Below are 56,221 nucleotides of genomic sequence, written 5' to 3'. Positions count from 1 at the left end.
GTGCCGCCCGCCGAGATCACGGCGACGGCGAGCGCCAGGGCGGCCGGCCGGGTGCGGCCGCGGGTGACCGGACGGAGGGTGCGGGTGGACGGGTGGGACACGGGGATCTCCTGCTGTCGGTGGACCGCGTGCGGATGTGCAGGCGTACGCAGGGCAGGACAACAGGGTCGGGTAGACGATCGATCAACGACGTGTTGACGCGGCCGGAGCTCAGGCGGGAGGGACGGGAGGGGCAGCGGAAGCCGGGGCGGCGGGGAAGAGCCGGGCGAGGTGGTAGCGCAGGACGGCGGTCGCGTCCTCGGCGGTGCGCTGGCCGAGCAGGACGCTCAGGCCGAGCCCCGCCGAGGCGGCCAGCAGCACGACGGCCTCCAGCCGGGCGTCGAGGCGCGGGTCGGCGTCGCCGGAGCGCTGGGCGGCGGTCAGGTGGCCGACCAGGAAGGCCTCCATCTCGTCGGGCGCGGCCAGGAACGGCTGCCCGGCGAGGGCCGGGTCGGTGACGGAGAGCACCGCGTACTCGGTGTAGACGAGGTGGAAGGTCCGGCTCTCCTCGTCGGTGGGGACGGCTTCGAGCAGGACGGCCTCGACGATGTCGCGCGCGGCCGGTGCGGGGCCGGTCGCCCGCACCCGGTCGCGGACGCGTTCGCCCATCCGCGCGGCCAGCCGGGTGAGCGCGGCGAGCAGGAGCTGTTCCTTGGTGTCGAAGTAGTACTGCACGAGCCGGACCGAGACGCCCGCCTCGGTCGCGACGGACCGCATGGTGACGGCGTGCAGCCCGCCGGCCGCCGCCGCGCGCAGCAGGGCGTCGATGATGTGCGCCCGCCGTTCCTCGTGATCGACCAGCTTCGGCATCCCGGGGCCCCCTCGTTTCTTCGAACGTTTTTATGGTACATACATACCATCAAGTCCTGCTGTTTCGTGCCGCGCAATGCCACCCCCGGAGGGATGACCATGACCAGGACGAGCATCGGACACTTCGTCAGCGAGGAAGCCCGGACGAAGTACCTGGAGGCGTACGACCGCGCCATGGAGCTGTGGCCGTCACCCCGGCGCGAACTCGACGTCGAGACCGCCTACGGCACCGTCCACGTCCACCACTTCGGCCCCACCACCGGCGAGCCGATCGTGCTGCTGCACGGCCACGCCGGGCACGCGTCCAACTGGTACCCGCAGATCGCCGCCCTGGGCGCACACCACCCCGTCTACGCGATCGACACCCTGGACGACCCCGGGCGTAGCGTTCAGCGCGCCGTCGCGACCGGTTCCGCGGAGAACGCGGCCTGGCTCGGCGAGGTCCTGGCCGGCCTCGGACTGGCCCGGGTCCACCTGGTCGGCGCCTCCTACGGCGGCTGGCTGGCCCTCGCCCTGGCGATCCACGCGCCCGAGCGGCTCGCCTCGATCGCGCCGCTGGACCCGGGCGGGCTCGACAAGGTCCCCGCGCGGTTCTACGCGCACCTGATCGGCGGCCTGTTCGGGATGCTCGCCCCCCGGCGGTTCCGCCCCGCCCTGGGACGGCTGCTCGCCAATCCCGCGCTCGGCTCGCCGCCCGAGATGCTCGCCCCGCTGATGCTCGGCATGCGCTCCCACCGGCCCAACACCCGTCCGCCGGCCCGGCAGTTCAGCGACGAGGAGCTGCGCTCGATCGGGCTGCCCGTCCTCGTCCTGGTGGGCGCCCGCAGCGCCCTGCTGCGCCCGCGCCGGGTGCTGGAGCGGGTCACCGCGCTGATCCCCGACGTCCGGGCGGAGCTCGTCCGCGGCGCCGGCCACGGACTGAACCTGGAGCGCCCCGAGGAGGTCAACGAGCAGCTGCTGCGGTTCATCCGCCGAGGTCGGGAGGGTGAACCGGCGGCGGACGCCGGGTGCGGTTCGAAGATCACCATGGAGTAGGCTCGCTCCGCAACACGACGCGAGAGGGAGTCCATTGGCGCGGGTTGCGGTGATCGGCGGGGGTATCAGCGGGCTGGGAACGGCCCTCATGCTCGGACGGCGGGGCCATGCGGTCACCGTGTTCGAACAGGATCCGCGGCAGGCCGGCGAGGACCTCGACCGGGACTTCCACCGCTGGCACCGGCCCCGGACCCCGCAGGCCGTCCAGCCCCACTCGTTCCTCGCCCCCGTGCGCACCGTGCTGCGCGCCGAGGCCCCCGACGTCCACGCGGACCTGCTGGCACGCGGGGCACGGGAGTACCACGACTTCGACTGGTTCCCGGAGCACCCGCCGCACCGCGACGGCGACGAGGAGCTGGTGACCCTGCGCACCCGCCGCATCGTGCTGGAGGCCGCCCTGACGGCGGCGGTACGGCGGGAGCCCACCGTCGAGGTGCGGCGGGGGTGCCGGGTGACGGGCCTGGCCTTCGGGACCGTCGCAGAGGGCAACCCGCCCCGGGTCACCGGCGTGCGGGTGGGCGGGGGCGCCGGGGGCAGCGCGGACGGCACGGGCGCAGCGGACCTCGTCGTCGACGCGTCCGGACGCCGCTCGGCGGTCCCCGCCTGGCTGGTCGCGGCCGGCTGCCGCCCGCCCGTGGTCGACAACCAGCGGACCGGGATCGCCTACCTGTGCCGCTGGTACCGCCTGCGCGCCGACGGCCCGCGCGACCCCGGGCGGGTGCAGACCGGCTCGGCCGCGGCCTTCGCGCTCGCCGGCGTCTTCCCGTCCGACAACGACACCTTCGCCGTCAACCTGATGCTGTCCACCGCCGATCCGACCCGCGGCGCGCTCACCGACCCCGCCGTGTTCGAGGCCGCGGCCCGCCGCTTCCCCGCCACCGCCGCCTGGCTCGCCCTGGACCCCGAACCGCGGTCGCCCGTCCTGGCGATGGCCGGCCTGGACAACCGCTGGACCTCGCTCGTCGACGCGGCCGGACCGGTCGTCACCGGCCTGGTCAACACCGGGGACAGCCTCATCCACACCAACCCGACCCTCGGCCACGGCGTGGCCCTCGGTCTGCGCGCCGCCCAGCACCTCGCCACCCACGTCGAGAGGATAGCCGCCGACCCCGCCGCCTACCACTCCTGGACCGCCGAGCACCTCCGCCCCTGGTACGACGCCCAGGTGACGGCGGACGCCGGCAACGAGCAGCGCCTCACCGGCGCCGCCCCGGTCCCCGACCGGCGGGCCGCCGCGCTCGCCGCCTGCGCCTTCGACGACCCCGTCGTCATGCGGGCCCGCGCCCGGGTGCGCCACCTCCTCCAGCCGGCCGCCGAGGCCTACGCCACCGAGGAGGTGGACGCCGCCGTCACCCGCTGGCTGGCCGCCCACCCGGACTTCACCCCCGGCCACGACGGCCCGACCCGGGAGCAGTGGGAGACCCTCGTGGCGGGGGACACCCTCCTACCGGCCTGACGCCGATACCGGCCCGACCGCGCGCGGCCAGGGGGGTCAGTCCTCCAGGAGGAGCCGGAGGAGGTCGCGCAGGGACTCGCGCTGGGGGGTGTCGAGGGAGGCCAGCGGGTCGGCGGCGAAGGGCATCCGGGTGCGCAGGTCGGCGGCGACGGTGCGGCCCGCCTCGGTGGCGGCGACGCGCTTGACCCGGCGGTCGGCCGGGTCCGGGCCGCGTTCGACCAGGCCGCGGGACTCCAGGCGGTCGATGATCACGGTCACGTTGGACGGCTCGGCGTGCAGGCGGTCGGCGATCCGGCGGGTCGGGACCGGGCCCTCGGCCGCGAGCAGGGCCTTGGCCTGGAGCGGGGTGAGGTCGTGCGCGGCGGCGGCCGCCTCGGACTCCTGGGCGTAGCGGCGGTTGACGGCCGCGAAGAGACCGACGATCTCCCGGCTGAGCTCATCCGGCGGGTTGGACATGGCGCCAGCATACCCCGAGTTGCTTGACAGCTTGAATTATCCCGGAACATAGTTATGGTCGATAGTGGTTATGTTCCATAAGCATCTGCGTCCGGGAGGCCCCACCATGAGCACCACCAAGACCGTCCTGATCACCGGCACCTCCTCCGGCATCGGCCTGGCCACCGCCGTCGCCGCCGCGCGCGACGGCTGGCAGGTGATCGCCACCATGCGGAACACCGCCAAGGCGGGCCCGCTGCTGGCCGCGGCGGCGGAGGCGGGCGTCTCCGTCGACGTCCGGCCTCTGGACGTGACCGACCCGGCCTCGGTCGCCGCCTGCTTCGCCGGGCTCGACCGGCTGGACGCGCTGGTCAACAACGCCGGCGCCGGGCACCTCGGCACGCTGGAGCAGGAGGACGTCGAGGAGGTCCGGGCCGTCCTGGAGGTCAACTTCTTCGGCGTCCTGCACGTCAGCAAGGCCGCCCTGCCGCTGCTGCGGGCGAGCCGGGGCCGGCTGCTGACCGTCACCAGCGTGGGCGGCGTGATCGGCCAGCCGTTCAACGAGGCCTACTGCGCCGCCAAGTTCGCCGTCGAGGGCTTCATGGAGTCCCTCGCCCCGGTCGCGGCCTCCGCCGGGGTGTCCGTCAGCGTGGTCGAACCCGGCGCGGTGGCAAGCGAGTTCGTCGCCAACGTGGGCGTCACCGAGGACGCGATGGCGCAGGCCGGGCCGTACGCCCCCGCGCTCGCCGCCTACCTGGAGCGCACCCGCGGCGCGTTCGCCAACGCGCAGGCGGCGGAGGACGTCGCCGCCCGGATCGTCGAACTGCTGACGGCCGAGCGACCCGCCTTCCGGGTGCTCACGTCGGACGCCGCGCGGGCCTTCACCGGTGTGAAGCTGGCCGACCCCGACGGCTCGGCCGTCCAGGCGCTGACCGGCGCCTGGATCGCCTCGTGAGGGTCGTCGGGGTCGTCGGGGCCGTCGGGGCCGTCCGGGCCGTCAGTGGAGCGGGAGGGACATCTCCCGCTCGCTGGCGGTCGGGTCCAGGGCGTAGGGCTTGGTGGCGCCGGTGAACTCGAAGCCGCGGCGCTGGTAGAAGGCGGCCGCGCGGGCGTTCTCCTCGTGCACCATGAGCAGCAGGCGCTCGGCCCCGGCCTCGTCGCGGGCCCAGCCGACGACGGCGTCCAGCAGGGCGTCCGTCACCCCGCGCGCGCCGCCGCGGTGCTCCGGGTGCACCCAGACGCCGACCAGCAGGGCCGCGCCGGGTTCGGGGGTGAAGGAGATCATCGTCCCGACCCACTCCCCCGCGCCGGTGACGGCGACCAGCCCGACGCTGCCCGGCTCGTTCACCCGCCGGACCCGGGCCTGCCACTCCTCCTCGCCGTGCGCGAGCGCGGTCTCGTAGGTCTCCAGGAAGGCCATCGGCGTGTCGAGCAGCTGGGCGAGGCGGACCTCGCGCAGGCGCTCCCAGTCCGCCAGGCCGATCCGCTCGATCCGGTAGGTCATGGCCCCGCCTCCTGTGATGATCATCCGAACGCTCCCGGCAGGATAGGCCACCTCACACCGGGGCCGGCCGACGGACGGCTGACGGGCGGCCGACGGGCCGAGGATCGGGGTCGGTGCAGGTCGGGAGGGGTGCGGATCGGGAGGGGTGTGGCGACGTACGGCGGGTAAGGTGCGACGGGCCCAGCCGTCCCGCCCCCGAAGGAGTTCCGTCATGCCGAGCGCCCACCCCGGATCCGCCGGACCGTCAATCGCGCGGTTCGGGTTCGGCACCGCCGCCGTCGGACGCCCCGGGTACATCACCCTCGGCCGCGAGCTCGACCTCCCCGCCGAGCGCACCGTCGAGGCCCTGCGGCAGCGCACCCACGCCCTGCTCGACGCCGCCCACGCCGCCGGGGTGCGGTACTTCGACGCCGCCCGCTCCTACGGGCGCGCCGAGGAGTTCCTCGGCGAGTGGCTGGACGCCCACCCGCAGGCCGCCGCCGAGGTGACCGTCGGCAGCAAGTGGGGCTACACCTACACCGCCGGCTGGCAGGCCTCCGGCGTGTCCGCGCACGAGGTCAAGGAACACTCCACGGCGGTGTTCGACCGTCAGATCAAGGAGACCCGGGCGCTGCTGGGCGACCGGCTGGACGTCTACCTGGTGCACTCCGTCACCCCCGACAGCCCCGCGCTCACCGACCCCGAACTGCACGCCCGACTCGCCGCGCTGGCCGCGGAGGGCGTGCGGATCGGCCTGTCCACCAGCGGTCCGGCGCAGGCCGCGACGGTGCGCGCGGCGCTGGAGGTGACGGTGGACGGCCGCCCCCTGTTCGCCGCCGCGCAGTCCACCTGGAACCTGCTGGAGCCGTCCGCCGGACCCGCCCTCGCCGAGGCCCACGCGGCCGGCTGGCTGGTCGTCGTCAAGGAGGGCATGGCCAACGGCCGGCTCGCCGACCGCAACGCCACCGGCCCCGACACCGCCGCCCTGCGCACCCTCGCCGCCCGCACCGGCACGACCTGCGACGCCCTCGCGCTCGCCGCCGCGGCGGCCATGCCCTGGGCCGACGTGGTGCTCTCCGGCGCCGCCACCACCGGCCAGCTCACCACCAACCTGGCCGCCGTCGGCCTCGCCCTCGACGCGGAGCAGCTGGCCGCACTCGCCCCGCTCGCCGAGCCGGCCGAGGAGTACTGGCGCACCCGGGCCGCACTCCCCTGGTCCTGACGGCCGCGCGCGAAAATGCCGGCGGGGTGGTGAGGCGCCTCTGTTAGGGTCGTCGTCCGGCCGGCCGCGGGACTCCGGTGCGACTTCCGGAACGCGCCTCTACAGCACTGATTCGCAGTTCGTGCCCCCATTCCCCGGCCGGCCGTCCGAAGCATCACGAGGGAACACACGACGGAGTGGGGGCGGCGAGCCAGTGGAGACGTACGGCGACCTGATCGCCGCCGAGGACGTGCTGCTCTTCGTCAACGCCGCGATCACCGGCACCGGCCAGCGCGAGTTCCACGGCGGGGCGGCCGAGCAGCGGTTCTCGCTCGACTTCCTGCACGAGTACATGTGCGTCAACTACCGCAGCCCGTACGCCGCCGCGCTCGCGCTGGACATCAACGACCACAACGCCGTCCTGATCGTCCGCCGCCTGCTGGAGACCGCCCGCGAGGCCACCGCCGAGCAGCGGGACACCGAGGGCCGGCTGATCGCCCGCCGGCTGGCCCTGCTGCCGCCGCAGCGGGTCTACCGGCTGATCGGCGAGCTGCGGCGCGCCAAGGTCAACAACCGCCGCACCCGCGCGATCCTGCGCGACTGGCTCGCCGCCCGCCCCGACCAGTCGCTCGACGCGGTCAAGTACCGGCCCGGCCTCAAGCGGGCCCTGCGCCACGCCCACCTGCGACCCGTCGAGACCGAGACCGGCGACTTCCTGTTCGCCCCGCGCCGCCACCCCCGCTACCGGGCACCGCTGCTCGACGCCTGGCGCCGCGCCCACCACGAACAGGGCGCCCTCTACGAGCTGCCGTACACCGTGGCGGAGGGCTTCGCGCACCGGCACGGCATCCCGCGCGACACCTTCCTCACCCGCATCGCGCCCCGGCTGACCGCCCTGGAACGGCTGCGCCTCCAGGAGTCCGCGCGCGGCCACGGCACCGCCGCGGCCACCGCCGTCGCCGTCGACCTCGCCCGGATGCCGCTCACCCGGCTCGCCTCCTACGTCCTCGCCCTGCCGCCCGCCGACCGGGTCGCCCGGCGCGCGGAGCTGACGTCGGCGCTGCACGGTGCGGCGCGGCGGGCCGTCCGCGCGGCCGGGGCCGAGGAGGGCAGCTGGGGCCGGGTCACCGCCGTCCTCGACGACAGCCACTCCGCGTACGGCTCCGGCGTGAAGCGCCGCCGCCCGCTCGCCGCCGCCCTCGCCTGTCACCACCTGCTGGCGGTGCTGGCCGGCGAGTACACCGCGCTCTGGACCTCCGGCCGCGCCGACGCGCTGCTCGCCCACCCGTCCGGCCCGACCCCGCTCGGCCGCCGGATCCTCGACGCGCTCGACGGCGGTGGTGATGGCGGGGGCGGGGGCGGGACCGGCCTTGCGCCGGAGCGGCTGCTGATCATCTCCGACGGCTGGGACAACGCCCCGCCCGGGCTCGCCGCCGAGGTACTGCGGGTCTGGCGCACCCGGCTGGACCCGGAGCGGCGGACCAGCATCGTGCACCTCAACCCGGTCTACGACGCGGAGGGCTTCGACGTGCGCCGACTCGCCCCGACGGTGCCCACCGCCGGGCTGCGCGACGCCGAGGACCTGCCCGCGCTGGTGGAGTTCGCCCGGTTCGCGGAGGGCCGCACCGACCTCGCCGAGCTGACGGCGCACCTGGCCGCCCGCACGGAACGGTTCCTGGCGACCGCGGGCCCCGTACGGGAGGACCGAGGATGAGCGGCTTCGCCCCCGGGTTCCGGCTCGACCTGACCGGCCTGCGGACCCGGCCCGCCCAGGTGTGGGGCGGGGTCCGGCTGGTCCCGCTGGTCCGCGAGGAGCCGGTCGCCGACCTCCGCCTCCACCAGGAGCTGTACGAGGACGAGTACGCCGTCGTCCCCGTCGGACGGCACACCGGCTACCTCGCCTACCTCCCGCACGGCTTCGTCGCCGACTGGACCCGGGACGGCACCCCGGCCGCCGCGTACGGCACCCGGCTCGACCCGTCCGACGCCCGGGAGGCGCCCGAGCGCGTCCGGGTGCAGGTGCCGCGCCGGCTCGCCAAGCGCGCCGGCCGCACCCGCCTGCGCTTCCTCCCCCTGCACCTCGCCCTGGAGGGCTACCTCGCGCTGCACTTCGGCGGCCCGGCCGTCGCCTGGGAACAGTGGTCCGCGCGGGCCCTTCGCCACGGCCTGTCCCCGCGCGCCGAGGAGGCGTACGGCGGCGACCAGGTCCGCGGACTGGCCGACGCGCTGCGGGTGTTCGAGCTCCACCCCGGCCAGTGCGGCCTGCTGGTGTACGTCGCCGACGCCCTCGCCGGCGCGTTCGTCGTCCCGCACCCCGACGACTACCGGGCCCTGCACCGGACGCTGCTGCTCGACCTCTACGGCGAACTGATCCACCACTACGGCCTGCTGTCCGCCCCCGTCGCCGACTTCCGCGCCGACCTGCGCGCGGCCGGTCCGATCGACTCCCTCGCCGCCCTGCGCGCGGCCGTCGACCGGGAGGAGCACGCCTGGGCCGCCTTCCACGACGGCACGATGGCCGGCGGTCTGCTGGACGTCGAGTACCGGCGGAACGTGGTGCGGCGGCTCGACCGGTTCACCCTCGCCCGTTTCCTGCCGGAGTTCCGGCCCAAGCAGGAGAACCACATCGGGGAGGCGATCACCGACGAGGCCGGGCGGGTGGTGTACCTGAAGACCTTCCGCCTGTCGGAGAGCCAGGTCCGACGCGGCCACCTGCTGGACCGGCTCGCCGCCCACGACTGGCACCTGGGGGCGGCGGCCGGGTCGCTCGGCATCACGGAGGCCCAGCTCGGCCTGCGCCTGGAGGGCGCCGGCTTCGGCGCCCTGCTGCGCCAGGACGTCCTCGACCACTACCGGCGCCAGGGGCGGAACGGCGGGCGGTGAGGATCCCCGCGGGTGAGCGGGGCCGATGACACCGAGATGGGTGCGGATGCCATGTCGGAGCCGGGCCCGGTCACCGCCGCCGGGGCGGGAGCGGGAAGAACGGGCTGGTGCGGGCGGTGTACTCGGCCCAGCCGGGCCGCTGCTGGGCGGCCATCTGCCGCTCCAGCAGGGGCTTCCCGCTGCCGAACGCCAGCAGCCAGGTCATCAGCAGCGGACAGGGCAGGAGCAGCAGGGCCGCCGGCCGGTGGGCGGCGAGCAGGTACAGGCCCCACCAGACGCAGGCGTCGCCGAAGTAGTTGGGGTGCCGGGTCCAGCGCCACAGGCCCCGGTCCATCACTTTGCCGCGGTTGGCCGGGTCGGCCTTGAAGCGGCCGAGCTGCCAGTCGCCGACGCCCTCGAAGAAGAGCCCGACGCACCACACGGCGGTGCCCACCAGGTCCAGCGGTCCGAGCCGGTCCGGCAGGTACTGGGTGAACTGGACGGGCAGCGAGACGAACCAGACCAGGCCGGCCTGCAGCAGGTAGACCTTCCGCAGTGCGTACCGGGTCCGGGCCGGGCCCGGCGGGACCCGGGAGAGCATCCGGGCGTACCGGGGGTCCTCGTCGGCGCCCCGGGAGCGCCACCGGATGTGCGCGGCGAGCCGCAGCCCCCAGACGGTCACCAGGACGGTGGCCAGCAGTCGGCGGGCCGGATCGCCGTGGCCGGCGGACAGGCCGTAGCCGGTCAGCGCGACGGCCGCGAAGGCCTGCCCCCAGGCGATGTCCACGACGCGGTGGCGCCCGGCGCGGACGCCCACCGCGAACGCCGCCAGCAGCACGGCGAGCGCCACGGCGGCGGTGGCGGCCAGGTTGAGCAGGAAGGCGGCCGTGTTCACGCGCCCTCCGGGTGGCGGCCGGCGGCGGTCACCGGCCCGCCCGCCTCCCCGCGGACCAGCAGGAGCTGCCGGACGTCGAGGTAGCCGGTGCGGAAGCCCGCCTCGGAGTAGGCGAGGTACAGCTCCCACGTCCGCCGGAAGACCTCGTCGAAGCCGAGCGCCGCCACCTCCTCCGCCCGCTCGGTGAAGCGTTCTCGCCACAGCCGCAGCGTCTCGGCGTAGTGCGCGCCGTACGCCCGGGTGTCCGCCACGCGCAGGCCGCCGTGCCGCTCGGCACTCTCCCGCACGGCCCGCAGCGAGGGGATCCGGCCGCCGGGGAAGATGTACTCGAGGATCCAGGTCTGCGTGCCGGTGCTGGCGAGCATCCGTTCGTGCGGCATGGTGATGGCCTGGAGCGCGACCCGTCCACCGGGGGCGAGCACCCGGTCCAGGGTCGCGAAGTAGGCGGGCCAGAACGGACGGCCCACCGCCTCGATCATCTCCACGCTGACCACGGCGTCGTACCGCCCCTCCGCGGCGCGGTAGTCGCACAGCCGGACGTCGACCCGGTCGGCGAACCCCGCGTCGGCGATCCGGCGGCGGGCGAGGGCCAGTTGCTCGGCGGAGAGGGTGAGGGTGACGACCTGCGCGCCGCGGGCGGCGGCGCGCAGCGCCAGCTCGCCCCAGCCGGTGCCGATCTCCAGCACCCGGGTGCCGGGTCCGACCCCGGCGAGATCGAGCAGCCGGTCGATCTTGCGGTGCTGCGCCGCGACGAGGCCGTCCCGGGTCGCCGCCGGCGAGCCGTCGGCACGGACGGGGAAGACGGCCGAGGAGTAGGACAGGGTCGGGTCGAGGAAGAGGGCGAAGAGTTCGTTCGACAGGTCGTAGTGCCGGTGGATGTTGCGCCGGGCGTTCTCGGCGGTGGGCAGTTCGCCACGCGGTGTCCGGCGGGCGGCGAAGCGGCGCAGCCACGCCGTGCCGGCCGGGACCAGTCGCTCCGGAGCGGCGGCCAGCGCGGTGAGCAGCGCGACCAGGTCGGGGCTGTCCCAGTCGCCCGCCTGGTAGGCCTCGCCGAAGCCGATCAGGCCGCCCGCCCCGACCCGCCGGAAGAAGTCCGCGGGCCGGTTCAGGGTCAGCACCGGGACGGCCGCCGGGCCGGGCGGCCGCGCCGGGCGGTCCGGGCGCTCGACCAGGACGCCGAACCGTGCGGCCGCCCGGTACAGCAGCCGCTCCGCGACGGCGGCCCGGAGCCGGCCCTCCGGCACACGGGCGACGCCCGGCCAGCGGGTCGGGTCGACGGCGGGCGTCGGCGGAGCGGTGAGGTCGAGCCGGACGGTCATGCGGCGGACTCCTCGTGCGGGGTGTCGGACGGGAACGGGCAGCCGCACGGGCGGCGCGGCCCGGCGTACGTGCCGGCTCGCGGGTGGACGGGCAGGCGGCGCAGCCACAGCCCGATGCCCCGGTAGCGGATGTGGGCGCTGACCGCGAGCGTGGCCAGCGGGTGGCCGAGCGCGGTGCGCAGCAGTGCGGCGGGGCCGGCGGGGCGGGCCCGGCCCCGGACGGTGGCGGTGAACGGCGGGGCGCCGTCGAGTTCCAGGCGGACCGTCAGGTCGAGCCGATCGCCCGGCTCCGGCAGCCGCATCCGGTAGCGTCCCGCCACCGGGAGGAACGGGGACACGTAGAACTCCTTGCGGGCCTCGGCGGTGCCCGCCCGGTCGGGCCGCAGCAGGTAGCGGTGGCGGCCGCCGTAGGTGTTGTGCACCTCCGCGACGGTGCACAGCGGGCGCCCGGCGGCGTCCCGGCACCAGTACACGGTCAACGGGTTGAAGACGTGCCCGAGCACCCGGGCCTGGGTGAGCATCAACACCGAGGCGCCGGTCAGGTCGACGCCGTGCCCGGCGAGGTGGCGATGGAGCTCCTGGCGGATCGTCTCCCCCGTCTCCCGGACGTCGGGGCCGTGGTCCCGGGCGCGGAAGCCGGCGAGCGGCCGCAGCCAGCGGGGCACCGGGGGCATCCGGTCGAGGTCGACCAGCCACAGGTAGCCCCGGTGCCGGAAGGCGTTCCGGAACGGCGCGGTGCGCACGTGGGTGGTCGTGTACGGGTAGAGCACGGCACCCCAGGGGCCGGGCAGGGTGCGCACGGTGCGCGCCGGGGCCTGCGGGGCGGTCACGGCGCACCGACCCGGAGCAGGGCGTGGGCGGCCCGCACGCCCGAGCGGCAGCCGTCCTCGTGGAAGCCCCAGCCGTGGTAGGCGCCGGCGAACGCGGTTCGTCCGGTGGTCAGTTCGGGCAGCCGCCGCTGCGCCGCGACCGTCGCCGCGGTGTAGACGGGATGCTCGTAGACGGTGCGCGAGACCACCGCCTCGGACGGGATCGGGGTGTCGCGGTCCTCGTTCAACGTGACCAGGTACTCCTCCGGGGTGTCCAGGCGCAGCAGCCGGTTGAGGTGGTAGGTGACCCGGACCCGGTCGGCCGGGCCGTGGCAGGTCGGCATCCGGTAGTTCCAGGAGCCGCGGGCCCGCGCCGCGCGCGGCAGCAGCGAGGCGTCGCGGTGCAGGACCGTGGGGTTGCGGGAGTACCGGAAGGCCCCGAGGACCTCGCGCTCGGCCGTGCTCGGATCGGCCAACAGGGCGAGCGCCTGGTCGGCGTGGGTGGCGACGACCACCGCATCGACCTCGGTGGGCCGGTGGTCCGCGGTCTCCACCGTCACCCCGTCCGGGTGGCGCCGGACCGCGCGGACCGGTGCGCCGCGGCGCACCTCGGGCAGCCGCTCGGCGATCCGGTCCACATAGGTGCGCGATCCGCCGACCACGGTCTTCCAGGTCGGCGAGCCGGTGACCGAGAGCATGCCGTGGTTGGCCAGGAAGGCGAACAGGTACCGGGCCGGGTAGTCGCCCGCCAGGTCCGGCGCGCAGGACCAGACCGCAGCAACCACCGGCGTCATGTAGTGGCCCACGAAGTAGCGGCCGAACCCCTCCCGGGCGAGGAACTCCCGCAGGCCGGGATCGCCCGCGCCGGGGTCCGCGAGCAGCGCCCGGGCCCGCCGGTGGAACCGGGGCACCTCCGCCAGCATCGCCAGGTAGCGGCCGCGCAGGAGGGCGGACGGCTGCGCCAGCAGCCCCGCCGGGCCGCGCGCTCCCGCGTACTCCAGCCCGCAGCCGTCGCAGTGCACGGACATGCTCATCTCGCTGTCCCGGGTGCGCACCCCCAGCTCCCGGAACAGCCGGACGAGCTGGGGGTAGGTCCGCTCGTTGTGCACCAGGAAGCCGGTGTCCAGGGCGAGTTGGCGGCCGTCGGCGCCGGACACCGACCGGGTGTGCGCGTGGCCGCCCAGCCGGTCCTCCGCCTCGAACAGCACCACTCGGGCGTCGGCCCGGCTGAGCTCGTACGCGGCGGTCAGTCCGGCCACGCCGGCGCCGACCACCGCGACGGTGCGCCGGGGGCCGGTGCTGCCGCGCGGGGCGGGCATCCGCGGGTCGGAGCCGACCTGCTGGGGTCGGGGTATCGTCACGCCGGGCCTCTCTGACGGGGGCCGCTCGGCGGCCGCACGCGGGATTGCATCACCCATTCGGAGTCCCCGCCGCAGCGGATTGGCGGCCCGTCCGGGATCGGCCCGGCCCCCGCTCACCCCCCGCCTCCGGAGCCGAGCAGGCCGGCCACCGAGAGCAGGCCCCAGCCGGCCGACACGGTCAGGGCCATCGCCCGGTGGCGACGTCCCGGCAGGGTGCCGGTGAGCAGCGCGGCGTCGCCGAAGTCGGCGGCGATCCGCAGCAGGGTGGCGGTACGCAGGGCCCGGTCGTCGGGCGCGCACGCCATCGCCAGGCCGCAGGCGGCGTCCCGCAGGCCGAGCGGGCGCAGGCAGGCCGCCACGGACCGGGGCACGGTGCCGTCGGCGCCGGTCAACCCGGACGGCCGGGCCAGCAGGGCCGGGCGGACGACGACGGCCGCGCCGTACGCCGCCGTCGCGGCGCCCACGGCCCTGAGCAGGGTGCTGTTCATCCTCGGTTCCTCCGTCGGTCGGTGGGGACGCCGGCCGGGCAGCACGCTCGGTGGCCGGCGGCGAGGAGTCCGGGCGCCGGGCGGCCGCCGGTGTGGCCGGTGGCGCCGGTGGCCGGATTGGTGGGTGGTGCGGGCATGGCGGCCTCCCGGTCAGGCGAGGGCTCGGGCGGTGCGGAGTCTGGCGGTGAGGTTCTCGGGTGCGACCAGTGGTGCCGGGTAGTCGGGGGCGAGCAGCCAGGGTCGGTGGACCAGCGTGCCGGGCAGGTGGGCGAGTTCGGGTACCCAGCGGCGGACGTAGGTGCCGTCGGGGTCGTAGCGGTCGGCCTGGCGGAGCGGGTTGAGCACCCGGTTGGGCCGGGTGTCGGTGCCGGTGCCGGCCACCCACTGCCAGTTCAGCTGGTTGTTGGCCAGGTCGCCGTCGACGAGCAGGCGCAGGAAGTGTGCGGCGCCTTCGCGCCAGTCGTGGTGCAGGGTCTTGGTGAGGAAGCTCGCGGTGATCAGCCGGGCCCGGTTGTGCATCCATCCCTCGTGTTGGAGCTGGCGCATGCCCGCGTCGACGATCGGGTAGCCGGTGCGGCCGTTGCGCCAGTCCTCGGCCTCGCGTTCGTCGCGGTGCCAGTGGCCGTCGCGGGAGCGGTGGTCCCGGTGGGCGGCCTGCGGGCGGGCGGCGAGCAGCTGGTGGTGGAAGTCCCGCCAGGCGAGTTGCCGGACGAAGGCCGCGGCGCCCTGGCCGCCGTGCTTGAGGGCCCGGGCGGTCAGTTCGCCGGCGGACAGGCAGCCGAAGTGGAGGTAGGGGGAGAGTCGGGAGGTGGCGTCTGCGGCGAGGTCGTTGTGCAGGTCGGCGTAGTCGTCGATGTCCCAGCGCCGCCACTGCTCGCGGGCTGCGCGCTCGCCGCCGGGTGGCAGGGCGGGTGAGTGCGGGCGGGCGGTGGGCGGCTGGGTGCCGGCGATGCCGTCGGGGGTCTGCAGGTGTTGGGGCGGCCCGTGGACGGTGCGGCGCGGGGCCTGTTCCCAGGCTCGGTGGTAGGGCGTGAAGACCGTGTAGTGGTCGCGTCCGACCGGGGTGATCTGGCCCGGTGGCAGGACGGTGAGCACCGCGTCGTGGACGTGCAGCCGTCCGCCCAGCAACCGGCGCAGCCGGGTCTCCCGGCGGCGGGCGAACGCGCTGACGCCGGCGGCCACGTGCACGGTGTCGGCGCCGGTCTCGGTGGCGACGCGGGCCGTATGTTCGGCCGGGTCGCCGTGGCGCAGGACCAGTCGTGATCCGATCCGGCGCAGCGAGCCGTCCAGGTCGGTGAGGCAGTCGGCGAGGAACGCCTGCCGGTTCGGGGCGGCGAAGCCCACCGCGGCCACGTCCGGGTCCAGTACGAACAGCGGCACGACCTGGTCGGCGGTCCGGGCGGCGGTGTGCAGCACCGGATTGTCGTGCAGTCTCAGGTCCTGGGTGAACAGGGCGACGGCGACGGTCATCGGTGCTCCTCCGGGTGGTGCGGCGCGGCCCGGCCTCGGGCTTCTGCCTCCCGTTCGGAGTCCGTCCGCGCACCGGATTGGCCCGGCTGCCGCCCTGTTCCCCCAACGGCTTCCGCACGGCTCCCGGTCCAGGCGGAAAACGACCCACAATTCGGCGACCGCGCACTCCACGTGGGCGCCGTCCGCCCCGCCCCGCTGCGCGGCGTCCCGCCCGTGCTGCTCGCCGAGCGGCGCGCCGCCGGGCGCGGACCGCTCGCCCCGGGTGCGGCCGGTCGGCGCCCGCAGACCGGCCCGCTCCAGCCGCCGGACCACGGCGACGGCCACCTCGGGCGGGATCTCCTGCGGCACCACCGCGGGCGCCCGGTCGATCGGCTGTCCGCTGTGCCACAGGCTGCGCCCGGTCACCGCCACCACTTCCGCGGACTGCTGCGCCAGGCTCGACCGCTACCGGCGCCGGGCCCGGAACGGCGGACGGTGAGGATCCCCGCGGGTGCGCGGGGCCGATGACTCCGAGATGGCTGCGGAGGCCATGAAGGAGGGGCCATCCCCACCGGGGTGGGGCTGAGGGCCAGCCGGCTCCGTACCGATGCATAGCGTAGGGGCCATCCCCGCGTCTTCGGGGCTGAGTGGGCGAGGGTGATCTGTTGGAACTCCACCCCGGGGCCATCCCCACCTGCGAGGCCGAGTCGGCGCCCGGCCGAATGACCCATCCCCGCGAGCGAGGCAAAGATAGCTGCCATCCGCCTGGCGGCGCCGTGGTCGGAGCCATCCCCGCCTGTGCTGCGGGGCCGGAGCCTGGACCTCACAGAGTCCCGGGCCATCTCCGCCCTCGGCACCGACGCGGCGGCGCCGAGGCGGTGCTACCGCCCGGCGTTCACGGACTGCGGACCAGGAGCAGGCCGCAGCTGTAGGCGCGGCCCGAGCCGAGGCCGTCGGCGAGGGTGGCGTGGAAGGCGTCCGGGTCGGTGACGGTCAGCTGCCCGCGGATCTCCGAGCGGGTGATCTTGAGCCCGGCGTGATGCCTGCTGGTCACGGCCGGCAGCATCCGGATGGCCAGCGACTCCGGGTCGAACGCCGCCCCGATCCGCCGCACGCCGTTCGGGGCGGCGGGCTCGTCACCGGTCGGCTGGGAGCGCTTCAGCAGCCAGTCGCGGACGTGTTCCGGCCGGGCCTGCGGGAGTTTGCGGGTGCCGCGTTCGGGGTTCTTGAGGTCGCGGCGGGCGGTGAGCGGGGCGAGGACCGCGCGGAACCCGAACCGGTCCCCCGTGCGGAGCGGCTGGTCGACGCCGAGGGTCTCCACCTTCGCGGTGAGCGCTTCCCCCGGCAGGTGGGACCAGTCGGGGCCGACCTTGGACTGCACGACGACCAGCAGCGTGTTGCCGCGGAGGTCGACGCTCCACGTCGACAGGACGCCCAGCTGCGCGCGGGCGTCGCGCTGCCCGTCCTCGACCCAGCCGCGGAAGCCGCTCATGACCAGGCGGTGCATGTCCTGCGCGTCGAGCAGGCAGCGGGCGGCGACGGGGTGCCGGGCGTCGAGCCGGAGGATGCTGTGGCAGGCGATCAGTCGGGCCGTCACGGGATCAGGTCCTCCCAGTGGATGGTGGGTTCCGGGTCGAGGGCGAGCCTCGTCCGGCTTTCCCAGCGGACGGCGTGGGTGCGCCGGTCCGGGTCGAAGGTGACCGGCTGGTCGGTGGTGCGGGTCGCGCCGCGCGTCCCGGGCGGGACCTCGATCCAGGCCCACGGACGGGATTCCGGCAGGTCGGCGGCGGGCCCGGGGAGCGGGGCGGTGGCGCGGAGGACGGTCTCCAGCGTGCCCTCGTGGACGCCGCCGGCGATCGTCCCGGACGGCGGGCAGGACTTCCGGCCGAGCCACAGCAGCCGGCGCGGGTGTTCGAGCGCGTGGGCGATCTCCTCCAGCAGCGCCCGGTCGGGGTGCTGAAGCGCCGCGACGAAGGCCGCGCCCGCGAGGTACCAGCGGTAGGTCTGCATGGGGTCGCGGCGCAGGTTCCCGGCGGTGAGGGTGCCGGTCCGCGGGTCCGGCGCGATCAGCTTCGGGGCCCCGTACCAGGAGTCCAGGGCCGTGCCGGCGGCCCGCCCGAAGGCGTGGGCCGTGCGCGGTGGACGGAGTGGCTGCGCGTCGAGGCGGGCGGCGGCGGCCTCGGCCCGGTCGGGGTCGGTGATCAGGTCGCGCGGGCGCAGCGGCATGGGCCCGCCGCCGACCACGTGGTAGTCGTGCACGGGCGTGCCGGGCCGGTCCGCCCGGACGCCGAAGCGCAGGGCGGCGAGGTCGCCGACGTCCTCGGCGCGGTCGCGGCCGAGGGCGGCGGCGGCCAGGCCGACGACCCCGGACTTGGTGGGGTGCGGCTGGGTGCCCCGGCGGTCGAAGCGGGAACCGGCGCCCCAGGCCTGGAGGGGCGCCGCCAGCCGCAGGAGCAGGACGGCGGGTTCGCCGGGTGCGGACGCGGTGGGCTGCGACCTCATGGGCGCGAACGCGGCGGGCGGGGACGTCACGGGCGGGGACGTCACGGGCGGGTCAGCTCCTCGACGGTGTCGACCTCGCTGCCGGGCAGCGTCCCGGCCGCGGCGGCCTCGGCGAGCAGGCGTTCGACGGCGAGGTCGTACGTGAGCAGCCGCGCCGGAGTGATGTCGTCGCGCTTGCGGGTGACCAGGGCGTGCTGGGCGAGCAGCCGGCGGGTGGCCTGGAGCGAGGCGGGCCCCTCGTCCTCCTCGAAGATCGCGGTCTCGAAGGCGAGGCCGTAGTTGAACGGGCGCTTGCCGTCGAAGGCCATGACCAGCTTGGGGAGCGAGCCGGCGGACGCGGTGGTGTTGGTCTTCGCCCGGGGCTGGGAGTTGACGAAGGCGTCGACGACCTCGCGCTCGGCGGCCACCGCCGCCGCCTCGACCTCCGCCGCGGCCATGCCGGAGGCGCGCAGGTTGGCGCGCAGCTTGTGGCGGTCCAGCACGGCGTGGCGGTAGAAGGTGCCGGAGACCAGCGACTGGTAGCCGGTCATCCCGGCGCCGGAGTCCTCGGCGGCGTCCAGGTGGTCGAGCGCGTTGGCGCGGGCGCGGTCCCGGCGGTCGAGCTTGGCGTCGTCGGCGGCGGAGTAGAAGTCGTCGATGTGCTCGGCGGGTTGGACGGTGAAGGCGTGCGCGGTCTGGACGGCGCCGTCGACGTTCGGGGAGTCGGCGATCTCGGCGAGGAACCGGCCGTAGAGGGCGATGTCGATGGCGTCGCGCGGGGCGAGGGCGCCGAGGACGGCTTCGCGGACCTCCCTGGGCAGGGTGGGGAGCTTCTCCTCCTCGGTGCCCTCCTCGTCGGCCGATGCGGCGAAGGGCTCCTCGATCGGCAGGGGCGTCCCCTCCTTGCGGGCCTTGGCCTGGGCCCGGCGCCTGGCGGTGGCGCGGGCCTTCCGCTCCGCGGCCGCCGACTGAACCGTCAGGTACTCGGCGGTCCAGTCGGCGATGGCCGGCCGGTTCCCGTGCAGGTAGTCCGCGAGCACCTGGCCGGCGTTCTCGGGCGCGAACAGCAGGACCTTGGTGAGGTCGGCGGTGTTGGGCTTGTCGCCGAACTTGAGGCCGACCCCGTTCAGTACGCCCTTCGCCGTGGCCAGGGCCTCCGTCCGCGGCCAGCCGTGCGCCTCCAGGGCGGTCGCGGTGATCTTCGCCCACTCGCGTGTGCGCAGGCCCATCGCGTAGCCGGCGAGCGGCCCGTCGCCGGCGTTGGCGCGGTTGCGGGAGTGGGTGCGTTCGGCGCGGCGGCGGGCCTGCGAGGTGATCATCGTGCGCACGTCGCCGCCGAGGCTGATCTCCTTCGGCATGCCGTTCTCGTCGCGGACCGGCAGGACGGCAACCAGGGTTTCGAGCAGGTGCAGGGAGAGGTACTGGTCGCCGGTGAACTCGGCGGGGTTGGTGGTCACTCGGCGGCTCCGATCGGGTTCCGGGGGGTGGGCTTGGTCCGGCCGTCCTGCCGGTTCTGGCCGTTCGGCCCGATTTGGCTGTAGAAGGAGCGGGCCCAGGCGTACTGCACCGGTCGGCGCCGTTCCGTCCACCCGGCCAGGTCCTCGGTGAGCCGGGCCCAGGACGGCGGGACGGTGTCGCAGGACCGCGCCCGTTCGACGGCGTGCTGGAGGTGGCGCCACGGGATCCGCCGCGCCGCGACCAACCGGTCGAACAGCCGTACCGCGCCCGGGTTGTACTGCCCGCGGGCGGCCGAGGTGCCGATCCGGCGGAGCGCCGCGCCGACGTTCCCGGAGCCGGGGGACGGGTCGAGGCGCCCGGCGTGGTAGCGGGCGAAGAGGAAGGCGACGTGCCGGAAGACCTCGCGGGTCTCCTCGGCCGGCGCGAACTCCTCGGCGTCCAACCGGGCCCGGCTCAGGGCGGCCGGGCGGCGGAGGTCGGCGAGCTGCCCGTACTGGCGGGCGCGGACCAGGCCGCAGAGCCAGGAGGTCAGCAGGTCACCCGGCGCGGGCGGCCCGGCCGGGGCTGCCGGGGCGGGCGTCGCGGGCACGGCCGGGGCGGGTACGGCCGGGGTCACCGGCGCCAGGGCCGGCGGCAGAATCAAGGGCAGGGTCAGCGCCACCGGGGCGGGGTCGTTCACGGGATGGCCTCCCTCAACGGAACAGGGGCGGTGCGGTGGTTCAGTTCGGCCGTCAGCCTCTCCTCCGCACGGATCCGGGCGTGCAGGCTCGGCCCGCTGCGCCGGGAGTGCAGCCGGGCGCCGAGCGCGGCCGTGGCCAGGCCGCGGATCGCCCGGCCGTAGGCGGCGAGCAGCGTGTGCACCGCCTCGCCGTCCGCGACGCCCCCCAGCAGGTCGTGGAACTCCGTCCCGGCACCGGCCCACAGTTCCGGTTCGCCGTTGAACCGGGCGAGTTGGGCCGCCTGGTCGGCGGGCTTGGGGTTCGGGTACTCGACCGCGCACGCGGCGGCGGCGGCCTTCTGCAGCGCCGTCGCCGCGTACTCGGCGATCACCGAGCCCTGCTCGCTCGCGTGCCGCAGGTCGGCCTCCCGCCCGGGGACGTACGGGAAGTGGTCGCTCACCCAGGCGATCGGGGTGCCCTTCTCCGCGAGCAGGCCGACGGCCCACAGTTCGGGGCGCAGCCCGCGCAGGCTCGCGAGCCGCCCGTACAGGTCCTGCCCCTTGGTGCGCTCAGTCGGCGCGGCCGCGTACAACGCGTGCGCCTCGCACCAGAGTTCGCGCGAGCGCCGGGGCCGGAAGACCTCCGCCTTCTTCCCCCGCATGGTGAGCACCTCGTCGTCGCGGTAGGCGGCCGGCAGCACGCCGAGTGTCTCGCCGGGGCCGACCAGCACGCGGTCCACGCCGAGCGTGCCGCCCGGCAGCCGGACCGGGCGCAGCACGATCGAGCGGCCGAGGACGGTGTGGTAGTCGGCGGGCCCGTCGGGCAGCCGGGTCTCGTGGCCCCCGGTCCTGGCAAAGGGGCGGCGGTCCGCGCGGTCGCCCCAGCTGAGGTTGAGGGTGCCGGACCGGCGGTGCGGCTCGACGTCCGGGTCCGGCTCCCAGGGCACCAGGTTGAGCCGGAGCGTCTCGCCGAGGGTCCGGCCGAGCGCGAACACCCTTACGCGCGAGCCGAGTCGGCAGCTGGAGAGGTTGGTGAACGGCGCCGGGAGCCCCATCTCCTTGGCGGGGATGCGGGCCCGGCGGCCCTGGCCGAAGGTGTGCTGGGCGAGCATCGCCCGCCAGGCCCGGTCGGCGGGCAGCGGGGCGGGATGGTGCAGGTGGCGGTGGTCGAAGTGCTGGTTGTAGTCGCCGGCGTGTTCGATCACCAGCTGTGCCGGTCCGGTGCCGAAGGCGGCGAGGTGCGGCCGCAGGGCGGCGTTCTGGCCGAGCGGCCGGACGGGGTCGAAGAGGTCCCAGACGCCCTCGTGCCGGGCCAGCCAGTCGGCGGCCGGGGCGAGCGGCTCCGGCGTCAGCACCCAGTCCCGCCACTCGTCCTCGTCGGTCGGGTGGTGCCCGGCGGCGTAGAGCAGGCCGAGCAGCCATTCGAGCAGCGCGGCGGTCTCGCCGGGCGTGTCACCGTAGACGGCGGCGAGTTCGTCCGCGTGGCGCAGCGCATCGACGGCGGTGACCGTCACCGTCCGGGGACCGTCCGCCCGGAGGCCGGTTGTCAGTGCCGGGATGCATGGTTGCTCACGAGGGTCCCATCGCATGGGCGCGTTCCTCCGCCCCGCGCCGGGCAGCCTGGACGGCCCTGGCGGGGGCAGGTCGGATTGGCAGGAGGAAATCGAATCACAGAGTCCATTCCTGGGCTGTGCTGTGGTTCGTGGGACGACAGTAGCAGGCTCCGGAGATGCTTTTGACTGTTCATCAGTTCGCCAATATTCCTTCTCACCATGCGATTTGGGCGAAGACGGACCAGCGTTCGAAGTCCCGTAGCGCAGGCGGTCCGGCCTGGAACCCGCTCACCGCACACGCGCTCGACACCGCCGCCTGCGTCGGGCAGTTGTGGGACCGCTACCTCACGCCGGGGATCCGTTCGCGACTCGCCCAGGCGTTCGGCGCGGACGACGACGCGGCGGCCCGGCTGGTGGTGATGCTGCTGGCCGCGCTACACGACCTGGGGAAGGGATCCGGCTGCTTCCTGCGACAGTTCGGCACGGGCCGGCACGACCGCGCCAACCTGCTTCGGGGCCAGGCGCTGAGCGACTGGCTGCGGCTCGCCGCGGACGTCGGCCTCCCCCGGGACCCGGACCCCAACGCGCAGGTGACCGCCCGCCACGAGCACGTGACCGCCGCCCACCTCCCCCGGCTGCTGGGCTGCACGGGGGCCGACTGTGCCGGCTCCGGCCCCTGCCACCCCGGCCTGCACACCGTCGCCCTGCTCCTCGGCGGCCACCACGGCCACATCCCCGGCACCGAGACCGTCGAACGCGCCTTCGGGGCAGCACCGTTCGAGCGCTGGAAGCGGCCCTACCGGGCACTGGTGACGGAGGTCGCCGAGCTGATCGGCGCACCGCCACTCGGCGAGCTGCCCCGGCTCATCCGGCCGGAACGCCCCAGCGTGCTACCGCTGTTCGCCGGGCTGGTGGTCCTCGCCGACTGGCTCGCCTCCAGCGAGGACCACTTCACCTTCCGCCGCCTGGAGGAGCCGCCCGCCGCATGGTGGGCGGCCTCGCGGCGTCAGGCCGAACGGGCGGTCGACGCCCTGCTGCTCGACAAGTGGAATGCCGATCCGGTTGGCTGGCCCAACCTCTTCCCCGGCACCGAGCCGCGTCCACTCCAAGCGGCCGCCCTGGCCGCACTCCCCCGCAGCGGTCCGGCACTGGTGATCGTCGAGTCCGACACCGGTTCCGGCAAGACCCGGCTCGCCCTGGCCGTCGCCCACGCGCTCGCGCTCGGCTGCGGCCACCAGGGCGTCTACTTCGCCCTGCCGACGCGCGCCGCCGCCAACCAGATCGGCGCCGAGCTAAGGGAGTTCGTCGCACGCGCGTCCGGCGGCGCGGGTATCGCGAACCTGGCCGTGGTCCACGCCGACGCCGAGGGCACCGACCTCGTCCACCGGCTCCTCGCCGGGACCCGGACCGCGCAGCAGAGCGTGCTCGACGCCCTCCACGACTCCATCGACGCGGCCACCTGCGCCGACACCACCCCCGAACGGCCGAACGATCACGGTTTCACCCAGGTCGTCCTCCACCCCTGGTACCTGCGGCGCTGCCTCGGCCTGGTCTCCACCTTCGCCATCGGCACCGTCGACCAGGTGGTGCTCGCCCCGCAGCCGTCCCGGCACTGGATGCTCCGGATGCTCGGGCTGGCCGGGAAGGTCGTCGTCATCGACGAGGCGCATGCCTACCAGCTGTTCCAGCAGAGCATGCTGCGCGCGGCGGTCGAGTGGCTCGCCGACGCGGGCGCGTCCGTGGTGGTCCTCTCGGCCACCCTGCCGGCCTCCGTCCACCGCCTGCTCACACAGGCGTGGTGCACCGGCCGGCAACGGACCCTCTCCGACGGCGAGCAGCACGGGCACGGGCACAGGCACGGACCGATCACCGTGGTCGACCGGCACGGCGTGCTCACCCGCTCCGGCGCCTCCGCCCTCGGCGCCCCGCGTCGCGCCGAGGTGCGCCTCGCCAGCGACCCCGGCCCCGAACGGCTCGCCCGGCACCTCCTCGCCGAGGCGACGAACGGCGGCATCACCGCCGTCGTCCGCAACCGGGTCGACGCCGCCATCGAACTGCACACGGCCGTCCGGGGGTTCGCGGGCGAGTACGGCTGGGCCGAGGACGAGATCGTCCTCCTGCACGGCCGCCTGATGGGCCGCGACCGGCTCCCGATCGAGGACCGCCTGGTCCGCCTGCTCGGTCCGGGCCCGCGACGTGACCGGCCCAACCCGCAGCGGCCCGGACGGCTCCTCGTCATCGCCACCCAGATCGTCGAACAGTCCCTCGACATCGACTTCGACCGCCTGTACACCGACCTCGCCCCCGTCGACCTCCTCCTCCAACGGCGGGGACGACTGTGGCGGCACCCCCTCAACCGGCCACCCGGGGGATGCCCCCTGCTGACCGTGCTCTGGCGGCCGGACGGGACCGGCCTACCGCTCGTCGAGCCACCCGGCAACCCCGACGGCCACGTCTACGCCCCGTACACCCTCGCCGCCACCTGGCACGCCCTCCACCGGCGCGCGGACCCGGACGGCGTCTTCCGGCTGGTCACCCCCGAACACAGCCGCGCGCTGATCGAGGAGGTGTACGGCCCCGACCGCGCGCCCGCCCCCGGCCCGCTCACCACCCTCCTTGCCCGCACCCACGCCGCCTGGCAGTCCGACCTCGCCCGTGAGTACGCACACGCCTCCGTCACCCCGTTCCGCCCCTACGGCCCGAGCCGCGCCAAACCCGTCAAGGCCACCGGCCTCACCTCGGGCGGCGCCCACAGCGACGGAGACGGCGGCACCCACACCGGCGCCACCGGCATCGCCGCACTCTCCCGCCTCGGCGAGCCGACCGTCGAATTCCTCGCCCTCTACCGCCAACCCGACCACGCCCTCACCCTCACCTACGACCGCGCCGGCCACCTCCCGGTGACCACCCCCGACCGCCTCCACCGCGACCGGAACCTCAACCTCAACACCCTCGCCATCCCCGCCCACTGGACCACCACCGGTCCCCACCCCCTCCCCCCACCCGAAACCTGGCCCACCCTCCACCACCACCCCGTCGCCACCTTCGAAGCCTCCACCGGCGAGTGCCTGAGCGGCCCCCTCGGCCTCACCTACGACCCCGTCCACGGCTTCAGCCGCCGGCCGCCCTCCTGACCACCCGACTGCCCCGCGTTGTATGACCATCACAGGCCAACCGGCGCCGTCGGCCCTGCCGTTCGCGTCGGGGCGCCGGAGCCGAGATCGCGATGCCCGCCCCCACTCCCATCCCCTCGTACACCGGTCGACCTTGTGGCGCTGCACGGCGGCGTTTCGCGGGCGGGTGGGCGATCCGGTGGTGCGCTGCCGGGTGGGCGGGGCCCTTGAGCAGGTGGAGCCATTGAAGGCGAGGACAAGCCTGGTAACGTGGCCCCCACCATATTTGAACGCGTTCAATAGTGGGGGGACATGGACACCTCGGACGTGCACCAGCCGATACCCCGAGCGGGGCGGATCCTTGTGGTGGCGGCGGTGCTGTGTATTGCGCCGGGCGCTGGCTGGGTGGCCCTCAGCGGCGGGTCGCCCATCGACGGTCCGCTGGTCATCGGTTCACTGGTCACCACCGCACCACTCTTCTACCGGGAAGCCGCCGCCTTCACGACAGCCTGTCTGGCGACCGGCTGGGGGCTCCTCACGGTCTCGCTCCTGGGCGCCCTCGGCGGCCTGTTCGTGCTGGCACCGGCCGGCATCGTCCTTCTCTCCGCAGCAAGCCGCTCACGCCCACGCCCCCACCTCCTCCCGCTCCTGCTCGGAATCCTGGTGGCGGCTTCGACAATCGGCCTCATCGGCTGGGTGGTGGCAGAGCCCTGGATCGCTCCCTTCTTTCAGTAACTTGACGCATTCACCGCCACGGTTCAGGAGGGCAGCCCCCACCTGAAGAGCGGCCATCATCCGGAGCTGTCCAGACGCGGGAAGTGCCGACCGGGTGGCCCAACAGCCGCTCTGCCATCGCGCACCGCTGACATGCTGACGTCCTCGAACCACGCGAACCAACGTAGTCCGCGCCCGCCCCGCGCTAACATCGCACGTCAGCAAGCCTCGGCCCCGCGCGCGGGGATGGCTCCTCACATGGTGACGCCCCCGCCGCCCTTCGCCCCTCGGCCCCGCGCGCGCGGGGATGGCTCCGCCATCAGTTCGCACCCACGTGGCATCGCCGGCTCCTGCCGTCGTACGGCCGGGCCTCGTTCCGACTGCGGACCCGTGTCCTCACCCCACCGTGAAGCCGTCCCGGCAGATCGCATGATCAGTCATCAGCTGCGACAAGGAGAGTCAGGACCTGCCGCTCGTCGTCGATGGCGATGAATTCATGGAAGTCGCCGTGAACCCCACCCCAGTCATGGAAGGCGTCATTGCCCAGGTCCGGGAGGCAGTAGAGACGGCCGGCCGATTCCACTGCCGCAAAGAGCGTCTCCTTGAGCGCAGCCCCCAGCAAGTCCGGAAGGCCGCCGTACTGATGCGCCCAGGCCTCCAACACCGAGGTGGCTTCGGCACGACTGACCGGCTGATACTTGTCAGAGCTGACAGCGCTGAGCCGGTAGGGGCCGTGGCGGGATCCGTCGGGATCGACGCCACCCCCCCCCCCCGCGTAGTCGTCGCGAAACTGCTCGTGCGCGACGACAGCGGTGAGCAGATCCGGGGTCTGGCCTTCCTGCGGGAATCGGAAGGACTTCAGGTCGACCCAGCGGTAGCCGTGACTCGTGCCATCGGGGAACGGGTGGTTCCGGAAGTTCACGAAGGTTCGGTCGATGAAGTCGATCCCTGTCACTCACCCACGCTACCCCGTTCGCCTCGGATCTCGGATGGCCCTGCGGCCGTGGTCAGAGGCCCGTGGGACGATCGCCCACATGACGTCCGACTCCCAGCCGCCGACTGGTACCCACATACGCCTTCTGGCCGGCCACGCCCCATCCGGGCACCCAGTGTTCGAGGTGCTGCCGGCTCGCCTGGTGCAATCGGACCTGTTCGAATTGGCTGGAAGTCCGGGCATGGTGCTCGGGTGCGCGGCCGGCGACCTGCTGCGAGTCGCCGATGACGGCCGGTTCGAGGTTGTGGAGCAGGGCGGGAACTGGTGCATCCAGGCAGCTGGACTCGGGCATGTGAGCGCCGAGTCGTTCGCGGCGCTCAGAGTGGCAGTGGCTGATCTCCCCGGCCTGGCCGAGGCGCCGCCGGACCTTCGCTTCATCGTCGTGACGGTCGGCCGCGCGGTCGGCCTGCCCGTGATCGAGCAGGTCATGGACTCCTGGGCCGCCGGCATCGACGGGGTTGAGTGGTGGATCGGCAACGGAGATCACGCGACCTCCTCCGCCTGAGTGGGTCCAGCCGGATCCCGGAGGTTCGCTGGACGACGCCGCCGACCGCCCGAACCCATCTCGCGGCCCCTCCCGGTGAAAAGGGGTGGCCGATCCTGATGGGGTGTCGGTAGGGTCGGGGGTGATGATTACTCCTTCTCTTCATGAAGTGGGGGTCCCGGCCGTTCGAAGTGAGTGCTGATGCACACTTCGAGCGTCCACGGGGATTCCCGTCTTTCCTTTTGGCTGCGCGTGCGCGAGTTCGCCGTGTCGGCCTCGGTTGTCGAGAGTGCGACTGCCCGGCGGTTGGCCGGGGACTGGGCTGGGGCGTGTGCCGCGGCCGGGGTTGAGGTCGATCTCGATCTGCGGTTCGCCGCGCGTCGGTACGGGGACGAGCTGGCCGGGCGGGTCAGGGATGATCTGCGGCACCTCGCGCCGGATCTGCTGCGGTGGCATCTGCCGCGTTCGGCTCCGGACGGGTTGTTGCGGCCCGGGTTGACCGTCGGGTTGGCCCGGTACGGGGCTGTGCAGCTCGTCGTGCGGACGCCGCCGGCCTGGGCGGGGCGTGGGCAGCGGGTGAGCCTGGCGTTGTGGGGTGGGCCCGGTGATCCGCGGTATCCGCATCCTCGGCCCAGTCGGCGCTTCCGGTTCGACCTGCACCGGCATCTCTGGGACGCCCGCCGCAGCGGCGAGTTGCGGGCGCGCGGCGGCGGTCCCGAACGGTGGGCGGACGAGGCGCGGATCCTGCTCCGCGCCGAGGGGTTCCCGGACGGTGCCGGCGCCGTGGCCGTGCGGCTCGGGGCCCGGCGTCGGGTGGTCGTGGACGTCGGGGAGGTCGGAAAGGTCGGGGCCGGTGGGCAGGAGGCGAAGGAACTGCCGGTGCTGCCCGACGCCGCGACCTGGACGCCACCCGACGTCCAGTTGCTCCGAGCCGGGTTGATCACGCCGGATCGCCTGCATCCGCTGGTCGCGGAGTCCCTGGTGCCCGGTCAGGCGGCGAGAGCCGCACCGGAACGTACAGGTCCGGCCGATCGGCCGCGGCTCGTGGACTGCCGGGGCGACCGGCACCGGATCGGGCTGGTCGACGGCGTACTGACCGCGCTGGACCACGACCCCGACCAACTCCGCCGCGAGGAACTGCTCTTCGCCCTGACCGGCACGCCGATCCCCTGCCTCCAGGTGATCGACCAGGCGCACCGCCGTCCGGAGAACCTCGCCGACGTCCGCGCGCGCCTCGATCACGGCGATGCCGCCGGAGCGCTGGCCGTCGTCGAGGAACTGCTGGGCTCCGACGCCCTGTTGCGCGCCGGCGCGCTCCACGACGAGCTCGCGGCGGCCGCCCGGCGGCAGGTCGCCTACGGGCTGTTCCGGGCCGGGCTCACGGACCCGGGGCCGGGTCACGTCTATTCCATGTGGATGCTCCTGCAGGCCCGCCGCGTGGGGCGCACCTCCCGCCGACGTCACGCGTACTCGTACTCGCAGTCACGCTGAACCCATCCATTTTCCCGAAAGGTGATGACGCATGCCCGAAAGCACCCTTGAAGCCTCCCGACTCGACGTCGCCGAAGCCCTCTTGGCCCTCCTGAACGACACCGCCACCGAACCGCGCCCCGACGTTCAGTTGGAGGCCCTGACGCTCGCCGTGTCGGCCGACCTGCCGGTGCTCCTCTGGGGCGAGCCGGGGATCGGCAAGACCGCCGGCCTCACCCAGCTCGCCGAGACGCTGGACCTCCCCCTCACCACCGTCATCGCCAGCGTCCACGAGCCCTCCGACTTCTCGGGCCTGCCCGTCCTCGGCGCCGATCCGGCCGTGCAGGGCGTGCCGATGGCGCCGCCGGACTGGGCGGTGCGGCTGGTACGGGCCGGGCGGGGGCTGCTGTTCCTGGACGAGCTGTCCACCGCGCCGCCCGCCGTGCAGGCGGCGCTGCTGCGGGTGGTCCTGGAACGGCGGATCGGAGCGCTGCAACTCCCGCCCGGGGTACGGATCGTGGCGGCCGCCAACCCCCGGTCCTCGGCGGCGGACGGCTGGGAGCTGAGCCCGCCGCTGGCCAACCGGTTCGTGCATCTCCAGTGGGTGCACGACCCCGACGTGGTGATCCGCGGCCTGGGCGGTACCTGGCCGCGGGCGACGCTGCCCCGGCTGGACGGGCGGCGGCTGCCCGAGGCGGTGGCGTACGCCCGTCGCGCGGTGTGCGAGCTGCTCGCCGTCCGCCCGACCCTGGTGCACCGGCTGCCGAGCGGCGAGGCGAACCGGGGCGGCGCCTGGCCGTCGCCGCGCAGCTGGGACATGGCGCTGCGGCTGATCTCCTTCGCCACCGCCGCCGGTTCCTCCCGCGAGGTGCTGGCCCTGCTGGTCCGGGGCACCGTGGGGGACGGTCCGGGGCTGGAACTGCTCGCCGCGATGGACCGGATGGACCTGCCCGACCCGGAGGCGCTGCTGGCGGATCCCGCGAACGCGGTGCTGCCACAGCGCGGGGACCTCCGGCAGGCCACGCTGGAGGGGGTGGTGGACGCCGTCCGCCGCCGGCCGGAGCGGGAGCGGTGGGACGCGGCCTGGGCGCTGCTGGCCCGGGCGGTGGAGGAAGGGGCGCCGGATCTGGTGGTCGTCCCGGCGACCGCGCTCGCCGCCCTGCGGCGCGAGGACTGGGACGTGCCCGCGACGATCGATCGGCTCGCGGGGGCGGTGGCGCTGTCGCGGCGGGCGGACCGTTCGGTGGCCGGGGCCGCGACCGTCGGCACGGTCGGCGCGGACGGCGGCCGCCGGTGAGCGCGCCCCACCGGGACGGCGGCGCACCCCAACGGACCGGCGGCGCCCTCGACCTGGACAAGCTGTACGCCGCCCGCCTGCACGCCGTCCGGGTCCGGCCGTACCTGGCGACCGCGCTGTTCGCCCTGCACGTCGTCGAGTCGCGGCTGACGCCGACGATGGCCGTCGACCGGCACTGGCGCTGCTACGCCTCCCCCGCCTTCGTCGCGCGCACGCCGGTGGCGGAGCTGGCCGGCGTCTGGGTGCACGAGGTCTCGCACCTGCTGCGCGACCACCACGGGCGCGGCGACCGGGTCGTCCGGGAGCGCGGTCTGACCGGCCCGGCGGAGCGGCTGCGGATCAACATCGCGGCGGACTGCGAGATCAACGACGACGTGTTCGGCGACGGGCTGGTCCGGCCCGAGGGCGTGGTCCTGCCCGGGCTGCTGGACCTGCCCGACGGCGAGCTCATGGAGGACTACCTGTGGCAGTTCCGGCTCGGGCCGCGCACCCAGGACTTCGCCTGGCTGGACTGCGGCAGCGGCGCCGACGGGCTGGACCGGGAGTGGGACCTCGGGGCCGACGGCGCGCACGGCCTGAGCGAGCAGGAGCGGGACGCGGTGCGGTTCCGGGTGGCGCAGGCCATCGTCGGGCGGCCCGGCGACGCACCGGCGGGGTGGCGGCGGTGGGCGCAGGAGGCGTTCCAACCGCCGCAGCCGTGGCGGCAGTTGCTGGGGTCGGCGATCCGTTCGGCGGTGTCCGGGGCGGGCGCGGGCGAGGACTACTCGTACGGCCGGCCGGCCCGGCGGTCGGTCTCGGTGCCCGGGGCGGTGCTGCCCGCGCTGCGGCGCCGGCCGCCCCGGGTGTCGGTGGTGGTCGACACCTCCGGGTCGGTCAGCGACGCCGAGTTGGGCAGCGCGCTGCGCGAAGTGGCGGCGATCGCCCGGGCCGTGGGCGGCCGGCGGGACCTGGTCTCGGTGGTGTCCTGCGACGCGACGGCGCACGGCGTGCACACGCTCTGCCGGGCGGAGGGGATCCCGCTGGTGGGCGGCGGCGGGACGGACCTGCGGGCGGGCTTCGCCACGGCGCTGCGGAGCCGGCCGCGGCCGGACGTCGTCGTGGTGCTGACCGACGGCCAGACACCGTGGCCGACGGCCCGGCCGGCCTGCCGGACGGTGGTGGGCCTGTTCGCTCGGGTGGGGTCCCGGGCGGACTCGGGGGTGGGTTCGTGGCGCGAGGACGATCCGGAGTACGTGCCGGACCGGCCGCCGGAGTGGGCGCGCGTGGTGGAGATCGGGTCGGCCACGGCGGGTCGCTGAACGGCCGGGTCGCAGGACGACCGGGGTCGCTGAGCGGCCGGGGTCGGCTCCGACGACGGCGCGGCGCACGCGGGGGTTTCGTCGGCACGGTGACGGGCCACCATGAGGCGGGGCCGAAACAGCGGGGGGACGGATGGACGGGATGGACGGGAACGACAACGGGACCGGGACAGGGGCCGGGTCCGGGTCCGGGTCCGGGTCCGGCGACGGGAGCGGGATCGGGAGCTGGATGGAGGGTGTTCCGGTGGGGCAGCTGCCGGAGCAGGTCGGGCCCGGGCCGTGGCTCGCGGCGGCCTGCCTGCTCGGGCTGATGCTGGCCTACTTCGTGCTGAACGGTTTCACCGACGAGTTGCGCGCGGCCTGGTGGGGCGTGCCCGGGCAGCTCTCCGAGGTCGCCTGCAGCTCGTACGACAACGGCACCGGGGCCACCGAGCACCACTGCTCGGGCACCTTCACCCCGGACGGCGGAGGTTGGCCCCGCGAGGTCACCGTGGACGGCGACACCCGTTCGACGCCGGGCCGCGCGTGGCTGGCGGACGACACCGGCGGCACGGCGTACATCGACCCGTCGGCCTGGTGGGGCGTGCCCCCGGTGGCGATCTCGTTGCTCCTGGTGGGCGTCCCGGGGACGGCGACCGTGTGGTACGCGCGGCGGGCCCGCGCCGCCCGCCTCGGGCCGTCGCGGCAGGATTCGCGGTGGGCTCCACGGCGGGATTCGCGGCAGGCTCCGCAGCGGGACGCCTCCGGGTTGGACAGCACCGACTTCTGACCCGGCACCAGGTGCCGTCCGACCAGGTCGGTCGTACCCCGCCATCCACCGATCGGTCGATGGTGATTCGGGCGTGATGGGCGATGTGCGAGGGCCTGGCCGCGCGCGAGCATCGACGCATGGCAGTCATCGAAGTCAGCGGCCTGCGGAAGGCCTACCAGGGCAGGGCCGTCCTCGACGGTGTCGACTTCACCGTCGAGGAGGGCGAGATCTTCGGCATCCTCGGCCCGAACGGTGCGGGCAAGACCACCACCGTCGAGTGCGTCGAGGGCCTGCGGGCGCCCGACGCCGGCACGGTGCGGGTGGCGGGCCTCGACCCGGTCGCCGACCACGACCGGGTCACCCGGATCCTGGGTGCCCAGCTGCAGGAGAGCGAGCTGCAGGCGAAGCTCACCGTCCGGGAGGCGCTGGAGCTCTACAGCGCGTTCCACCGCCGACCAGCGGACTGGCGGCTGCTCGCGCTGCGCCTCGGCCTGACCGAGCGGCTCGGCACCCGCTTCGGCAAGCTGAGCGGCGGTCAGAAGCAACGGCTGTTCATCGCCCTGGCCCTGGTCGGCCGACCCCGGGTCGTCGTGCTCGACGAGCTCACCACCGGGCTCGATCCACGGGCCCGTCGGGACACCTGGCAGCTGATCGAGGAGACCAGGGACTCCGGCGTCACGGTCCTGCTGGTCACCCACTTCATGGAGGAGGCGCAGCGGCTCTGCGACCGGATCGCGGTCATCGACCGGGGCCGGGTCACCGCGCTGGACACCCCGGAGGGCCTGATCGGCCGGGCCGCGAGCTCGACCGTCATCTCCTTCACCCCCTCGCAGCCGCTCGACGGGCGGGAGCTCGCCGCGCTGCCCGGCGTCGCCACCGTCCAGGAGACGGACCACCGGCTCGTCATCACCGGCACCGACGAGACCGTGGGCGCCGTGCTCTCACTGCTGGCCAGGCACCGCGTCACGGCGGGCCGGCTCCGCGTCGTGGACGCCACCCTGGACGACGCGTTCCTCGACCTCACCGCCCAGGAGGCCTGACATGTCGACCGCCCCGACCGCCCCCACCGTCCCCCCGCTCACCCCGGCTGGCTCGGCCGCCGCCGACCGGCTCGGGTCCGGCGCCTCGATCGCCGTGCTCAGGACCGAGGCGCGGCTCTTCCTGCGCGAGCCGGCCGTGCTCTTCTGGCTCATCGCCTTCCCGAGCCTGCTGCTCACCGTCCTCGGGCTGATCCCGTCCCTCCGGGAGGCGAGCGAGGCGCTCGGCGGCCGCCGGGGGATCGACGTGTACGTCCCGGTGGCCGTCCTGCTGTCGATCCTCGTGGCGGGCGCGCAGACGATGCCGGGCGTGCTCACCGGCTACCGCGAGCGCGGCATCCTGCGGCGGCTGTCCACCACGCCCGCCAGCCCCAGGTCACTGCTCACGGCGCAGATCGTGCTGCACGGGGCGGGGATCCTGCTCTCGGTGCTGCTCGCGGTCGCGGTCGGCCGGCTCGCCTTCGGCGTCGCGCTGCCCCGGCAGCCCGTCGGCTACGCCGTGGCGGTCGTACTCACCGTGCTCGCCGGGCTGGCGCTCGGCGCGACCGTCTCCGCGCTCTCCCGCACCGCGAAGGTCGCGCAGACCATCGGGACGGTGATCTTCTTCCCGATGATGTTCACGGCCGGCGTCTATGCTCCCGTGCAGGCCATGCCTCAGCTGCTGCGGGACATCGTCGGGCTGACGCCGCTCGGTGCCTCGGCGCAGGCGCTCGACCAGGCGGCGTCGGGGCACTGGCCGGACTGGTCACACCTCGGGGTGACCGGCCTGTGGGCGGCTCTGCTGATCGGCGCCGCGGTGCGTTGGTTCCGCTGGGAGTGACGGTGCGGCGGGTGGGCAGGGGCGACGGCGGGGACGGCGGCAGCGGCGGGAGCGCGGACGGAGGTGGGGGCAGCGTGAGCGGGGGCAGCATGAGCAGGGGCGACGTGGGTGCGGGCGACGTGAGCGGGTCGGAGACGCGAGGGCGGGGGCGCGGCGCCCTGGCCGTCATGACCGACGGGGCGTCCAGCGCCGAGGAGCGGTGGCGGGCGTTCTGCCGCTGGGGTCCGTACGGGCTGCTCGCCCTCGCCTCGACGGTCGGCGCGGCCACCTCGACCGTCCTCATGTCGCGCGGTCAGGCGTACACGGCCGGGGTACTGGTGGCCGCCTCGTTCGGTCTGCAGCTGTGGTGGGACCGGACGTGGCCCGGGCAACCGGAGCACTCCCCGGCGGGGTCCCGCTACTTCGCCGCGCGCACCGTGATCGCCTTCGTCCTCACCTGGCTGAACCCGCTGTTCTCGATCTACGCAGTGATCGGCTACTTCGACGCCGTCCACCTGCTGCCGCCGCGCCGGGTCAAGGCCGGGCTGCTGGCGACGGCGGTCACGATGGCGGGCTCGCAGTCCGGCGGGCTGCCGCCCCGGTCCCCGAGCGTCTGGATCCTCTTCGGGGTGATCTTCGCGCTGCACGCCGGACTGCTCGTGATCTTCGGCAACCTCCGCGAGAAGGAGGCGGAGGAGGCGAAGGCCAAGGCCGCCACCATGGCCGAGCTGGAGCGGACCAACGCCCGACTGGCGCAGGCCCTCGCGGAGAACGCCGGCCTCCAAGCCCAACTCCTGCTCCAGGCCCGGGAGGCTGGGGTGGACGACGAGCGGCGCCGGCTGGCCGCCGAGATCCACGACACCATCGCGCAGGGGCTCACCGGCATCATCACCCAGCTCCAGGTGGTCGCCGCGGCCGAGGATCCGGCCGTCGCCCGCACCCACCTCGAACGGGCCCAGGCGCTGGCCCGGCAGAGCCTGGGCGAGGCCCGCCGTTCGGTGCACGACCTCGGCCCCGGCGCCCTGGAGCACGACTCGCTGCCCGAGGCGCTGAAGAAGACCGTCGCCGACTGGTCGGTCCGGACGGGCGTGCGGGCCGAGTTCACCACCACCGGCACGGTCGAGCCGCTGCACGACGAGATCGAGTCCACCCTCCTGCGGATCGCCCAGGAGGCGCTGGCCAACACCGCCCGGCACGCCCGCGCCACCCGCGTCGGCGTCACCCTCTCCTACATGGACGACGAGGTCACCTTGGACGTGCGCGACGACGGCTGCGGCTTCGATCCGCTCTCCCTGCCACCGCGCGGCGAGTCGGGCGGGTTCGGGCTCGGCGGGATGCGGGCCCGCGCCGAGCGGCTCGCGGGGACGGTCGGCATCGAGTCCGAACCGGGCCACGGCACCGCGGTCTCGGCCCACGTACCGTTGGTGCACCATGACTGACCGAACGACGCCCGACCGGCCGGCGCCCGACCGAACGACGCCCGACCGGCCGGCGCCCGGCACGACGACAAGCGACCCGACGGCGGCCGGCCCGACGGCGAGCGACCGAGCACCGGCGGGCGACCGGAGGATCATCACCCTCCTCGTCGTCGACGACCATCCGGTGGTCCGGGACGGACTGCGCGGCATGTTCGAGTCCGCCCCGGACTTCGAGGTGCTCGGCGAGGCCGGGAACGGCGTCGAGGCGGTGGAGCTGACCGGCCGCCTCGACCCGGACGTCGTCCTGATGGACCTGCGGATGCCGGGCGGCGGCGGGGTCGACGCGATCACCGAACTCGCCCGCCGGGGCGCCAAGAGCAAGGTCCTGGTCCTCACCACGTACGACACGGACTCCGACACCCTCCCGGCGATCGAGGCGGGCGCCACCGGCTACCTCCTCAAGGACACCCCACGCGAGGAGCTCTTCACGGCGGTGCGCGCCGCCGCCGACGGCCGCACCGTCCTGTCCCCGGCGGTCGCGTCCCGGCTGGTCACCCGGGTCCGCACGCCGTCGGCGGCGCGCAGTTCGCTCAGTGCCCGGGAGCGCGAGGTCCTCGTGCTGGTCGCCCGGGGCACCGCGAACCGGGAGATCGCCCGCGCCCTGTTCATCAGCGAGGCGACGGTGAAGACACATCTGACGCACCTGTACGCCAAGTTGGGCGTCAACGACCGCGCGGCCGCGGTGGCCGCCGGCTACGACCGGGGGATCCTGGGAGGTGACGCCGGACGGCGCTGACCCAGGAGAGAACAGCAGAGGACGCGTCCGGAGCCGGGGCGGTCAGCCGACCTTGGCGCAGAGCGGTTCGGCCGAGCCGTGCTTGATGGTCAGAGTGCGGTAACCGGAGGCGGCGATGTCGACGGTGTAGACGCCGTCGACGGTGTAGAGGTCGCGGGGCAGGTTCCCGGCGTTCGCGCCGAAGCCGAGCAGGATCGGGCCGTGGGCGCGCCAGGTCTGCGAGCCGTCGGGCCGGTAGTCGACGACGGACCGGCCGCCGGCGTCCGCGTCGTACCAGGCGCCGGTGCGGGTGTTGGTGACCCGCATGACCAGGTCGCCGCGGAACGCGACCCGCCGCACGGTGCCGTCGGGGTCGGCCTCCAGGACCCGCCGCTCGACCGCGTCCACGACGGCTTCGAGGTGGACGGGGAAGTCGCAGCGGGCGCCCGCCGGAAGGTCGAAGGTGGGCGAGGGCCACGGCTCCCATCCGGCCCGGTCACCGGCGGCGGCAACCCCCACAGCACCGGTGGCGGCGGTCGCGGGGGCGGCGGTCGCCGGAACTACGGCCAGGCCGAGCACGGTCGCGGCGGCCGCCGCAACGGTCGTGGCAGCACGGGGAAGGAATCGTCGCATCAGCGGATCTCCTGACGGGAGTTCGGGCGGGGCGTCGGAACGGCCCCACCCTGGCACCCGCCGCTGACCGGATTCTCACCACAGCGGGCGCAGGCACGGGCACCGGCCCAGGCGCGGGCGCGTCAGCCGACAGCTCTCAGTCGTCCGCCCCCGACCGGCGGATCGTCAGCATGTCCTGGGTGTGGCCGATGGCGTAGCCGCCGTCCGGCCGGGTGAAGTGCTTCCGGACGTAGGCGGCCAGCTCGGCGCGGTCGGGCAGCGGGTCCATGGTGGCCAGGTCCGCCACGTTGACCATGAACTCGGCGACCTCCACCGCCTCCTCCAGGTGGTCGGTCCGGTAGTGCAGGTCGAGCGACTCCAGCGCGTACTCGTGCGCCGGCTCGTGCTCGCGCAGGCCCTCCACCAACGGCCGCAGGTCGTAGCTGACGCCGGTGAAGTGCCGGGCCATCCGCATGCACGGGCTCTCCGGGTTCTGCAGCACCACGAGCAGCGTGCCGCCGGGCGCCGCCCAGCCCAGGACCCGGCGGACCGTGGGCAGCCAGGCGGCCGCCGGGACGTAGTACAGCACGTGCGAGAGGTGGACCAGGTCGGCGGGCTCGGGCGGCTGGGCCAGTTCGATCGGTTCCGGGAGGACCACCGCCCCGGGGCAGACCGCGGCGAGCTTCTCGCGCATCGCCGCACTCGGCTCGACGGCGACCGTCCGGTCGAAGGAGCGCCCGAGGAACGCGGTGGTCCGGCCCTCGCCCGCGCCCACATCCAGCAGCACCCGGCGGTGTGCCAGGCCGGCGACGACCTCGCTCAGCCGGGCGTGGGTGAGGGGCTTCTCGTCGGTGCCGGCGAGGAACAGTTCGAACGCCCGGCGGTAGTCCGGGCCGGAGACGTCCAGCACCCGTACCGGGCCCGATTCCGCGGTCCCGGTGTCCATCGTGTCCATCCTGTCCATGCGGTGGCTCCTTCGACGTCGGCGGTCCGCGGTCGGCGGTCGGCGTGGCCCGGTCATTGGAGCGCGGCCCGGCGGCGCCGCCGGGCAGTGACGTTCCTGCCCGCGTGTCGCGCACACCCGCGTGACCACGGCAGAGGATCCGAACTCGGCGGGCCCGGCGGCGGCTTGACCCTCACGTTACGTGCGGCCCTACCGTCCCGGTTCATGAAGATCGTTGTTCACGACACCGTTTCCGCCATGACCGACCTCCTCCACCGGCCGTCGGAGGAGCGGCCGGACGCCCTGCGGGAGATGCTCAGCCCCCTGCGGACCGTGCTGTCCGCGGTGATGGGCGAGGTCGACCTGGTCGAGATGCACGAGCAGGGCAGCGGCTTCCGGCTCGACCGCGACGATCCGCGCTACCTCCCGGCCCTGGACCTGCTGCGGGAGACCCGGGTACTGCGGCGGATCGAGGAGTCGCTCGCCGCCGCCTGGGCCCGGATCGACGCCGCCGCGCCGGGAGTCCGGCACGCCGACACCGTGCACGTCGTCCTGGTGCTCGGCGACCCCGACGACGAGCACCTGACGGTCCGCAGCGCCGGCTACCTCGGCTCGGGCGGCATCCCCGGGGCGATCCACCTGCTGATCTGGCCGACCGAGACCAGCCTCGCGAAGATCGGCCACGCCGCCGCGCACGAGCTGCACCACAACGTGCGGTACGCGAACGTGGCCTGGAACCCGATGACGGTGACGGTGGGCGAACAGGTCGTCGCCGAGGGCCTGGCCGAGGCGTTCGTGCGCGAGCTGGCCGGCGAGCAGGCGATGGGGCCGTGGGCGACCAGGCTGACCGGCCCGGAGCTGGAGCGCGCCTACGCGGGGATCACCGCCGCGATCGACGTCGCGGGGATGCAGAACCTGCCCGCCTACGTCTTCGGCGACGACACCGCGCGCCTGATGGGGGCCGAGCCCGTCGGGCTGCCGGACTTCGCCGGGTACGCGGCCGGGCTGCGGATCGTGGACGCGCACCTGGCGGCCTCCGGCCTGACCGCCGCCCGGAGCATCGCCTTGCCGGCCGCCGAGATCCTCGCCAACGCCGGTATGCCGAACGCCGGTATGCCGAACGCCGGTATGCCGAGCGCCGGTGTGCCGAACGCCGGCTGACCCCCGTCGTCTTCGCCGTCGGTCGGGAAGCGGACTCGCGCCTCCCGACCGACGCACGCCTTGTCGGCCCGTCAGCCGAGCGTGGCGCCCTGTTCCCGGGCGAGCTCCTCCAGGCCGTACCGGGCGACGTGTTCCGCGTTGCCCAGGTCGATGGTCCGGACGCCCTCGGCCGCCAGCCGGTCGTTGATCTCGTCCAAGTGCTGCCGGACGAGCTGCTTCTCGGCGTCGGTGGTGCGGCCCTTGTGCGGCTTGCCCGCGTGTTCCAGGCTGGCGTAGTTGACCCGTTCCCGCGTGCCGCCGGGCGCCGGGAGCTGGCTCGGGGCGGTCCGGGCGACGCGCTTCGCGCCGCGCAGCACCTCGGCCATCGGCGCGGCCGAGGCCAGCCGGTCGAAGGTCGCGGCCTCCATGACGACGGTCCGCGGTTCGTCGGTGTCGGGGTGGTGCAGCTCGATCGTCACCAGGTCGAGCGCGAGGTCCTGCACCGAGGTCAGTTCGTCGGCGAGGGCCTCTATCTCGACCGGGCCGTCCTCAAGGTCGGGGTGACGGCGCACCACGACCCGCACCAGGTCGGCGTCGTCGTCCGCGTGCCTGCCGGTCAGATCCGAGAATCGGATGATCTTCTGGCCCATGTCTCCTTCTCCTGCCCCTGCCCCGGTGATCAGCGAGAGCTTACGCCGCGACCGGCCCCCGGCATCCTCCACCCCGATCGGCGAGGGTCCGGCTCGCCCATACGAGAACCGGTGCCGCTGGCAGGATGGCGGCCATGGTGAACACCAGGCGCGTGACGCCGCCCACCCGTTCCCGGACCGCCTTGGGGACGTCCGTCCACACGATCAAGGTCACCTTGTCCGGCTCCAGACCCCCGATCTGGCGTCGTCTGCAGGTGCCGTCGGGCACGGATCTGCGGCGGCTGCATGATCTGATCCAGGCCGCGTTCGGCTGGGAGGACTACCACATGTGGGCCTTCGAGAGCGGGCGGGAGCGGTACGGCGTCACCGATCGGGACCTGGGGATCCGCAACGCGGCGGCGATGCGCGTCGACCGGATCGCCCCCGGCGTAGGCGCGCGGTTCCGCTACACCTACGACTTCGGCGACAACTGGGAACACGACATCCTCGTCGAGGCCGTAGGAGACGCCGAACCCGGTGTCTCCTACCCGCACTGCCTCACCGGCCGGCGGGCCGGCCCGCCCGAGGACTGCGGCGGGATCTGGGGATACGAGTACCTCGTCGAGGTTCTCGGCGACCCCGGCCACGAAGAACACGAGGAACGGCTCGAATGGCTCGGCCTCGACTCGGCCGACCAGTTCGACCCCGCCGCGTTCGACCCGGCCGAGATCAACACCGCCCTGGCCGGCTACACGACCGTACTCGTCCACGACTGAAACCGGACCGCCGCGCGCAACCGATCGCCCCCACCCCCGCCGGGGGCGATTGAGTGCGGCCACAGCCGTGACCCCGGTGGCCCCGGCGGCGTCCGCGCCACCGGGGCTGCTCGGCGCTGCCCGCGGTGATCAGTTCACGTGGACCGACGGGCTGCCGGCCTGGCTGGTGTCGGCCATCGGCCCGTAGCCGGCGGAGAAGTACCCCTCGGCCGGGCAGAGGCTCGAACCGCCGCTCTTGACGAAGCGCTCATTGCGGAAGGTCAGGCTGTGGGCGGCATTGTCGGCTGTCCCCGTGAAGGCACCGCTGAGCTGGTACGTACAGCTGATCGTGCCGAACCAGCTGTTCAGGACGGCCGAGGCCTGGATCGGCCCGGCCGCTCCCGGGGTGAGGACGACGGGGTAGCCGGGGGCGCCGCCGACCGAGACGTTGTACGCGAGGTTGCCGACCGTCAGGCTCTTGACCGAGGTCACCCCGGTGATGTTGGCCGTGCAGGAGCCGAAGGTGAGCCCGGTCAGGGACTCCGTCGCGGTACCCGGTGCGGCCGGGTTGCCGGTCACCCGCGCGGTGAACGGCGAGACGCCGCAACTGACCCCGGTGGAGCCGGTGGTGGCCGAGTAGAAGGTGGCCCGGGTGCCCGCAGCGAGCGGCGCGACGAGGACGTCGCCGACCGCGACGGCCGGACCGTCGGGGCCGCCGGTGGTCAGCACGGCCCCGGCGGCGACGACGTCGGATGCGGCGGGTCCGGGTGCGTCGGCGGGCGCGGCGCCGGCGGCGGGGGCGGTGGTCAGCGCGACGGCGAGCGCGGCCAGGGCGAGGCAGGTGCGAGTGCGCATGGGAGGGCCCCATTCTCGGTGAGGGTGCGAGAAGGCGGAACGTCCTGGGCTCACCGGCCGGTTGGGGACGCACCGGGAGCTGACTACGTTGTAGGTCCGTGTCCGCACACCGTCAAGGAGCTGCGCGACACTTGTTGACGATTCGTCAGCAAGGGCCAAACCTGGTGGGCCCGTCGGCGGACCGGTCGCGGTACCGCTGCGGTACTAGGGCGTGTCTGACAATTCGCGTCGGACCAGCGCGCGGCGTCTGGGTGCGTGCATCGCAAGGCGGAGGAGGGAGTCCATGCGGAGCATCGGCGACCGACGACAACGCGGCGAGGTGCGTGCCCAGGCGTCGCGCGCCCGGCGGGAATTGTCAGACACGCCCTAGGGTGGCCCGCCATGGAGTTCCGACTGCTCGGCCCGTTCGAGGCCGCCCACCACGGCGAACGCGTCCTGCTCCGCAGCCGTCGGCAGGAGCGGTGCCTGCTCGCGGTCCTGCTGCTGGAGGACGGCCGGGTGGTCGGCACCGACCGGCTGATCGACCTGCTGTGGCACGGCAGCCCGCCCACCGCCGCCCGGGCCACCGTGCACACCTACATCGGACGGCTGCGGGCGGGCCTGCGCCCGCACGGCGTGACGGTCGAGACCCGGCACGACGGGTACGCGCTGATACCCGGCGGCCACAGCGTCGACGTCCGGGAGTTCCTCGACCTGACCACCCGGGCCGCCGCCACCGGCGACCCGGGCGAACGGCTGCGCTGCTACGACCGGGCGCTCGCGCTCTGGCGCGGGCCGCTCCTCGCCGACGTGGCGGAGGAGGGACTGCGCGGACGGATCGGCGGGCGGCTGGCGGAGCTGCGGCTGTCGGCGCTGGAGCAGCGGGCGGAACTGCTGCTCGCCATGGGCCGGCACGACCGGGTCCTCGCCGACCTGCCCGTACCGGCCGGCCTCCGGACGGCGGACGGCCCGCCGGGCGGCGAGCCCCCGAGCGGCGCCTTCCCCGACCCCGACTCCCCCGGCCCCGACTCCCCCGGCCCCGACTTCCCCGACTACGACTTCCCGGGCTCCGGCTTCCCGGGCTCCGGCTTCCCTCCCCGCGAGCGGCTCGTGCTCGCCGTGATGACCGCCCTGTACCGGGCCGGCCGGCAGGGCGAGGCGCTCGCCCTCTACCGCCGCACCCGGCGGACGCTGGTGGACACCCTGGGCCTCGAACCCGGCACCGAACTGACCGCCCTGCACCAGCGGATCCTGCGGGCCGACCCCCGGCTGGACCGCCCGCCGGCACCGCAGTACGCCGTGCGGGTGGGCGAGGAGTGGCTGCCGTGGAGCGCCGGCGGGCATCCGGCGCTGGAGTTCTGCAACACCTTCGCCGGCTGGGGAGCGCCCACGCCGCCGCCCGGTTCCGACTGGCTGCGCGGCTACTCCACACTCGCCGTCTGGGCCGGCCACCACGACCTCGCGGACGGGCCGCTGGTCGACGGACTGCTCCGGCGGGCCGGGGAGCGTCCGGACGAGGCGGCCGGCGTGCTGAACGAGGCGCGCGCCTTCCGGTCCGCCCTGTACGCCTGCCTGACCGACCCGCAGGACGGTGCCGCCTTCGCCGACGTCGCGGCCGTGGTGCAGCGGGCCACCCGTTCGGCGGTGTTCGGCCGCGACGAGGACGGCCTCGCGCACTGGCGGCTGCCGCCGACCACCGGCCTGCGCCTGCCGCTGTACGCCGTGGCCCGCGCGGCCGCCGAACTCCTCGCCGACCCGCGCCGGCTGACCGTCCGCCGCTGCCCGAGCGCGGACTGCGGCTGGCTGTTCCTGGACGCCGCCGGCCGCCGCCGCTGGTGCAGTCTGGCCACCTGCGGAGCCGCCCGACAGGCCTCGTGAGCACCCCTCCCCCGGCCTCGGACGGACCACCGGCCGGAAATCCCGCTCCCCCAACTCCTTGACGCCAGCATGACATTGGCGGACCATCATGCTCGCGCGCGCCGCACTTCCTCCACCGCTCCGTCCCTACGGAACCCCCCACAGGAGGACAGTCATGCGACTGCCCCGCCGAGGGAAGCCCGCCGCGGTCACCGCCGTTCTGCTGGCTCTCGCCCTCGCCACTCCGCTCACCACCCAGGCCGCCGCCCAACCCGACACCGGCGCCGCCACCGCCGCCCGGGCCGGCCGGACCGGCGGCGACGCCGACACCGGGCGGCAGTACCGCGTCGACGGCCCCCGCACCGTCGCCGAACGCACCGCGATCGCCGACACCGGCGCCTCCGTCGACGCCGTCCGGCCCGACTCGGTGACGGTCACCGCGACCGCCGCCGAGGCCGCCCGGCTGAACGCGCTCGGCTGGTCCCCCGTCCCGCTGCCCGGTCCCCGGTTCGGCGCCGGGCCCGACGGCCAGGAGACGGAGGGCGTGGGCGCGTCGCTGAACGACTTCCCGTCCGCCGACTCCGGCTACCACAACTACGCGGAGGCCGCCGCCGACATCGACGCCGTCGTCGCCGCGCACCCCGACATCATGAGCAAGCGCGTCATCGGCACCTCGTACGAGGGCCGGCCGATCGTCGCGGTGAAGATCAGCGACAACGTCGGCACCGACGAGAACGAACCCGAGGTGCTGTTCACCGCCCACCAGCACGCCCGCGAGCACCTCACCGTCGAGATGTCGCTCTACCTGCTGCACGAGCTCGGCGACAAGTACGCCACCGACAGCCGGGTCGCCAACGTCGTCAACAGCCGGGAGATCTGGGTGATCCCGGACCTCAACCCGGACGGCGGCGAGTACGACATCGCGACCGGCCGCTACCGCAGCTGGCGCAAGGACCGCCAGCCGAACAGCGGCAGCAACAGCGTCGGCACCGACCTCAACCGCAACTGGAACTACAAGTGGGGCTGCTGCGGCGGTTCCTCCGGTTCCACCTCCAGCGAGACCTACCGGGGCAGCGGCGCGGAGTCGGCCAAGGAGACCAAGGTCGTCGCCGACTTCGTCCGGACCCGGGTGGTCGGCGGCAAGCAGCAGATCACCGCGGCCATCGACTTCCACACCTACAGCGAGCTGGTGCTCTGGCCGTTCGGCTGGACCTACAACGACACCACCACCGGCATGAGCGCCGACGAGTACAACACCTTCGCCACCCTGGGCCGCACCATGGCCGCCACCAACGGCTACACGCCCGAGCAGTCGAGCGACCTGTACATCACCGACGGGACGATCGACGACTGGCTGTGGGGTACGCAGCGGATCTTCGCCTACACCTTCGAGATGTACCCCGGGCCGAACGGCAGCAGCGGCTTCTACCCGCCCGACGAGGTGATCGGGCGCGAGACCAGCCGCAACCGGGAGGCGGTGCTGAAGTTCCTGGAGACGGCCGACTGCGTGTACCGCGCGATCGGCAAGCAGCAGCAGTACTGCGGGATCCCCGCCTGACGGTCGCGCCTGACCGACAGGTCCGAACGTGACTCCTGAACGTTCGCCTGAACGCGGCGCCTGACCGTCACGCCGGAACGTTCCCGCCCGCCGGTCCGCCTCGGCGACCGGCCCCGGCACCCCGCCCGGACAGCCCCGGACGGGGTGCCGACGCGCGCCACTCACCGCCGTACACCCCGTCAGCCGTCAGCCGGAAGCCGGGGCCGGGTCGGCGGGCCCGGCCAGCACCTCGCGGGCCAGCCGGACCAGGGCAGGGACCGCCGGGTGGACCGAGGCGCCGCGCCGCCAGGCGAGCAGCAGCGGCACCGGGGGCGCGTCGGCCAGCGGGCGGTAGGCGATGGCCGGGTGCTCGTGCAGCCGGGGCGTGGCCGAGGTCGAGATGCCGACCGCCCGGCCGGCGGCGATCGCGGTCAGCCACTCGTCGGTGTTGGCGACCTCGATGGTCGTGGCGGGTCGGGCGTCGGCGGGCCAGAGGTCCAGGGTGGTGGTGCCGGCCACCGTGTTCAGCACGACCGGCCGGGTGGCCAGGTCGGCCAGGGTGAGGACCTCGCGCGCGGCGAGCTCGCTGCCGGCGGGCACCACCGCCACCCGTTCCTCCGCCGCCAGCGGGTCCGTGACCAGCCCGGGCGCGGTCACCTCCCCGCGCAGCAGCGCGACGTCCACCTCGCCCCGGGTGAGGCCGGCCGTCCGGTCGTCGATCCGGCGCAGTTCCAGCGGCACCTCGGGGTGTTCCCGGTCCCAGCGGCGCAGCAGCGGGATGGTGTGGCCGCCGAGCGCGGGCCAGGGGTGGCCGAGGCGCAGCGGCGGCGCGGTGAGGGTGGCGGGGTCGAGGGCGGCGTCGACGGCGGCCAGGGCGGCGACGGCCCGGTCGCGGAAGGTCCGGCCGGCGGCGGTGAGTTCGAGGTGGTGGGTGGAGCGGTCGACCAGCCGGACGCCGAGGTGGTCCTCCAGTTGCCGCAGCGTCCGGGAGAGGGCGGGCTGGCCGGTGTGCAGGCGGGCCGCGGCGCGGGTGATCGTGCCCTCCTCGGCGATGGCGAGGAAGGCCCGCAGGTGGCGCAGTTCCATGGTCATGCCGGGGAAGCATAACCGCGGTGGAACGGGCATTTCCCGGGCCGCGCACGGCTTCCTAGCGTGGAGGGCATGACCGACACGACCGCGACCACGTCCCTGACGATCCCCCCGAATCCCCTGGCTCCCCTGGCTCCCACCTCACCCCCTGCCCCCTCCGGATCCGCGACCGCCCGTCGTACCGTCGGTCCCGGCGGTGTCGGGCTGGTGCTGGCGGGCAGCCTGTCGGTGCACTTCGGCTCCGCCGTCGCGGCGCTCCTCTTCCCCCGGGCCGGGGCGCTCGGGGTGGTGACGCTGCGGGTGACGATCGCGGCCGTCCTGCTCTGGGCCGTCTGCCGGCCCCGGCTGCGCGGCCACAGCCGGACGGACTGGGCCGTCGCGGGTGCCTTCGGGGTCGCGCTCGGCGGGATGAACGTCCTCTTCTACCAGGCGATCGACCGGATCCCGTTGGGGCCGGCGGTGACCCTGGAGGTGCTGGGTCCGCTGCTGCTGTCGGTGGCGACCGCACGCCGGGCGTCGAGCCTGCTGTGGGCCGGGCTGGCGTTCGCCGGGGTGCTGCTGCTCGGGCGGGACGGCTTCGCGCGGCTGGACCCGGTGGGCGCCGGGTTCGCGCTCGGGGCGGGCGCGATGTGCGCGGCGTACATCGTGTGCAGCGCCCGGGCGGGTGCGCGGTTTCGGCGGCTGGACGGGCTGGCGGTGGCGATGGCTGTGGCCGCGCTGGTCAGCCTGCCGCTGGGGATCGGTTCGGCGGGCGCGGTCCTGCTGGAACCGGGGGTGCTGGGGCTCGGGCTGGCGGTGGCGCTGCTCTCGTCCGCGCTGCCGTACGCGCTGGAGCTGCTGGCGCTGCGCCGGCTGTCCACCCCGACCTTCGCCGTCCTGACCAGCCTCTCGCCCGCGATCGCCGCGCTGGCCGGGTTCCTCGTACTGGGGCAGGCCCTGTCGGCGGGGCAGTGTCTGGCGGTCGCCCTGGTGGTGGCGGCGGGCGCGGGCGCGGTCTCCGACCGGTCGGGGTGACCAACCTCGCTGCGCAGGAAGTCGGACCGGCCGACTTCCTGTGCAGGGGCGCTCCTTCCCGGCTCCGTTTCACGCCTCTTTGACACGCTTTCAGCACCCACCCACCCCGGCCGCCGGAAAACTCGGGCCGAAACCCCTTGCGCAATGGTCAAGAGTTGTTGACCATTGGGGACATGCCAACCGATGATCTTCCCGAGACGTTCCACGTCACCACGGACGAGCAGCTGCGCGCCGTCTCCAACCTCACCCGCCACCGGATCATGGCCGTGCTCCGCTTCGAGCCCGCGACCATCACGCAGATCGCCGCGCGCGTGGGCCTCGCCAAGGGGAGCTCCAGCTACCACGTCCGACTGCTCGAACGAGCGGGCCTGGTGAAGGTGGTGCGGACCCAGAAGGTCCGGGGGGTCACCGAGCGGTACTACGCCATGGCCGCGCGCTCGATCGTGCTGCCGGATCCGGGCGAAGGGGGCCCGGACGTGCTGATGCGGCACGCGGTGGCCGACCTGGAGGCCTCGCCGGCGGACGCCGAGCGGCACGTCCGGATGGCGCACCTGCGGCTCACCGACGAGCAGTTCGCCGAGCTGGGCGCGCGGCTGGAGGCCCTGGCGGACGAGTACCGGGCGCTGTCCAATCCGTCGCTGCCGGACTCCTCGCTCGTCTTCGCCCTGTTCCACCCGGCCTCGCGCGAGCAGGCCGAAGGAGGCGCCAAGTGAGCGAGGAAACGCAGAAGTTGCCGACCGGGTTCGGACGGCTGTGGACCGCCCAGACGGTCTCCTCGCTCGGCGACGGGGTGATGCACTCCGCGCTGCCGCTGCTCGCGCTCACGCTGACCCGGGACCCGCTGGCGCTCGCCGTCGTCTCGGCCGCCGGCACGCTGCCGTGGCTGCTCTTCGGGGTGCTCGGCGGCGCGCTGGTGGACCGCTGGGACCGCCGGCGCACGATGTGGATCACGGACGCGGCACGGGCGGCGCTGCTCGCCGTAGCCGCGGCGGCCGCCGCGCTCGACCTGCTGAGCGTGCCGCTGCTCGCGGCCGTCGCCTTCCTGCTCGGCATCGGCGGACTCTTCTTCGACACGGCCGCCACCGCCTACCTGCCGGACCTGCTCGGCCGCGACCCCGCACTCCTGGAGCGCGCCAACGCCCGCCTGCGCGGCGCCCAGACCGCCGCCTCCGGCTTCGCCGGGCCGCCCGCCGGCAGCGCCCTGCTCGCGCTCGGCCGGGCGGTCCCGCTGCTCGCCGACGCGGTCTCGTTCGCGGTCTCCGCCGTACTCGTGCGGTCGCTGCCCGCCGCCCCGCGGCCCGTGCCGCAGGCCCGGGAGTCGCTGCTGCGGCAGGCGCGGGCCGGCGCCTCGTACGTGTTCGGGGACCGGCTGCTGCTCGGACTCGCACTGCGCCCGGCGGTCGGGAACGTCGCCTTCCTCGCGGTCGAGACCGTCCTCGCCCTCTTCGCCCACGACCGCCTCGGCACCGACGACTTCGGCTTCGGCCTGCTCCTCACGGCGGAGGCGGCCGGCGGTCTGCTCGGCGCGGGCATCGCCTCCTTCCTCGGCCGCCGCCTCGGCACCGGCACCGCGCTGACCTGCACCGCCGCCATCGAGGGGCTCGCCATCCTGTGCCTGGCCGCCGCCCCGAACGCGTACGTCGCCGGCCTCGCGCTGGCCGTCTGCGGCGCGGGCATGGGCGCCACGATGGTGCTCGGCCCCTCCCTCCGGCAGGCGATCGTCCCCGGCCACCTGATGGGCCGGGTCGCCTCCACCTCCCGCATGCTCGCCATGTGCGCCGCCCCGTTCGGCGCCTTCCTCGGCGGCTGGCTGGCCACCGCCTACGACGTGCGCACCCCGCTCTACGTCGCCGCCGGGCTCCTCCTCACCATGACCGCCGTGACCTCGACCATGACCACCAACCGCCGCATCGAAGCCGCCCTCCTGGCCGCCGCCCCGACTCCCCGGGAACCCCGGGAGCCCGTCCGCGAGCCCGCCCTCCAGGGCTCCGCGACCTCGACATGACCGGCGGACCCAGGCCGCACCACCCCTGCGCTTCGTCCTTAACCCCCGTGGGCTGCGGGGCAGTCTGCTGCGACCCAGGTAGCGGTGAGGTCCTTGCTCGTGACGATGACCGACCCAGGCCTGAAGGCCATCTCATGGGTGCAGCCCTGCTCGTGCGGAAGGATCTCGTCCAGGATCAGCGTGCCGAGGTCGTCCCAGGCCGAGGGCTCATCAGGAGTCTTGATCTCGACCGCCGTCACTCCCGTATAGCGGATGACCAGGTCCTCGTCGTGCTTGGCGCGCTCTACGACGGACTGAACTGCGGCCGGATCGAGGCCAACCGACTGCGTACCGAGTTGGTCGGTCTACCAGGTCCCCGGACGGACGACGGGCGAATCGTGCCGGCGGTGGACGTCAGCCCGTGGCTGCGTTCCGACACGCCGACCAGTGCGGAGCGGCTGTCCTGCCACGTCCACGGGCGGGCGAAGAGCGTCTCGCAGTTCATCCGGGGCCGGCCCTACTCCTTCGTGGTCGTACTGGGGTCCGGCCGCGCCTCCTGGACCGGATTCCTGGACGCGGTCCGGCTCGGCCCCGAGGACGATGCAGCCGCTCTCGTCCTCGTATCGTTCGCACCGATCGGGCCCGGCTGATACTCCGACCCTCCGCCGCCCGCTCGCGCATGATGTCGTCCCGGTTCTTCCTAGGTAGACCGGTCTACCGATTCCCCACGGAATATGTAGACCGGTCTACTGACATCGCGCAAAATATGTAGACCGGTCCACTTATCTAGACCGGTCTACATATTCCATCCGGGGCGAGAGCGGGCCCCCGCCTACCAACCGGGGTAGCGGGACCACCAGTTCGGGTCGCGGGGCGGCTGGTACTCGCTGCCGCCCGGGGAGTCGGTGCACTGCTGCAGCAGGTCGCGGGCCAAGGTGTCCAGCACCCAGGCGAGTTCCAGTCGGCTCAGCAGTTCGACGGGCAGCGCGTCGACGCCGTGTGCGGCGCCGAGCAGCGCTCCCGCCGTGGCCGCCACCGAGCGGCCGTCCGGCGCGCCGGCGGCGAACTCCAGGGCGGCGCGCACGGTGTCGCGGCCGGGGAAGCACGCCACCGTGTACAGCGCGCCGAGCAGTGCGGAGACGGCCGTCGCGTCGGGGGCGAGCCAGGCGAGCCGCGCCGGGTCCGGGTGGCCGCCCGGGGAGCGCAGCAGGCCGAGGACGGTGTCCGGGTCCGCCGCGTGCGGCATCGGCAGGGCGCGGACGACGGCGTCGAACGGGTGCTCAGCTCCCTCGCCGCCGCCTGCCCAACGCGTGATCGGGTCGTCCTCCCTCAGACAGTGGCCGGCCAGCCGGACCATCCCGACGGCGGCCTCCTGCGCGTCCGGCGAACCGTGCGTCAGCGCGGCGATCCCGCGCACCACCCGCTCGAAGCCGCCCGCACCCCAGATCGCCCAGGGCACCGCGAGCGGAAGGCTCCGGGTGGCCGCGTGGGCACCCCGGCTCGCGGTGACCGGCTCGGTCGGCGAGCCCTGCGTGAGGCCGGTCAGCGCGGCGACGGTCGCCGGTGCGGAACCCCGTCGTTCGGCGAGGGCGGGCACCCGCGCGAGCCAGCCGTCCGGCCAGGTGCCGCCACCGCCCGTCCAGCGCCGCGAGATCCGTTCGGGTTCGATGCCCTGGAGCGCGGCCCAGCGGCAGTACGCGTGCCACAGCACGGACGGCGGATGGCAGATGCCCTTGTGGTCCATCCGCATCGACGCCCGGATGATCCCCTCGGCGGTGAACGCCGCCAGCTGGGTGCTCACCCCCACCGCCAGCGGCCCACCGACCGGCCACCGACCGCGCACCACCCCCGCCGCGTCCCCCAGCGCCGACCCGAGCAGCAACCCCCGCACCCGCGCAGCCTCCACCGCTTCCGCCACCGCACGCCCCTCCCCGATCACGACGACCCCGGGTCAGGGTCCGGACCCGGATCCGCCCATTCTCCCCGCGCGCCCACCTCCCTCCCCCGGGAGGGGCACGTCTCACATCTCACGGTGAATCAGCAGGTGACGCCCCGCGGAGGGGAAGGTGGGGGCAGGCTCTAGGGTGTGACGGTGAGTCTTCATGTGATCGTCGGATATGGGGCCGCCGGTGCGGCGACGGCTCGGCTGCTGGTCGAGCAGGGGCATGCGGTGCGGGTCGTCACCCGGACGGGACGCCCGGCGGAGGCCGGGATCGAGCACGTGGCGCTGGACGCCACCGACGCCCGGCGGCTGAGCGAGGTCGCGGACGGGGCCGCCGCCCTCCACAGCTGCGCCGCGCCGCCGCTCCACCGGTGGACGACCGGGTGGCCGCCGCTCGCCTCCGCGCTCTGCGCGACCGCCGAGGCGACCGGAGCCGTCCTCGTCATGCTCGGCAACCTGTACGGCTACGGCCCCGTCGACGGCCCGCTCACCGAGGACCTGCCGCTCGCGGCGACCGGTCCGAAGGGGCGGGTCCGGGCCGCCGTCTGGGAGCAGGCCCGTGCCCTGCACGAGGCGGGCCGGATCCGCGCGGTCGAGGTCCGCGCCTCCGACTTCTTCGGCCCCGGCGTCACCGACGGCGGCCACCTGGCCGCACGCGTCGTGCCCCGGCTGCTGGCGGGCAAATCCGTCAGCGTCCTCGGCGATCCCGACGCCACGCACAGCTGGACCTATCTCCCCGACGTGGCCCGGGCGTTGGCCGAGGTCGCCACCGACGAGCGGGCCTGGGGCCGGGCTTGGCACGTCCCGACCGCCCCCGCCCTCCCGATCCGCCGGATGGTCGAGCTCCTCGCGGCCGAGGCCGGCACCGCCCCCGTCGCGGTCCGCCCCCTCTCCCCCGCCGTCCTCACCCTGGCCGGCCTCTTCTCCCCCCTCCTGCGCGAACTCCGCGAGACCCGCTACCAGTTCGACCGCCCCTTCGTCGTCGACACCACCGCCTACGAGGCCACCTTCACCACCCGCGCCACCCCCCTCGACGACCAGGCCAAGGCCACCCTCACCTGGTGGCGCGACCGCCTCGCGAGCCTCTGAGTCGGGGCGCTGCCGCCGTCGCCACCCATAGCGGCAGCGGGATCGGGCGCGGAGGTACGGGCCGGGTGTCCCTGTCGCAGGCGGGGCCTCAACGGACGCCGCGTGAGCCAGGGGCCTGAGCACCACCCTGGAAAGGGCCGCCGCCGCGCCAGGTGGCCCGGGTCCGGTGGCGCCACTCGATCCGGGGACTCGCGAGTGTCGCTGCCGTCGGCGGGCCGGCCGGCGGGCCACCATCGGGCCGGGGTTCGTGGTCGGTGGGTGGCGCCGGGGCAGGGCCGGGGAACGGGAGTGAGCGGATGCGCGGGCTTGGTGCGGTGCGGGTGGCCCTGGGGCCGGTTCGGCGGGTTCTGGCGGGTCGGACGGTGGCCGCGGAGCCGGTGGGGGCGCCTTCCGGCCGTCGGGCCGGGGGCCGTGGACGACCGCAGGCCCTGCTGTTGGCCGGGGTGCTGGCCGTGAGCACGGTGGTCGCGGTGCCGGGGAGTGCCTCGGCGGCCGGGGGTGTGTTCGCGCCGAAGACGGACTACCCGGTCGGGCGGAACCCGCGGGCGATCGCCGTGGGCGACTTCACCGGCAGCGGCCGGACCGATCTGGCGGTCGCCAACGCCGGCGACGACACGGTCTCGATCCTGCTGGGCCGGGGCGACGGGACCTTCGCCCCGCAGGTCACCTACCCCACCGGCCCCGGCCCGACCTCGATCGCGGTGGCCGACCTGGACGGCGACGGCCGGCTCGACCTGGCGGTCACCGAGCAGGACGCCGCCGGCGTCTCGGTGCTGCTCGGCAACGGCGACGGCACCTTCCGCGCCCCGCGCGAGTTCCCCACCGGACCCAACCCGGACGCCGTCGCCGTCGGCGACTTCACCGGCACCGGCCGGCTGGACCTGGCGGTCGCCAGCCTGGGCGCGCAGCGCGTCGAGCTACTGCGGGGCAACGGTGACGGCACCTTCCAGGCCCCGGTCGGCTACCCGACCGGCACCAACTCCAATCCGGCCTCGATCGGCCTGGCCGACCTGGACGGCGACGGCCGGCTCGACCTGGCGGTCGCCGACGACGGCATCGGCACGGCCTCGGTCTTCCTCGGCAACGGGGACGGCACGCTCGGCCCGCGCGCGGACTTCCCCGTCGGTGGTGTCCCGGTCTCCCTCGCGGTCGCCGACCTCGACGGGGACGGCCACCCCGACCTGGCGCTCGCCGACGACGACCACTCCGCCCTCGTGCTGCGGGGCAACGGCGACGGCACCTTCCGGCCCGTGCTCGCCTATCCGGCGGGCCAGCTGCCCGAGTCGATCGCGGTCGGGGACTTCACCGGCAGCGGGGTGCCGGACCTGGTCCTCGCCAACGGCGACAACGCGGCGGCGCTGCTGCGCGGCAACGGCGACGGCACCTTCCGGGCCCCGGACTTCTACCCCACCGGCGCCGGCCACTTCTCCATGCCGGACCGGATCGCGGTCGGCCGGTTCACCGGCGGCGGGCGGCTCGACGTCGCCGTCACCAACGCCCAGGACGGCACCGTCTCGGTGCTGCTGAACGCGCACCGGAGCGCCGTCGTCACCACCCTCGTCTCCACGCCGAACCCCTCGGCGTACGGCAGCCCGGTCACGCTGACCGACACCGTCTGCGCGGCCCCGGCGCCCGGGTCGGCCGGCTCCGGGTCGAGCAGCGACAGGTCGAGCAGCCACAGCTCGACCAGCCCCGGATCGACCGGCTCCGGGACCGCCGACTCACCGCCGACCGGCACGGTGGACTTCGCCGACGGCGGCCGCGCCCTGGGCAGTGCCGCGCTGGCGCCCGGCGGCGGGGCCGGCTGCGCGCAGGCCCGGCTGGTCTGGTCGCGCCCCCGGCCCGGCACCCACACCGTCACCGCGCGCTACTCCGGCGACGGCAGCCACCTGCCCGGCCCGCCGGAGACCCTGGAGCACCGGGTGACCTGCGCGCGCACGGTCACCGAAGCAGACGGCCCCGTCCTCGCCACCGCCCCGAGCACCTGCCTGATCGACGCGCACGTCGACGGCCCGGTGCTGGTGCCGCCCGGCGCGGCGCTCTACGTCGGCGGCTCCACGGTCGACGGCGGCATCGACGCCGACGGCGCGGCGGGCGTCGAGCTGTGCGGGAGCGCGGTCGGTGCCCTGCGGATCGCCGGCACCACCGGCCCGGTGGTGGTCGGCGCCCCCGAGCAGGGCTGCGCGGCCGACCGGATCGACGGTCCGGCGGTGTTCGACGGCAACCGGGGCGGCACCGAGGTCGCCGGGAACACGATCACCGGCCCGCTGGACTGCGCCCGCAACACTCCCCCGCCCGTGAACGGGGGCAGCGCCAACTCCGTGGCAGGGCCGCGCACCCGGGAGTGCGCGGCCCTGTAGTCGCCCGCGGAGGGCGCGTCAGACGGTTTCGATGCGCTGGACGATGAGTTCGCAGAGCTCGTGGGTGCGCAGGGCGTCGTGGGCGTCGAGGGTCTTGCCGGCGCGGACGGCGTCGAGGAAGGCGAGGACGGTCTGTTCGATGCCGCGCTGGCGGGCGACGGGGACCCAGTCGCCGCGGCGGCGGACGGTCGGCTGGCCGCGGTGGTCGACGACGTCGGCGAGGTTGTGCACCTCGCGCTTGGAGTCGCCGCCGGACACCTCCAGCACCTCCTCCGTCGAGCCGGAGAGGCGGTTCATGATGCCCAGCGCGGTGAAGCCCTCGCCGGCCAGGGTGAGCACGACGTGCTCCACCAGGCCGTCGCGCACCCGGGAGCGGACGTCCACGTGCTCGATCTCGCCCGGGACCAGGAAGCGGAGCACGTCCACCACGTGGATGAAGTCGTCGAAGATCATCGGCCGCGGCGCCTCCGGCAGGCCCTCGCGGTTCTTCTGCAGGACGATCAGGTCCCGCGGGCGCTCCTTGGCCTGGACGTAGCCGGGCGCGTGGCGGCGGTTGAATCCCACCATCAGTGAGCGCCCGGTGCGATCGGCGAGGTCCACCAGCCGCCGTGCGCCGTCGAGCGTGTAGTCCAGCGGCTTGTCCACGTAGACGTCGACCCCGGCGGTGAGCAGCTGTTCCACGATCGGGACGTGCTGGTCGGTGGCGGCGTGCACGAAGGCGGCCCGGATCCCACCGGCGATCAGCTCGCCGAGGTCGGTGAAGCGCCGGTCCGGGGCGATCCGGTGGGACTCGCCGATCCGGTCCAGCTTCGCCGCGTCCCGGGTCATCAGCCGCAGGTCGAGCCCCGGCAGTGCGGTGAGCACCGGCAGGTAGGCCTTCTGCGCGATGTCGCCCAGGCCGATCACGCCGACCGGCAGCGGCGCGGTGTCGGGGGCAGTGGTCGAGCTCATCGAATCTCCAGGGGTGCGGTGCGGCTGTCGATCACCCCCACCCTATGCGCGGCCGTGCGGGGGCACGGCCCGGGCCAGGGCCGCCGCCGTCCGGCGGACGTCGGCCTCGGTGGTGCGCCAGTTGCTGAAGGCCGCGCGCAGGGCGGGGACGCCCGCGTAGTGGGTCGGGGTGAGGAAGGCCTCGTCGGCGAGGGCGTCGGCGAGGGCGGCGAGGCGCTCGGTGGTCGGGTCCTCGGTCAGGGTGAAGCAGACGACGTTGAGCCGGACCGGTGCCAGCAGCCGCAGTCCGTCGATCGCGGTGACGGCCTCGCCCAGGGCCCGGGCGCCCGTCACACAGCGTTCGACGATCTCCCGGTGGCCGGACCGCCCGTAGGCGCGCAGGGTGAACCAGGCGGCCAGGGCGCGCAGTCGGTGCGAGTTCTCCGGGGTGAGGTGCACCAGGTCGGGGTCCTCGCCGAGCGGGCCCAGGTAGGCGGCCGCGTTCCGGAAGACCCGGGCCTGGAGGTCGGGGCGCCGGGTGAACTGCACGGCGCTGTCGTACGGCACGTTGAGCCACTTGTGCAGGTCGACGCAGACCGAGTCGGCGAGGTCCAGGCCGGCCACCAGCTCCGCGTGTTCGGGCACCAGCGCGGCGAAGGCCCCGAACGCCGCGTCCACGTGCAGCCAGCAGCCGTACCGGTCGCGCAGTGCGGCCAGCGCCCGCAGGTCGTCGAAGTCCACCGTGTTGACCGTGCCGGCGTTGGCGACCAGGACGCACGGGCCGTCCAGTCCGGCCAGGATCCGCTCCAGCGCGGCGACGTCCACGGCCTCCCGGTCCGGCAGAACAGGAACTTGGGTCAGCGCGGCGCGGCCCAGGCCCAGCACCGACAGGGCCTTCGCGACGCTGGAGTGCGCGCTGCCGGACAGCACCCGGACCGGGCCGAGCGCGCCGACGCCGTCCTCCGCGACGTCCACGCCGAGCCGTTCGCCGAGCCACTCCCGGGCGATCGCGAGGCCCACCGTGTTGGACATGGTCGCGCCGCTGACGAAGGTGCCGCTGTGCGCGGCGGAGAGGCCGAACAGCTCGCGCAGCCAGCCGACCGTCTCCCGTTCCAGCTGCTGGCCGGCGCCGTCCAGTGCCGAGTTGGAGTTCTGGTCGGCGGTGGCGGTCAGCCAGTCGCCGGCCAGCGCGGCCGGGGTGGCGCCGCCGGTGACGAACCCGAAGTAGCGCGGTCCCGCTGCGGCGGAGAACCTCGGCTCCCAGCGGAGGGCGAACTCCTGCAGCGCCGCCCGCAGCCCACCGCCCGCAGCCCCGAGCGGCACCCGCTCCGGCGGGTCCCCCTGCGGCACCACCGGCCGCTCGTCGAGGCCGGCCAGGAAAGCCACCGCGCGGCTCCGGGTCTCCTCCAGCAGGGCGGGCAGCCGGTCCAGGTCGGCGGCGAGTTCGGGGTGCATGAGGCTTCTCCGTTGATCGGCTGTCCCGCCGACGCTAGCGGCCGCCCCGCCCGCCGTCCCGGTCCAATTCCCACCCGGTGGCCTGGTCGGTCACCGGGTGGGGCGGTGG

50 protein-coding genes and 1 pseudogene (1 of these 51 cut by a window edge) are annotated in these 56,221 nt (G+C 74.7%); 27 read left to right on the top strand and 24 right to left on the bottom strand.

The window, feature by feature from the left end; translation table 11 throughout:
- Positions 1–101, bottom strand: the 5' portion of a protein-coding gene (locus AB0N76_RS09780; protein ID WP_363555044.1) for a CAP domain-containing protein. Its footprint begins 835 nt before the window's first position; only the first 101 of its 936 coding nucleotides appear in the window; the start codon lies at positions 99–101; its stop codon lies off the left edge, out of view.
- 109 nt (positions 102–210) lie between these two features.
- Positions 211–849: a TetR/AcrR family transcriptional regulator gene (locus AB0N76_RS09775; protein WP_363555042.1), complete on the bottom strand. Its 639-nt coding sequence runs from the start codon at positions 847–849 to the stop codon at positions 211–213.
- A gap of 99 nt (positions 850–948) precedes the next feature.
- Here AB0N76_RS09775 and AB0N76_RS09770 point away from each other — a divergent pair, with 99 nt between their 5' ends.
- Together AB0N76_RS09770 and AB0N76_RS09765 are read left to right on the top strand one after the other, a co-directional pair.
- The gene (locus AB0N76_RS09770) at positions 949–1,884 is read left to right on the top strand and encodes an alpha/beta fold hydrolase (protein ID WP_363555040.1); all 936 of its coding nucleotides are present in this window, start codon (positions 949–951) and stop codon (positions 1,882–1,884) included.
- Between the two features lie 34 nt (positions 1,885–1,918).
- The gene (locus AB0N76_RS09765) at positions 1,919–3,340 is read left to right on the top strand and encodes an NAD(P)-binding protein (protein WP_363555038.1); all 1,422 of its coding nucleotides are present in this window, start codon (positions 1,919–1,921) and stop codon (positions 3,338–3,340) included.
- Positions 3,341–3,376: 36 nt separating this feature from the next.
- On the opposite strand, the gene AB0N76_RS09760 is transcribed toward AB0N76_RS09765, so the two are convergent.
- Entirely contained in the window at positions 3,377–3,796 is a 420-nt protein-coding gene (locus tag AB0N76_RS09760) for a MarR family transcriptional regulator (RefSeq protein ID WP_363555036.1), read from the bottom strand.
- Between the two features lie 106 nt (positions 3,797–3,902).
- On the opposite strand from AB0N76_RS09760, the gene AB0N76_RS09755 reads away from it, so the two are divergent.
- The gene (locus tag AB0N76_RS09755; protein ID WP_363555034.1) at positions 3,903–4,730 is read left to right on the top strand and encodes an SDR family oxidoreductase; all 828 of its coding nucleotides are present in this window, start codon (positions 3,903–3,905) and stop codon (positions 4,728–4,730) included.
- A 42-nt stretch (positions 4,731–4,772) separates the two neighbouring features.
- On the opposite strand, the gene AB0N76_RS09750 is transcribed toward AB0N76_RS09755, so the two are convergent.
- Positions 4,773–5,303, bottom strand: coding sequence for an N-acetyltransferase (locus AB0N76_RS09750; protein ID WP_363555032.1), 531 nt, complete (start codon positions 5,301–5,303; stop codon positions 4,773–4,775).
- A gap of 187 nt (positions 5,304–5,490) precedes the next feature.
- On the opposite strand from AB0N76_RS09750, the gene AB0N76_RS09745 reads away from it, so the two are divergent.
- The 3 genes from AB0N76_RS09745 to AB0N76_RS09735 all read left to right on the top strand — a co-directional run bounded on the left by AB0N76_RS09745 (position 5,491) and on the right by AB0N76_RS09735 (position 9,342).
- Positions 5,491–6,480 carry an aldo/keto reductase gene (locus tag AB0N76_RS09745; protein ID WP_363555030.1) on the top strand — a complete coding sequence of 330 codons (990 nt, stop codon included), beginning with the start codon at positions 5,491–5,493 and terminating at the stop codon, positions 6,478–6,480.
- A 193-nt stretch (positions 6,481–6,673) separates the two neighbouring features.
- Positions 6,674–8,173 carry a hypothetical protein gene (locus tag AB0N76_RS09740; RefSeq protein ID WP_363555028.1) on the top strand — a complete coding sequence of 500 codons (1,500 nt, stop codon included), beginning with the start codon at positions 6,674–6,676 and terminating at the stop codon, positions 8,171–8,173.
- Positions 8,170–9,342 carry a hypothetical protein gene (locus AB0N76_RS09735; RefSeq protein WP_363555026.1) on the top strand — a complete coding sequence of 391 codons (1,173 nt, stop codon included), beginning with the start codon at positions 8,170–8,172 and terminating at the stop codon, positions 9,340–9,342. Before AB0N76_RS09740 ends, AB0N76_RS09735 begins: the two co-directional genes overlap by 4 nt.
- Positions 9,343–9,412: 70 nt before the next feature.
- On the opposite strand, the gene AB0N76_RS09730 is transcribed toward AB0N76_RS09735, so the two are convergent.
- The 11 genes from AB0N76_RS09730 to AB0N76_RS09680 all read right to left on the bottom strand — a co-directional run bounded on the left by AB0N76_RS09730 (position 9,413) and on the right by AB0N76_RS09680 (position 21,828).
- Entirely contained in the window at positions 9,413–10,216 is an 804-nt protein-coding gene (locus AB0N76_RS09730; protein WP_363555025.1) for a DUF1295 domain-containing protein, read from the bottom strand.
- Positions 10,213–11,535 carry a class I SAM-dependent methyltransferase gene (locus AB0N76_RS09725; RefSeq protein WP_363555023.1) on the bottom strand — a complete coding sequence of 441 codons (1,323 nt, stop codon included), beginning with the start codon at positions 11,533–11,535 and terminating at the stop codon, positions 10,213–10,215. The genes AB0N76_RS09730 and AB0N76_RS09725 overlap by 4 nt, the downstream gene beginning before the upstream one ends.
- Positions 11,532–12,326, bottom strand: a complete 795-nt coding sequence (locus AB0N76_RS09720; RefSeq protein ID WP_363555136.1) for a DUF1365 domain-containing protein — start codon at positions 12,324–12,326, stop codon at positions 11,532–11,534. The genes AB0N76_RS09725 and AB0N76_RS09720 overlap by 4 nt, the downstream gene beginning before the upstream one ends.
- 35 nt (positions 12,327–12,361) lie before the next feature.
- On the bottom strand, positions 12,362–13,663 hold the full coding sequence (locus AB0N76_RS09715) for an FAD-dependent oxidoreductase (RefSeq protein WP_363555134.1): 1,302 nt from the start codon (positions 13,661–13,663) through the stop codon (positions 12,362–12,364).
- Positions 13,664–13,818: 155 nt separating this feature from the next.
- The gene (locus tag AB0N76_RS09710; RefSeq protein WP_363555021.1) at positions 13,819–14,193 is read right to left on the bottom strand and encodes a hypothetical protein; all 375 of its coding nucleotides are present in this window, start codon (positions 14,191–14,193) and stop codon (positions 13,819–13,821) included.
- 150 nt (positions 14,194–14,343) lie between these two features.
- Complete coding sequence (locus AB0N76_RS09705; RefSeq protein ID WP_363555019.1) at positions 14,344–15,663, bottom strand: deoxyribodipyrimidine photo-lyase; 1,320 nt, start codon at positions 15,661–15,663, stop codon at positions 14,344–14,346.
- 874 nt (positions 15,664–16,537) lie between these two features.
- Positions 16,538–17,239 (bottom strand): type I-E CRISPR-associated protein Cas6/Cse3/CasE, encoded by a 702-nt coding sequence (locus AB0N76_RS09700; RefSeq protein ID WP_363555017.1) that lies wholly within the window; start codon positions 17,237–17,239, stop codon positions 16,538–16,540.
- Positions 17,236–18,144 carry a type I-E CRISPR-associated protein Cas5/CasD gene (gene cas5e / locus AB0N76_RS09695; RefSeq protein ID WP_363555015.1) on the bottom strand — a complete coding sequence of 303 codons (909 nt, stop codon included), beginning with the start codon at positions 18,142–18,144 and terminating at the stop codon, positions 17,236–17,238. The genes AB0N76_RS09700 and cas5e overlap by 4 nt, the downstream gene beginning before the upstream one ends.
- 41 nt (positions 18,145–18,185) lie before the next feature.
- The gene (locus AB0N76_RS09690; RefSeq protein ID WP_363555013.1) at positions 18,186–19,580 is read right to left on the bottom strand and encodes a type I-E CRISPR-associated protein Cas7/Cse4/CasC; all 1,395 of its coding nucleotides are present in this window, start codon (positions 19,578–19,580) and stop codon (positions 18,186–18,188) included.
- A complete protein-coding gene (gene casB, locus AB0N76_RS09685; protein WP_363555011.1) occupies positions 19,577–20,260 on the bottom strand; it encodes a type I-E CRISPR-associated protein Cse2/CasB in 684 nt (227 codons plus the stop codon). Before casB ends, AB0N76_RS09690 begins: the two co-directional genes overlap by 4 nt.
- Complete coding sequence (locus AB0N76_RS09680) at positions 20,257–21,828, bottom strand: type I-E CRISPR-associated protein Cse1/CasA (RefSeq protein WP_363555009.1); 1,572 nt, start codon at positions 21,826–21,828, stop codon at positions 20,257–20,259. The genes casB and AB0N76_RS09680 overlap by 4 nt, the downstream gene beginning before the upstream one ends.
- Before the next feature lie 146 nt (positions 21,829–21,974).
- Here AB0N76_RS09680 and cas3 point away from each other — a divergent pair, with 146 nt between their 5' ends.
- Together cas3 and AB0N76_RS09670 are read left to right on the top strand one after the other, a co-directional pair.
- Positions 21,975–24,926: a CRISPR-associated helicase Cas3' gene (gene cas3 / locus AB0N76_RS09675; protein ID WP_363555007.1), complete on the top strand. Its 2,952-nt coding sequence runs from the start codon at positions 21,975–21,977 to the stop codon at positions 24,924–24,926.
- 291 nt (positions 24,927–25,217) lie between these two features.
- Positions 25,218–25,640 (top strand): hypothetical protein, encoded by a 423-nt coding sequence (locus AB0N76_RS09670; RefSeq protein ID WP_363555005.1) that lies wholly within the window; start codon positions 25,218–25,220, stop codon positions 25,638–25,640.
- 412 nt (positions 25,641–26,052) lie between these two features.
- On the opposite strand, the gene AB0N76_RS09665 is transcribed toward AB0N76_RS09670, so the two are convergent.
- Positions 26,053–26,574 carry a hypothetical protein gene (locus tag AB0N76_RS09665; RefSeq protein ID WP_363555003.1) on the bottom strand — a complete coding sequence of 174 codons (522 nt, stop codon included), beginning with the start codon at positions 26,572–26,574 and terminating at the stop codon, positions 26,053–26,055.
- Positions 26,575–26,728: 154 nt separating this feature from the next.
- Here AB0N76_RS09665 and AB0N76_RS09660 point away from each other — a divergent pair, with 154 nt between their 5' ends.
- From AB0N76_RS09660 to AB0N76_RS09620, 9 genes are all read left to right on the top strand, one after another.
- Positions 26,729–27,118, top strand: a complete 390-nt coding sequence (locus AB0N76_RS09660; RefSeq protein ID WP_363555001.1) for a DUF4265 domain-containing protein — start codon at positions 26,729–26,731, stop codon at positions 27,116–27,118.
- A gap of 180 nt (positions 27,119–27,298) precedes the next feature.
- Positions 27,299–28,588 (top strand): hypothetical protein, encoded by a 1,290-nt coding sequence (locus AB0N76_RS09655; protein ID WP_363554999.1) that lies wholly within the window; start codon positions 27,299–27,301, stop codon positions 28,586–28,588.
- Between the two features lie 31 nt (positions 28,589–28,619).
- A complete protein-coding gene (locus AB0N76_RS09650; RefSeq protein WP_363554997.1) occupies positions 28,620–29,864 on the top strand; it encodes a MoxR family ATPase in 1,245 nt (414 codons plus the stop codon).
- Positions 29,861–31,162: a VWA-like domain-containing protein gene (locus AB0N76_RS09645; protein WP_363554995.1), complete on the top strand. Its 1,302-nt coding sequence runs from the start codon at positions 29,861–29,863 to the stop codon at positions 31,160–31,162. Before AB0N76_RS09650 ends, AB0N76_RS09645 begins: the two co-directional genes overlap by 4 nt.
- A gap of 244 nt (positions 31,163–31,406) precedes the next feature.
- Positions 31,407–31,931: a hypothetical protein gene (locus tag AB0N76_RS09640; protein WP_363554993.1), complete on the top strand. Its 525-nt coding sequence runs from the start codon at positions 31,407–31,409 to the stop codon at positions 31,929–31,931.
- A gap of 119 nt (positions 31,932–32,050) precedes the next feature.
- Positions 32,051–32,953: an ABC transporter ATP-binding protein gene (locus tag AB0N76_RS09635; RefSeq protein WP_363554991.1), complete on the top strand. Its 903-nt coding sequence runs from the start codon at positions 32,051–32,053 to the stop codon at positions 32,951–32,953.
- A gap of 1 nt (position 32,954) precedes the next feature.
- Positions 32,955–33,770: an ABC transporter permease gene (locus AB0N76_RS09630; protein WP_363554989.1), complete on the top strand. Its 816-nt coding sequence runs from the start codon at positions 32,955–32,957 to the stop codon at positions 33,768–33,770.
- Between the two features lie 167 nt (positions 33,771–33,937).
- Positions 33,938–35,188: a sensor histidine kinase gene (locus AB0N76_RS09625; RefSeq protein WP_363554987.1), complete on the top strand. Its 1,251-nt coding sequence runs from the start codon at positions 33,938–33,940 to the stop codon at positions 35,186–35,188.
- Positions 35,181–35,963 carry a response regulator transcription factor gene (locus AB0N76_RS09620; protein ID WP_363554985.1) on the top strand — a complete coding sequence of 261 codons (783 nt, stop codon included), beginning with the start codon at positions 35,181–35,183 and terminating at the stop codon, positions 35,961–35,963. The genes AB0N76_RS09625 and AB0N76_RS09620 overlap by 8 nt, the downstream gene beginning before the upstream one ends.
- A gap of 42 nt (positions 35,964–36,005) precedes the next feature.
- Here the strand turns inward: AB0N76_RS09620 and AB0N76_RS09615 are convergent, their stop codons facing one another.
- Positions 36,006–36,575 (bottom strand): hypothetical protein, encoded by a 570-nt coding sequence (locus tag AB0N76_RS09615; RefSeq protein ID WP_363554983.1) that lies wholly within the window; start codon positions 36,573–36,575, stop codon positions 36,006–36,008.
- A 136-nt stretch (positions 36,576–36,711) separates the two neighbouring features.
- Positions 36,712–37,518 carry a methyltransferase domain-containing protein gene (locus AB0N76_RS09610; RefSeq protein WP_363554981.1) on the bottom strand — a complete coding sequence of 269 codons (807 nt, stop codon included), beginning with the start codon at positions 37,516–37,518 and terminating at the stop codon, positions 36,712–36,714.
- Between the two features lie 204 nt (positions 37,519–37,722).
- Here AB0N76_RS09610 and AB0N76_RS09605 point away from each other — a divergent pair, with 204 nt between their 5' ends.
- Positions 37,723–38,658, top strand: coding sequence for a DUF2268 domain-containing putative Zn-dependent protease (locus AB0N76_RS09605; protein ID WP_363554979.1), 936 nt, complete (start codon positions 37,723–37,725; stop codon positions 38,656–38,658).
- Positions 38,659–38,729: 71 nt separating this feature from the next.
- Here the strand turns inward: AB0N76_RS09605 and AB0N76_RS09600 are convergent, their stop codons facing one another.
- Complete coding sequence (locus AB0N76_RS09600) at positions 38,730–39,287, bottom strand: hypothetical protein (protein WP_363554977.1); 558 nt, start codon at positions 39,285–39,287, stop codon at positions 38,730–38,732.
- A gap of 134 nt (positions 39,288–39,421) precedes the next feature.
- Here AB0N76_RS09600 and AB0N76_RS09595 point away from each other — a divergent pair, with 134 nt between their 5' ends.
- On the top strand, positions 39,422–40,042 hold the full coding sequence (locus AB0N76_RS09595) for a plasmid pRiA4b ORF-3 family protein (RefSeq protein WP_363554975.1): 621 nt from the start codon (positions 39,422–39,424) through the stop codon (positions 40,040–40,042).
- Positions 40,043–40,171: 129 nt separating this feature from the next.
- Here AB0N76_RS09595 and AB0N76_RS09590 read toward each other — a convergent pair whose 3' ends face one another.
- Entirely contained in the window at positions 40,172–40,876 is a 705-nt protein-coding gene (locus AB0N76_RS09590) for a Tat pathway signal sequence domain protein (RefSeq protein ID WP_363554973.1), read from the bottom strand.
- 381 nt (positions 40,877–41,257) lie between these two features.
- On the opposite strand from AB0N76_RS09590, the gene AB0N76_RS09585 reads away from it, so the two are divergent.
- Positions 41,258–42,733, top strand: a complete 1,476-nt coding sequence (locus AB0N76_RS09585; RefSeq protein ID WP_363554971.1) for a BTAD domain-containing putative transcriptional regulator — start codon at positions 41,258–41,260, stop codon at positions 42,731–42,733.
- A 154-nt stretch (positions 42,734–42,887) separates the two neighbouring features.
- Complete coding sequence (locus tag AB0N76_RS09580; RefSeq protein ID WP_363554969.1) at positions 42,888–44,270, top strand: M14 family metallopeptidase; 1,383 nt, start codon at positions 42,888–42,890, stop codon at positions 44,268–44,270.
- A 186-nt stretch (positions 44,271–44,456) separates the two neighbouring features.
- On the opposite strand, the gene AB0N76_RS09575 is transcribed toward AB0N76_RS09580, so the two are convergent.
- Positions 44,457–45,341 (bottom strand): LysR family transcriptional regulator, encoded by an 885-nt coding sequence (locus AB0N76_RS09575; RefSeq protein ID WP_363554967.1) that lies wholly within the window; start codon positions 45,339–45,341, stop codon positions 44,457–44,459.
- A gap of 69 nt (positions 45,342–45,410) precedes the next feature.
- Between AB0N76_RS09575 and AB0N76_RS09570 the strand changes: the two genes are divergently transcribed.
- From AB0N76_RS09570 to AB0N76_RS09555, 4 genes and pseudogenes are all read left to right on the top strand, one after another.
- Entirely contained in the window at positions 45,411–46,352 is a 942-nt protein-coding gene (locus AB0N76_RS09570; RefSeq protein ID WP_363554965.1) for an EamA family transporter, read from the top strand.
- 173 nt (positions 46,353–46,525) lie between these two features.
- Positions 46,526–47,065 (top strand): winged helix-turn-helix domain-containing protein, encoded by a 540-nt coding sequence (locus AB0N76_RS09565; RefSeq protein WP_363554963.1) that lies wholly within the window; start codon positions 46,526–46,528, stop codon positions 47,063–47,065.
- Positions 47,062–48,357 (top strand): MFS transporter, encoded by a 1,296-nt coding sequence (locus tag AB0N76_RS09560; protein WP_363554961.1) that lies wholly within the window; start codon positions 47,062–47,064, stop codon positions 48,355–48,357. Before AB0N76_RS09565 ends, AB0N76_RS09560 begins: the two co-directional genes overlap by 4 nt.
- A 275-nt stretch (positions 48,358–48,632) precedes the next feature.
- Positions 48,633–48,950 (top strand): annotated as a pseudogene (locus tag AB0N76_RS09555) (transposase); the annotation flags it as partial.
- Between the two features lie 218 nt (positions 48,951–49,168).
- Here the strand turns inward: AB0N76_RS09555 and AB0N76_RS09550 are convergent.
- The gene (locus AB0N76_RS09550) at positions 49,169–50,254 is read right to left on the bottom strand and encodes an ADP-ribosylglycohydrolase family protein (protein ID WP_363554959.1); all 1,086 of its coding nucleotides are present in this window, start codon (positions 50,252–50,254) and stop codon (positions 49,169–49,171) included.
- A 174-nt stretch (positions 50,255–50,428) separates the two neighbouring features.
- Here AB0N76_RS09550 and AB0N76_RS09545 point away from each other — a divergent pair, with 174 nt between their 5' ends.
- A complete protein-coding gene (locus AB0N76_RS09545; RefSeq protein WP_363554957.1) occupies positions 50,429–51,367 on the top strand; it encodes an NAD-dependent epimerase/dehydratase family protein in 939 nt (312 codons plus the stop codon).
- Positions 51,368–51,819: 452 nt separating this feature from the next.
- Positions 51,820–53,727 carry an FG-GAP-like repeat-containing protein gene (locus AB0N76_RS09540; protein ID WP_363554955.1) on the top strand — a complete coding sequence of 636 codons (1,908 nt, stop codon included), beginning with the start codon at positions 51,820–51,822 and terminating at the stop codon, positions 53,725–53,727.
- A gap of 18 nt (positions 53,728–53,745) precedes the next feature.
- Here AB0N76_RS09540 and AB0N76_RS09535 read toward each other — a convergent pair whose 3' ends face one another.
- Complete coding sequence (locus tag AB0N76_RS09535; RefSeq protein WP_363555132.1) at positions 53,746–54,645, bottom strand: Gfo/Idh/MocA family oxidoreductase; 900 nt, start codon at positions 54,643–54,645, stop codon at positions 53,746–53,748.
- Between the two features lie 75 nt (positions 54,646–54,720).
- Entirely contained in the window at positions 54,721–56,112 is a 1,392-nt protein-coding gene (locus tag AB0N76_RS09530; protein WP_363554953.1) for a pyridoxal-dependent decarboxylase, read from the bottom strand.
- Between the last annotated feature and the right edge of the window lie 109 nt (positions 56,113–56,221).

This window comes from Kitasatospora sp. NPDC093806 (genome assembly GCF_040683335.1).
GTDB lineage: Bacteria > Actinomycetota > Actinomycetes > Streptomycetales > Streptomycetaceae > Kitasatospora.
This window is presented reverse-complemented; position numbering and strand designations above follow the sequence as displayed.

Excerpts from the sequence above, each read along its gene's own strand:
- AB0N76_RS09580 (WP_363554969.1), top strand. The coding sequence starts at position 42,888 with ATGCGACTGCCCCGCCGAGGGAAGCCCGCCGCGGTCACCGCCGTTCTG.
- AB0N76_RS09775 (WP_363555042.1), bottom strand. The coding sequence starts at position 849 with ATGCCGAAGCTGGTCGATCACGAGGAACGGCGGGCGCACATCATCGAC.
- AB0N76_RS09670 (WP_363555005.1), top strand. The coding sequence starts at position 25,218 with ATGGACACCTCGGACGTGCACCAGCCGATACCCCGAGCGGGGCGGATC.
- AB0N76_RS09605 (WP_363554979.1), top strand. The coding sequence starts at position 37,723 with ATGAAGATCGTTGTTCACGACACCGTTTCCGCCATGACCGACCTCCTC.
- AB0N76_RS09625 (WP_363554987.1), top strand. The coding sequence starts at position 33,938 with ATGACCGACGGGGCGTCCAGCGCCGAGGAGCGGTGGCGGGCGTTCTGC.
- AB0N76_RS09575 (WP_363554967.1), bottom strand. The coding sequence starts at position 45,341 with ATGACCATGGAACTGCGCCACCTGCGGGCCTTCCTCGCCATCGCCGAG.
- AB0N76_RS09600 (WP_363554977.1), bottom strand. The coding sequence starts at position 39,287 with ATGGGCCAGAAGATCATCCGATTCTCGGATCTGACCGGCAGGCACGCG.
- AB0N76_RS09715 (WP_363555134.1), bottom strand. The coding sequence starts at position 13,663 with ATGCCCGCCCCGCGCGGCAGCACCGGCCCCCGGCGCACCGTCGCGGTG.
- AB0N76_RS09650 (WP_363554997.1), top strand. The coding sequence starts at position 28,620 with ATGCCCGAAAGCACCCTTGAAGCCTCCCGACTCGACGTCGCCGAAGCC.
- AB0N76_RS09725 (WP_363555023.1), bottom strand. The coding sequence starts at position 11,535 with ATGACCGTCCGGCTCGACCTCACCGCTCCGCCGACGCCCGCCGTCGAC.
- AB0N76_RS09735 (WP_363555026.1), top strand. The coding sequence starts at position 8,170 with ATGAGCGGCTTCGCCCCCGGGTTCCGGCTCGACCTGACCGGCCTGCGG.
- AB0N76_RS09750 (WP_363555032.1), bottom strand. The coding sequence starts at position 5,303 with ATGATCATCACAGGAGGCGGGGCCATGACCTACCGGATCGAGCGGATC.
- AB0N76_RS09590 (WP_363554973.1), bottom strand. The coding sequence starts at position 40,876 with ATGCGCACTCGCACCTGCCTCGCCCTGGCCGCGCTCGCCGTCGCGCTG.
- AB0N76_RS09570 (WP_363554965.1), top strand. The coding sequence starts at position 45,411 with ATGACCGACACGACCGCGACCACGTCCCTGACGATCCCCCCGAATCCC.
- AB0N76_RS09530 (WP_363554953.1), bottom strand. The coding sequence starts at position 56,112 with ATGCACCCCGAACTCGCCGCCGACCTGGACCGGCTGCCCGCCCTGCTG.
- AB0N76_RS09635 (WP_363554991.1), top strand. The coding sequence starts at position 32,051 with ATGGCAGTCATCGAAGTCAGCGGCCTGCGGAAGGCCTACCAGGGCAGG.
- AB0N76_RS09755 (WP_363555034.1), top strand. The coding sequence starts at position 3,903 with ATGAGCACCACCAAGACCGTCCTGATCACCGGCACCTCCTCCGGCATC.
- AB0N76_RS09565 (WP_363554963.1), top strand. The coding sequence starts at position 46,526 with ATGCCAACCGATGATCTTCCCGAGACGTTCCACGTCACCACGGACGAG.
- AB0N76_RS09770 (WP_363555040.1), top strand. The coding sequence starts at position 949 with ATGACCAGGACGAGCATCGGACACTTCGTCAGCGAGGAAGCCCGGACG.
- AB0N76_RS09620 (WP_363554985.1), top strand. The coding sequence starts at position 35,181 with ATGACTGACCGAACGACGCCCGACCGGCCGGCGCCCGACCGAACGACG.
- AB0N76_RS09680 (WP_363555009.1), bottom strand. The coding sequence starts at position 21,828 with ATGCGATGGGACCCTCGTGAGCAACCATGCATCCCGGCACTGACAACC.
- AB0N76_RS09630 (WP_363554989.1), top strand. The coding sequence starts at position 32,955 with ATGTCGACCGCCCCGACCGCCCCCACCGTCCCCCCGCTCACCCCGGCT.
- AB0N76_RS09710 (WP_363555021.1), bottom strand. The coding sequence starts at position 14,193 with ATGAACAGCACCCTGCTCAGGGCCGTGGGCGCCGCGACGGCGGCGTAC.
- AB0N76_RS09655 (WP_363554999.1), top strand. The coding sequence starts at position 27,299 with ATGCACACTTCGAGCGTCCACGGGGATTCCCGTCTTTCCTTTTGGCTG.
- AB0N76_RS09705 (WP_363555019.1), bottom strand. The coding sequence starts at position 15,663 with ATGACCGTCGCCGTCGCCCTGTTCACCCAGGACCTGAGACTGCACGAC.
- AB0N76_RS09585 (WP_363554971.1), top strand. The coding sequence starts at position 41,258 with ATGGAGTTCCGACTGCTCGGCCCGTTCGAGGCCGCCCACCACGGCGAA.
- AB0N76_RS09595 (WP_363554975.1), top strand. The coding sequence starts at position 39,422 with ATGGTGAACACCAGGCGCGTGACGCCGCCCACCCGTTCCCGGACCGCC.
- AB0N76_RS09745 (WP_363555030.1), top strand. The coding sequence starts at position 5,491 with ATGCCGAGCGCCCACCCCGGATCCGCCGGACCGTCAATCGCGCGGTTC.
- AB0N76_RS09760 (WP_363555036.1), bottom strand. The coding sequence starts at position 3,796 with ATGTCCAACCCGCCGGATGAGCTCAGCCGGGAGATCGTCGGTCTCTTC.
- AB0N76_RS09610 (WP_363554981.1), bottom strand. The coding sequence starts at position 37,518 with ATGGACAGGATGGACACGATGGACACCGGGACCGCGGAATCGGGCCCG.
- AB0N76_RS09615 (WP_363554983.1), bottom strand. The coding sequence starts at position 36,575 with ATGCGACGATTCCTTCCCCGTGCTGCCACGACCGTTGCGGCGGCCGCC.
- cas5e (WP_363555015.1), bottom strand. The coding sequence starts at position 18,144 with ATGAGGTCGCAGCCCACCGCGTCCGCACCCGGCGAACCCGCCGTCCTG.